Below are 56,162 nucleotides of genomic sequence, written 5' to 3' on the forward strand. Positions count from 1 at the left end.
GGCGCTTGGGCTGAAGGTGAAGGGCTTCGAGAACTTCGATCTCGGCACCGGCGCAGCCAACAAGGGCAATGCCCTCAAGCTGCGGCTCTCCGACGTCCTGAACCAGCAGAGCAGCACGGGCACGGTGAATGGCACGGGCCAGGGTCATCTGCGCGTTACCGGCGATTCAGACGATACGGTGCAGCTGCTGCATGGTTCGGACAAGTGGAGCAACACCGGTTCCAGGACGATCGATGGAGTGAACTACAACATCTATCACAACAGCACCATGGATTCGGCGAACACGCTGGGAGATATCTGGATCCAGCAGGGCATCTCGGTCATCTGAACGAAGAAAGGAGCCCCTTTCGGGGTTCCCTTCTTTTCGACCATGTCCATGGAACCACTTGCATGCTGAATCTTCGCAACATGTCCCGCGCCGTCGTCGTCGGCGGCGGGACCGCGGGCTGGTTCGCAGCCCTGACATTGCGCCGCATGTTCGCGCGGCAGGTCGAAGTCCGGGTGATCGAATCGCCCGACATCGGCATCGTCGGCGTGGGAGAAGGCGGCCTGCTCAACCTGGTCGAGGCTCTGCACCGATGCGGCATCGACCTTGACGAGTTCGTGCGGGAAACCGGCGCGGCCTTCAAACTTGGCTTTTCCTATGAAGGCTGGCGCACCGGCGCCGAGGACGACCGCTATTACTACCTCTTCGGCCGGCCCGGCCTGCCGGAGACGGACTGGATCGAGCGCGGCTTCCACCCATTCTTCTCGGGCATGGTGCACGAGGGCATCGGCCTGCACCACTACATACCGGGCTTTGCAGAGATCGCATCGAATGCGACGCAGCAGGAGGCCGCGGCCATGCTCAGGCAGGGGTCGGGCTCGGGCCTGTCGGCCTCGTTCCATTTCGACAGCCACGAGCTGGCGTGCGACGAGCAGCGCATGGCGCGCAGCCTCAGGCTGGACGATGGAGAAACCGTCGGCCTCGACCATCGGACTGGCCTCGGGTTTCGTGGAACCGCTGGAGGCGACCTCCATCGGCCAGATGCTGGAGCAACTGCGCAACTTCGAGCGCATCGTCACCGCCAGCAACGGCGTGGTGTCAGGCTTCCTGATCGAAGGCTTCAACGAGGCCAATGCGCGGTGCTGGTCCGGCATCCGCGATTTCTTGCGCATGCACTACGACTGCCCACGCCGCGACAGCGCCTTCTGGCGCGACGTGGGGGCCCTGCCCTTGCCGGCCAGCTACGCCGAGCTCAAGCAGTGTTTCCAGCAACGCACGCCGCGGCTCGTGGACGTGCAGGACTACGCCATCCATGGATGGCAGAGCATCTTCCACGTCATCAACTGGCTGTTCGTGGCGGCGCCATTGGGCGTGGTACAGCCCGAAGCGGCAACTGCCGAACTGGCCAGTCTTCCGGCCGTGAGCCGTCGGCGCGTCGCAACGCGCATGGCCGAACTGCGAAGGAGCTCAGATCTTGCTTGAGGCCATGTACGGTTTCGATGCGATCGCCGCGTCATCGGGACGAAAGCTGCAAAGCATGAGATTCGTCTCGGCCAGCTTCGCAATCTGCGCGGACGACATGTTGGCAAGGAGTTCCGCCAGATCCTTGCCGATGCCCAGGCGGCGCATCGCCACCGCCTCGTCCTGCTTCACCAGCTTCTGCGCCAGGAGCATGTACATCAGGTTGAAGTCGCCAATTTCCTTCTGCAACTGCCTGTCTACGCCACTCAGGTTTTCAAGGGACATCGTGTTTCCTCCAGATCTGGTTGGGGAAGGCCGCGCGAGACGACCCTCCAGCGGCCGGCTGCAATCTCCGCGGCATAGGGGGCGGGGATGCTGACGCTGTAGCGGCCGTTCCTGACGACGGCGCAATAGGTGCAGACGGCCCCGCCCGAGGCGTCGTGCAGCGTCCAACGGACCGGCGTGCCATCGGGAGCGGAGTGCGCAACCTCCATGGAGGGCGAGCCGATGTTGGCGCCCACGTGGGCATAGCGCGGATCCACCGTCATCGGCACATGCGCGGGAAAAGGCTGGCTGCCGGACAGGTCGAACCACTCGTCGTGGCTGAGCATGCTGGTCGCCGCCACCTTCCAGATGCGGTGGCGCAGGAAATGCTGGTCGGCGTAGCGCGACGAGAACGGCCGGCTCTTCAGGTATGCGCGCATGTCGCCCGCCATGTCCGTGAAGACGCCCCGGCACGCACCCCACATGCCGGCCAGCATCAGTTCGGTGTGCGAGTGGTAGTCGCGCATGACATGGAACCAGCGGTCGGAGGCGCACCATGCACGCACCGCCGCCTGGTCGCGCGTGGACAACAACGAGTCGGCGTCGCGAAACTGCACGCGATCGACACCGGGATCGTCGAGCGCAAGAAACCGCCACATGGTGCCCGGCAGGTCGTGACCGCCGATGGAGCGCACATCGACGACGGACGCGCCCTCCGCCAGCAGCCGCTCGCAAACGGACCTCGGCACCGAGGCATCGACGTAGAAGCGGCAGACCCACGCAGGAAAGAACTCGCGCGCGGCCCGCACATTGAGCACGGCCATCTCGCAATAGCGCGGATCACCGCCGAACAGGCTGAACGCAATGACGTTGCGCTCGCGACGCCTTTCGTCGAAGCGCGGCAGCACGGGCGATTCGGCGGTTGCGGCTGTCGTTTCTTCCGCCGCCTCCAGGATCTTCAGCTCGAGGGATATGGTGCCGAACTCTCGCACTTCCCTCCACTTTCCCAGTTGCCCCGCCGCCTCCGCGAGGCCGTCATAGACGTTCGGAGTCTTCAGGTACTCGACGACACCGTGATAGATGTCGTATGCCTGCATCGCCCGGCCCAGCCGCATCTGGCACAGTGCCACGTCGGCCAGGGGCTGCGGGCTGCGGGTTGCCTCCCATGCCTGCGTAGCGAACTTCAACGCCCGCATGAAGTCGCCTTGCGCGAAAGCGGCTCGGAACTCTTCGCCCAGCAGGTTCAAGGCCTGTTGCGTGATGGCGGGCCCGCGGCGCGGAATGGGCACTCTTCTCATACGGGTCTTTCAGCGCTCGCGCAAGGCTTCGCGCGCCTTGTTCAGCGGCTTGAGCAGATAGTCCAGCACCGACTTGCTGCCCGTGTGGATGTCGACGTTCGCGATCATGCCGGGCACGATCGGAAAGCTCTCCCCGCGCTTGTTCTTCAACTGGTCGACGTCGGTGCGGATGTACACGCGGTAGTAGTACACGTCGCGCTTCACGTCGTCCTGGATGGTGTCCGGCGAAATCGTCGTCACCCTGCCGGGCAGGCTGCCGAAGATGGCGTAGTCGTACGCCGTGACCTTCACCGCCGCTTCCTGGCCCGGATGGATGAAGGCGACGTCGCGCGGCGATATGCGCGCTTCGACCAGCAGCTTCTCGTCGAGCGGCACGATCGCCATGAGCCTGCCGCCCGGGGGCAGCACGCCGCCCACCGTGGTTACCGCAATGTCCTTCACAATGCCGCGCACCGGCGACGCGAAGGTCAGGCGCGTGAGAGAGTCGGAGCGCCCGCGCGTGACCGAGCGCTGCGCCTCGATCTCGGCGTTGGCCCTGGCCAGGTCTTCGCGGGCTTTCACGTAGTACTGGCTCTTGAGGTCGGCCGCCTTGGTTTCGGCTTCGTTGATCTGCCGCTTCAGGCGCAGCACCTCGACATCGCTTGCGGCGCCGCGAGCCACCAGCGGCTCGGTCAAGCCCAGCTCCCTGCGCATCAGCGCCAGCGCCTGCGTCACGCCCGAAAGGCTGCTCGCGAGCTGGTCGCGGCGCGACTGGTAGAGCGCGGTCTCCGTGCGCACCAGGTCGGCGTCGGAACTCACTTCGGGCGGAAACACCAACGGCGTGCCTCCCACCTCGGCCGTGAGCCGTGCCGACATGGCCAGCGCGGCGCGCACGCGCGAAGCGCTTTCCTGAACGGTCGACTCGGTCTTCGTCCTGTCGAGTTGCGCGAGCACCTGCCCCTCCTCGACGATGTCGCCCTCGCGCACCTTCAGGTCGACCAGGATGCCGCCCTCGAGCGACTGGATCATCTGCTCGCGCGACGACGGCACCACCTTGCCTGCGCCGGTGGACACTTCGTCGAGCCTGAAGAGCCAGGCCCACGCCAGCAGCGCGAGCAGCAGCGCCCCAATGATCCACACGAGCAGCGATGCGCGAGGCAAAGGAGGCTCGGGCGGCGAATAGTAGGCGGCGGGTGCGGTCCTGGAGCGTTCCGTCGGCTGGAAAGGAGACTTCGCGCGTGGCGGCTTCGCCCCCGAAGCAAGACCGGGCGGCATCGTCATGCCGACCGTGGTGGCTGGCGCCTTCACCCGTATTTTTTCAGGCGTTGCCATGTGAGAGCCTTCCAAGAACCTGTTCCTTCGAACCATCCATCACGATGCGGCCGCCATCGATCACCACGATGCGGTCCACCCACTGCAGCACCGGCATGCGATGCGTTGCCACCACCAGCGTGCGCGGCCCCATCCAGTTGCCGACCAGATCGATCACGTGCCGTTCGGTGACCTCGTCGAAATGCGCGGTCGGTTCGTCGAGCAGCACGATCGACGGCTGCCGGATCAGCGTGCGCGCGAGCAGCAATGCCTGCCGCTGCCCGCCGGACAGACCCAGGCCGCCCTCGTGAATGAGTTCGTCCAGCCCCTCGGCGCGCGACTGGAGAAATGGCAAGGCACCCGCCATCGCGATGGCCTCGAACACCAGGTCGTCGGTGGCCAGCGGCATCCCCAAGGTCACGTTCTCGCGGATGGAGCCGTGGAAAAGCCGCGCGTTCTGCGTGAGCAGGCCGACGTCGCGGCGCAGGTCGGCCGGGTCGATCAGCGAGAGGTCGAGCGAATCGAGCGCCACGTGGCCCTGCTGCGGCGACTGCAGGCCGGACAGCAGTTGCAGCAACGTGGATTTGCCCGCGCCCATGCGGCCCAGCAACGCGACCTTCTCGCCTGCCTGAATCTGCAATTGCGCGATTGCGAGCGCCGGGCTCTTGTCGTCCTTGCCATAGCGAAACTCGACGCCGGCCAGTGCGTAGTGCCCGTGCAGCGCCGGCGCATGCACCAGCCGCGTGCCGCCGGCCTGGTCGACCGGGCGCTGCATGAGCTGGTCGAGGCCGGCGCGCGCCACCTTGGCCTGCTGCCAGCGCGCGAACACGCTCGACAGCTGCGCCAGCGGCGAGATCATGCGAGACGCGAGGATCGACGAGCCCACCAGCGCACCCGTCGTCATGTCGCCGCGCATCACGAGGAAGCAGCCCGCCAGCAACACCACGGCATACACGATGGTCTGCACCTCTTGCGTCCACGTCATGAGCATGCTCGTGAGAAAGCGTTGCCGCATGCTGACGCCGGCGGACACGTCGTTGACGTGGTTCCACTGGTTCTGGAAGCGCGGCTCGGCGCGCATGAGCTTGATGTCCTCGATGCCTTCGACCGCCTCGACCAACAGGGCGTTGCGCAAGGCCGATTCACGCATGCCTTCGCTCGCCAGGCGCGCCAGCGGCTTCTGGATGAGCAGGCCCGGAATGACCAGCAACGGCACCGCCGCCAGGGCAACCAGCGCAAGCGGTCCGGCCACCAGCCAGAGAACGACCAGGAACAGCAGGAAGAACGGCAGGTCGGCCACGGCGGAGATGGTGGTGGAGGTAAGCAACTCCCTCACCTGCTCCACCTCGCGCACCTGCGCGATGAAGGAGCCTGTCGACTTGGAACGCGCATTGGTGCGCAGACGCAGCGCATGGCCGAACACGACGTCCGACACCTTGAGGTCGGCGCGCTTGCCGACCACGTCGGAGATGTGGGTGCGCGACACGCGCAGCATGAACTCGAAGGCCACCGCCAGCATCACGCCACCGAAGAGCACCCACAGCGTGGGCTCCGACTGCGCGGGCACCACGCGGTCGTAGATCTGCATCGAGAAGATCATCGAAGCCAGTGCCAGCACGTTCGCGAACATCGAGGCCAGCATGATGTCGCCGTAGCGCCGCCAGTCGCGCAGCGCGATGGCCCGGAACCAGTTGGCCTTGTAGGGCTTGATGTAGTCGTCCACGCGCGCATCGGGCACGGCGGTGTTGGGCCGCAGCACGGCCACACGTTTCGCGCGGCGGCGCAGTTCGTCGAGCGGCAGCGCCGTCTCGAGGCCATGGTCGCCTCCGAGCAGCACGCCCAGCTGGCCACGGCCGTTGGAGACTCGCACCACGCCGACCTCGCCGTTGTCGAACTCCACCACCAGCGGCAGGCGCCATGGGTCGAGCAGCGTTTCGGAGAATTCACCCAGCCGCACCATCAGGCCGAGCTGGCGCGCCATGTGATCGAGCAGCGTGTCCAGCGGCGCGCCGCGCTCCCAGGCCAGCGAGACGCGCACGTTCTCCTCTGAAGCGCCTATGCCGTAGTGGCGGGCGACGAAAAGCATGGCGTCGAGCCAGCTCGTGTACTGCGAAGGCAACTTCATGGAAGCACCTCGATCCCCTGCACGGTGGTGTTGTTCAGGCCGTAGTACGCGCGGGACTGCCCGGTGGCGCCTATGTAGCCGACGCGGCTGGTCCAGAGCTCGTGCAGCACGGCCTCTTCGTCGGCTGCGGCCTGGTGGATCTCCTGCTCGGCATTGAGCAGGTCGAGAATGGAACGGGTGCCGAGCGTGTACTGCTCGCGGTAGAGATCGCGCGCCTCGGCGATGCTTCGGCGCCGGTCGGCCAGCACGCCCAGGCGCGCCTGCGCGCCGATGACCTGCTCGCGGAAGTTGCGCACCTGGTCGCCGGCATTGAGGCGGGCGGTCTCGATGCGCATGCGCGCAGCCTGTTCGGCCGCGACGGCGGCGTTGACCTGCGCTTCGAGCGCACCACCTTGGTAGAGCACGCTCGACAGGTTGAGCATGACCGAGTGGGAGCCGCCGCTGCGCTCCGGAACACCGGAGTTCATGCCGCCCATGGGCCGGTTGACGGAAGCGTCGAGACTGAGCGTGGGATAGCGCTGGGCCCTGGCGACTTCGAGCTGGGCGGTGGCGACACGGCGTTCGGCTTCGGCGGCCAGCACCTCGGGCATGAGGCTGGTGTCGGGCTGCATGTCGACGCGCAGTTCACTTGCCAGGTGCTCAGGCAACGGTGCCATGCGCGGCGGCACGGAACGCCCCAGCAGCGTACCCAGGCGCTCGCGCCACTGCGCCAGCTGCGACTTCACCTGCAGCAGGTTGGCACGCGCGCTGTCCACGCGCGACTCGGCCTGGATCGGATCGGCCTTGGTACTGAGGCCCGCGGTGGCGCGCAGCTGTGCGGTCTGCAGCACTTTCTCGACCGCCTGCACCTGCTCCTGCGCAATGGCGACGAGCGATTGGTAGCGGTGCGTCATGACCACGGCTTCGGCCGCCTGCTGCGCGACGGCGTCGATCTGCTTGAGGATCGTTGCCTGCTGGCGCTGTACCTGCGCCTCCGACTGGCCGACCGCACCCGAGACCTTGCCGAAGTCGTACAGCATCTGCGACACCGAGGCGGTGGCGAGACCGCCATTGCTGCGCCCCTGGCCGGCGGAGCCGCGGTCGTTGACGCCCGCGCCCACACCGACACGCACCGCGGGGTAATAGCCGGCGCGTGCCACGTCCACGCCGCCCGACTGCTGCGCCAGCACGGCGATGGCGTCGGAGATGGAAGGATGGCGCGCGACCGCCTGTCGAACGGCATCGGCAAGTTCCAGCGGCGTCGTGGTTTCGGCAGCCTCGGGCAATGCGGGGCCGGGCTTGACGCCCAGTTCCTTGGCCAGCGTGCTCGGAGCGAGGCGCCGGGACAGCTTCAGCTCGCCGTCGCTGCTTTGCGCGATGGCGGGCGCACAGGCCGCGAGCAGGCAGGCCGCAGCCAACCGAGGTCGAATGAGTTTTTTGTTCATGTTGTTTTTTCAGGCAGACAGGAGCGACACGGCCGGAGCCCCGCCGCCCTGTTCCGCCAAGGGTTGCGTCAGACCATGACGAGCTGCTGGTTGGAGAGCGATGTGGCCGAGTCGACCCGCACCGGCGCGGCGGTCGAGGCGGTCGCGCCGCCACCGCCAGCAGGAGCCCCCGCGACCAAGCCACCACCAAGCAACCAGGGCCACGCACCCGAATCGGATGCCTTGGGCATGAGCAAGGGCTCGATGGGATCAATGCTCGAGTAGTTGACGGCCAATTCGCCTTGCTCCCGGCTGAGCCTGGCGAGCCAGGAACCGTCCTGCCCTTCATCCAGCACAAGATCGCTCTTGCTCCCATCCATCGCCGAAGAGAATCCTCGGACAGCGACGATCTCTCCCGAAATGGAAGTCATGGCCAAGTCGGCACCTGCCCCACGCATTCCCTTGACCTGCTGAACGCCTTCTCCGCTGCGCCTGAACACGACATACAACAAAATAATTACCTCGACGCCCAACCATCGACATCCGACCGCGCAAATGAAACTACCTTCAGCCTGTGGCGTCTTTAGAGAAGGCGGTTCGCAACTCATATCCGTAACCGAAAACCGCTTTCAAAATCAAACCGTTGGACGGCTCGATTCTTAGCTTTTTTCTGATTTTTGCGACGTAGACATCGAGCACCCGAGAGCGTGAGTCTGCAAATTCCCGGCGAAGCAGGAAATTGAGATTTCCTCTGGCCAACGGAAAATCTATGTTCTTGAAAAAATTAAGCGCCAGATCGTATTCACGTCGCTGCAGGCTTACCTCTCGACCTTCGTAGAACACTTTTCGCTCGTCCAACTGGAACTTGTAGCTCTTGAAGGCTAGGACGCCATTTTCCGTCTGCGCGCATCTGGCGGCGGCACTTCTGCTCATCAGATTTCGCAGCCTCAATCTTATTTCCGCACTGTCAAACGGAGGAAAAACGAAATCGAAATTTCTATCTCCAAGAAACTTGTCACCGACCCGCAGCTGCCAAGCGGCCTTGCTTTCGTTGACGGCAAATAAGACAGGAGCGCTTGTCAGGCCGCGAATGGCTTTCACCCAATTTATGTTCACGTCCGTGGGAAGGGCCAAAAGCAGCAGCCCGAAGCGGTCGCCCAACCTGAGTGCGTTCATCAGATCGGTCACAGTTTCAAAGGCAACGGAAGCGCAGCCAAGCCGATCGATGCTCTTTCTTAAAGTGGGACAGCTGAGGCTCGATTCGTCAAGCGCTACAACGGGCAATTGCAACTCGCCCGAAAACGACCCTGCGGCATTCGGCGTCGCCTGAATGGGAGCATTTTCGCCACCGGCCGCAACGAGAGATCGCTCAGCGGCTACCGGGAATCGACGCTGTTTGGAATATGAGGAATTTGATGAGGAAAATAAGGCCGGAGGCCCAGCCTCGTCAGAAAAGCGGTCGCGTTCTTCTTTCGCTATCGACGCCTGCACGATGTCATGGACGCCGCTTTGTTTCAGGAGTAGCGATCGGCTACGAGACTCTGGGGAAATCATTCCAACCTCTCATGTTCAAGAAGAACGTCAAGAGAGGCTTGTTATTGCACTCCGCTATGACCGTTCGGGTAGCGGAATGTATCTGCTTGCGACGGACACGATTAATGACATGTTCATGCAATTAATGTCATTGGGTGCGGTGCGGACGCTTCCGGTGCGTTCCCATTTACGAGCTCAAGAGCGCGGAAGAACTGCTTGCAAAACCACTGTGCGCACCATGTTTGTGCGCTACCTTACTTCAAAAGGTTTCATTCGCCAGCAATGATTAAGGAATCATGTCAGCGTAAGGCGTGTCTAAAAATCGCTGGATTCGTGAAATAGTTCACGCTATGAGGCTGTCTTGTGCGCAGAGCGAAGACTCTGGCGTGCCCTACAGTCCAGGAAACGCTGCGTGTTAACGAGGCTTGCCTACTGTGGCGGCAAAGGAAGTGTCAGGCGAAACACGGTACCCGCACCGTCGCTGGAAACCAGAACGACGTCGCCGCCGTGCAAACGGGTGATCGCGCGTGAAATGTGAAGGCCAAGGCCGGAGCCGGGCACCAGTGAAGAATTGCCGCCCCTGAAGTAACGCTCGAACAACTCGCTCTTTTCAGACTCAGGAATTGGATTTCCCTTATTTGAAACAGTCACGCTAAAAGTATTGGAGCTAGCGTCGCATTTCACATCAACCATCGAATCGGCCGGAGAGTATTTGATAGCATTCAATATCAAATTCCGCAGGGCCATTTCAATTTTTTCCTGATCCCCTTCAAACATGACCGGTTGACCCGCTGCGGTGACGTTCAGACGCGCCTGTTCGTCAGGCAATCCGATGTGGCGAACGTTCTCAATCACACTCCATAAGTCGAAGTTTCTTACCGTCGGGCGCGCACCAGATTCCAGCGTATCGTCCAGAAGAATGTTCTCAACCAGTGTGGTGAGACGGCGAGTGGCCTTGCGGATTTTCTCGACACTGCGCTTGACTCGCTCGTCGCTTCCAGATGGCGACAACCCGAGTGCTTGTGCCACCGCATCGACGATCGCGAGTGGCGTGCGGAATTCGTGCGAAAGAATCGCGACGAATTCGCGCTGTCGAACTCGCTCCTCCAAAGCGATCTTCGCGATTTTCATCGAGTCGAAAGCCCGTTTTCGCTCGGCCCTCAGTTTCAACTCGGAATCCCTGGAACGGCTTACCACGGCAATGTTGAGAACCGCGAGATTGGCCAGCTGCGTCAACTGTATCAACGACTCCGTGACAAACGATTGCTCCAGTCTCACCATGCCAAGCAGGACCACGCAATAAAAGAGCCATGACGAATTCACAACGAGGAAAACGAGTGCGGCAAAAAGTTGATGAAAAACCTTTCGACGGACGATGAACCAGAATATGAATAGCGTATTGAACGCGCCAACGGCTATTTGAAGATAGAGCAGCCATCTGATCGAGTTTTCTATTACCCCGCACAATGCCAATACGGTGGCAGCAAGGAAAATAAATGCCGCCAGATAAGTGAACCGGGAAGTTTGGGGCGAATATTCCTTGTAATTGAAAAAGCGGCAGACAAATACCGCGGAGATCGACATGAGCGCGCAGGTGGTCGCGTCGACAAAACGGTCCGCATACACAGGATTTTCAGGAAAAAACAAGGAGCTGGCGTATCCCTGCACGGCAAAGACCGCCCCGAGCATCACAACCAGGAAAAGCGAATATATGAGGTAATTGGCGTCCCGAGTCCATTTCCAGAAAATCAGGTTCATCAGCACCATCACGCCAATCGAACCGGCAAATGCCGAGAAAAAAAGGCTTCTTTTCAATTCAACCCTGTCGAACACTGATTTTTGCCAGAGATTCAGGTCAAGAATTGTCGGGCCGTGCGTTTTTACTCTAAAATAATGCACCCTGGCCGTGGAATCCACGACCAGTGGAAATGCCATGATGCTGGATTTGATTTCCCTTTCGGAAAAAGATAACTGGTCCCCGATCTTGTTGGATGAAACTTTTCCGTCGGACGCCACGCAATACATCTCGACTTCATCTATCCAGCCAGGAAATATTTGAACGACCCAGTCGATCGGCGTGCTTTCTTCGTGCTGCAGCGAGACCCGGATCCACAGGGCGTCGTTCGAATACCGCTCCAGAGAACGAATATCCTCATGGGCAAAGCTGTATTTTTGCGGTTCCGAGACGATATCTTTCATGGTGACCTTGCCGGTAGGGTCACGGAACACTTCCACTTCCTTCGCCAACGAAATCGGACCATCATCGCCTTGCCCCTTCTTGAGCACGACGCCTCCTGCGCCCTGGCATGAGAGCCAAAGAATCAGTCCGAAGATCAAACACAGGCAGCGATTTTTTTGCATCTCATTGATTTGTCTGGCTCGCCGCCGAAACCCGCGCCGAAGCCGAAGAAATATGCACCATGAACAATACGAAAATCGACAGCCGTGAAAAAATAGTCGTCTACCTGATCGAAGACGAAGAAGACCTGCAAGAGGCACTCGTATACAGCCTCAACCAGATGGACATCGAGGCACACGGCTTTTCGACGGCTTCGGCGTTTTATCGGGCCTATGCGGTCCGCCGTTGCGAAATCGTGGTCATCGACATCGGCCTGCCGGATGAAAACGGGTTTTCAATTGCCCAGCACCTGCGCTCGGCCAGCAACGTGGGGATCGTGTTCGCGACCGCGCGCCACGAACTGAGCGATCGGGTTCGCGGCCTGCGCGATGGTGCGGACGCGTATTTCGTGAAGCCGGTGCATGCCGAAGAGCTTGCCGCGTCGCTGCAGGCCATCCATCGGCGCCTCAAGGCAGCCGACCGCAGATCCCGCTCCACGCCCCCGCAGGCCGAGGCGCCAAGAGGCACAGGGCGCTGGGAGCTCAGGGAAGAAGACTGGATCCTCTGCGACCCCGGCGACCGGATGCTGCGCCTCACCATGTCGGAGCGAGCCATCGTGGGATGCCTGTTCAAGCGGCGCGACAAGCCCGTGGACCGCGCGGAACTCGCAGCCGCGCTCGGTGGCGACCTGGAGCAGTTCGATCTTCAGCGCGTGGACGTTGTGATCAGCCGCCTGCGGCGCAAGGCGCTCGCCGCGGGAATTTCGCTGCCGCTGCACACCGTCAGGGGCACCGGCTACCGATTCCGGGCCTGAGGCCTCCTGCTGCGCACACCCGCTCTCATCAGGGAATCTACGGATATATGATTCCTTGAATGGTCTTGATTGCGTGCAGTTTTTGTATACAAATAACGCATCCGAAAGGCGGCGCGAAATTTGCGTCAAAAACTGCTCCCAACCCCTACCTATCCGCACAAGGAAGAAGACCATGAGCACAGTCGTCAGCCAGGCCCCCACGGGGACAAGCGAAGCCGGCATTGCGCCGCACGCCGAGTCGAACGCAGTCATCAAGCCCGGCTACCACCCGCGGCTGACCAACGAAGACCTCGCGCCGCTGAAGAAACAGACCTGGGGGCAATACAACATCTTTGCCTTCTGGATGTCCGACGTGCACAGCGTGGGCGGCTACATCACGGCCGGCAGCCTCTTCGCGCTGGGGCTGTCGAGCTGGCAGGTGCTGGTGTCGCTGCTGGTGGGCATCGTGATCGTGCAGTTCTTCTGCAACCTCGTGGCCAAGCCGAGCCAGGTGACGGGCGTGCCCTACCCCGTGGTTTGCCGCGCACCGTTCGGCGTGCTGGGCGCCAACATCCCGGCCATCATCCGCGGGCTGATCGCGGTGGCCTGGTACGGCGTGCAAACGTATCTGGCGTCGGCGGCCTTCATGGTGCTGGCGCTGCACATGGCGCCGGATCTCACGCCTTACGCGGACGTGGCGCAGCACGGCTTCGTCGGCCTGTCGGCCCTGGGCTGGGTCGCGTTCATGGTCATGTGGGTGTTGCAGGCCTTCGTGTTCTGGCACGGCATGGACGCCATCCGCAAGTTCATCGACTGGGCCGGTCCGGCGGTGTACGTGGTCATGGCCATCCTGTGCGGCTGGCTGGTGTGGAAGGCCGGCTGGAGCAAGATCGACCTGAACCTGGGCGGCATCAAGTTCCAGGGCTGGGACGCGCTGCCGGTGATGCTCTCGGCCATCGCGCTGGTGGTGAGCTACTTCAGCGGCCCGATGCTCAACTTCGGCGACTTCTCCCGCTACGGCAAGAGCTTCGACGCGGTGAAGAAGGGCAACTTCTGGGGCCTGCCGGTGAACTTCGTCTTCTTCTCGCTGCTGACCGTCATCACCACCGCCGCAACGCTGCCCGTGTTCGGCGAGCTCATCACCGATCCGGTGCACACCGTGGGCAAGATCGACAGCACCACCGCCGTGGTACTGGGCGCGCTGACCTTCATGATCGCCACCATCGGCATCAACATCGTGGCCAACTTCGTCTCGCCGGCCTTCGACTTCTCGAACGTGGCGCCGCAGCACATCAGCTGGCGCACGGGCGGCATGATCGCCGCTGTGGGCTCGGTGTTCCTCACGCCGTGGAACCTCTACAACAGCCCCGAGGTCATCCACTACACGCTCGACGTGCTGGGCTCGTTCATCGGGCCGCTGTTCGGCATCCTCATTGCCGACTACTACATCGTGCGCAAGCAGCGCATCGACGTGGACGCGCTCTACACCATGAGCCCCAAGGGCGAGTACTGGTACAGCGGCGGCTACAACCCGAAGGCGATCCAGGCGCTGGTGCCGTCGGCCATCGTGCCCATTCTTTGCGTGATGGTGCCGACGCTGCGCGGCGCCGCCAACTATGCGTGGTTCATCGGCATGGGCCTGGGCTTCATCCTGTATGCGCTGCTGAACCGCAACAGCAAGACCTGAAACACTGGAAGAGAAAGAAAGGGACCGCGCCGTGCGCATCAAGATCATCAATCCCAACACCACCTGGAGCATGACCGAGAAGATCGGCGCTTGCGCCCGCGCGGTGGCGCACAGCGGCACCGAGATCGTGGCGGTGAGCCCGGCCATGGGCCCGGTTTCCATCGAGAGCCACTACGACGAGGCGCTGGCCGTGCCGGGGTTGCTTCAGGAGATTGCGGCAGGCGAGCGCGACGGCATCGACGGCTACGTGATCGCCTGCTTCGGCGACCCGGGCCTGAAAGCCGCGCGCGAACTGGCGAGCGGCCCGGTGGTCGGCATCGCCGAGGCGGCGATGCACCTGGCCAGCATGGTCGGCAGCCGCTTCAGCGTGGTAACCACGCTGGGACGCACCATGGGCCAGGCCTGGCACCTGGCCGAGATCTACGGCATGGAGCGCTTCTGCGCCAACGTGCGCGCCTGCGAACTGCCTGTGCTCGAACTCGAGGAACCCGGCTCGCGGGCCCGCGAGCGCATCGTCGACGAATGCCGGCTCGCCCTCGAGCAAGACGGCTCCGACTGCATCGTGCTCGGCTGCGCAGGCATGACCGACCTGTGCGCGCACATCGAGCAGCTGCTGGGCGTGCCTGTGATCGACGGCGTGGCCGCCGGCACCAAGCTCATCGAATCGCTCGTGGCGCTGAAACTGCGCACCAGCAAGCGCGGCGAGCTGGCAAAGCCCCTGCCGAAGCCCATCATTGGGGCGCTGGAAGGCTTCACCCTGCCGCGCTAGGCCACAATCCGCGCATGCCCCGCGCCAGTTCCAAACCTCCCGTTTCCGACACCTCCTCCGCCGCAGCCGCGCCGCCCGACGACGGCGCCGCGCCGGCGGACAAGCAAAGCTCCATCGAGAGCATCGCCAACGACATCGCCACCGCCATCGTCGAGAAGCGCCTGCCGCCCGGCACCTGGCTGCGCGAAGAGGCGCTGGGCCGCGTCTATTCGGTGAGCCGCACCAAGGTGCGCGCCGCGCTGCTGATGCTGTCGAAGGACAAGCTCATCGAGATGATCCCCGACAAGGGCGCCTTCGTCTGCCAGCCCACCGTGGAAGAAGCACGCGAGGTGTTCGCGGTGCGCCGCATTCTCGAGAGCGAGGTGGTGCGCCTCTTCATCGCCAATGCACGGCCGCGCGACTACCAGGTGCTCGAGCAGCACGTCAAGTTCGAGCGCACCACGCTGCGCCAGACCACCACCATGGGCACCGTGCGCGAGAAGCTGCTGGGCGACTTCCACGTGGCACTGGCCGAGGCCACGGGCAACCGCACGCTGGCCGAACTGGTGCGCGAGCTGGTCGCGCGCAGCTCGCTGATCGCGATGCTGTACCACTCGTCGAACGACCCGCACTGCTCGTCCGACGAGCACGCCGAGTTCCTGCGGCTGTGCCGCAAGGGCGACCCGGAGGCCGCGGTGAAGAGCATGATCGAACACCTCGAGCGCATCGAGGCCAGCCTCTCGCTGGACACCGACAAGCCCGACCGCCAGCTCGACCTGGTGAAGGCGCTGCTGGCCTGAGGCTGACGCCGTGCATCACAGGATCACCCCGAACCATCCGAGCCTGGGCACGGCCCTGCGCCGGATGCGCCTGCTGCGCGGCATCAAGCAAACGCATTTCGCACAACTGATGGGCGTGAACCAAGCGACGGTGTCGCGCTGGGAGCGCGGGCAGCTCGCGCTGTCCGCCGCGCAGCAGGCCGCGGCGCACCGGCTGCTCGCGGCCGCGCAGGACGCATCGCAGGACGCCGCCTTGAAGCGGCTGGTCGAATCGTCCACGCGCAAGGTGCACCTGATCTGCGACCGCACGCACCGGCTGCTGGCCGCTTCGCCGTCGCGCCAGGCCGAGTGGCGCGCCGATGCGGCGGAATTCATGGGGCGTTCGCTGATCGGCTACGCCTCGGCAGAAATCCTCGCGGCCGAAGCCACACTCGACGGGCTGGGCTGGTACGCGGGCGAGCTGTCGTCGCTGGAGATTGCCACCGGAGCCAATGCCGACCCGGTCATTCCGATCGTGTCGGGCCGCGTGCTGTGGGAGCGCATTGCACTGGCCGACGGGTGCGCCGGACGCATCGTCACCACCATCGCCTGAGCGCAGACGCCCGATCCACGCATAACTTATGCGTGGACGCCCTCAACGTCGGCAGATAGTCTTGCGGCCATGACCACTTTGATCACCGGCAGCGCCGGCCACCTCGGCGAAGCCCTGATGCGCACGCTGCGCGCGGCTTCGCAAGACGCTCGGGGCATCGACATCACGCCCTCCCCCTTCACCGACCGCGCAGGTTCCATCACCGACCGAGCCTTCGTGCGCGACTGCATGCGCAGCGTGCGCACCGTCATTCATGCGGCCACGCTGCACAAGCCCCACGTGGGCACGCACAGCCTGCAGGAGTTCATCGACACCAACATCACGGGCACGCTGGTGCTCCTCGAAGAAGCGGTGGCGGCCGGTGTCGAGGCCTTCGTGTTCACCAGCACCACCAGCACCTTCGGCTCGGCGCTCACGCCCGCCGAAGGCATGCCGGCAGCCTGGGTCACGGAAGGCGTGACGCCGATCCCGAAGAACATCTACGGCGTGACCAAAACCTCCGCCGAAAGCCTGTGCGAGCTGTTCCACCGCAAGCAGCGCCTGCCCGTGATCGTGCTGAAGACTTCGCGCTTCTTTCCCGAGGACGACGACGATGCCACCGCGCGCAGCCTCCATTCATTGGAGAACGCGCAGGCCAACGAGCTGCTGCATCGCCGCGTCGACATCGAGGACGTGGTCGATGCCCACCTGCTGGCGGCCAGACGAGCACCGGCCATCGGCTTCGGCCGCTACATCGTCTCGGCCACCACGCCCTTCACGCAAGACGACCTGCCGATGCTGCGCGAGAGCGCACCGCGTGTGCTGAACCGGCTGTTTCCAGAGTGCGAAGCGCTCTATGCCGGGCAGGGATGGAAGCTGCCCGCGCAGCTCGACCGCGTCTACGTGAATGCGCTGGCGCGGCGCGAGCTGGGCTGGCAGCCGCGCCATGACTTCGCGCATGTGCTGCGGTGCCTGCGCGAAGGCCGCGACTCCCGCAGCCAGCTGGCGCGCGACGTGGGCAGCAAGGGCTACCACCGCGAGGTGTTCGGCGAAGGGCCGTACCCCGTCGCCTGAGCGACTGCCGGCGGAATGAACCCGGCCTGCTTCGGGTTTTTCCGGGTCAAGATTGTCGCATAAGTTGTATACAGTTTCGCGTACACATTGAGGCAAGCGCCGTGGCAAGCCACGCCGCCCCAGCCTCTTCCCTTGCGCAGCAGGAGACAACGATGACGGCCGACGCCACACTTTCCCAAGTCCATCCCGTGGATCAGCGCTTGCCTTCGGGCAAGCTCGCGGCCCTCGGATTGCAGCATGTGCTGGTGATGTATGCGGGGGCCGTCGCGGTGCCGCTGATCGTCGGGCGCGCGCTCAAGCTATCGCCCGACGAGGTCGCCCTGCTGATCTCGGCCGACCTGTTCTGCTGCGGCATCGCCACGCTGATCCAGGCGCTCGGCGCCACGCAATGGTTCGGCATCAAGCTGCCGGTGATGATGGGCGTGACCTTCGCGTCGGTCGCTCCGATGGTGGCCATCGCCAACGCTAACCCGGGCCAGAACGGAGCCCAGCTGCTGTTCGGCTCGATCATCGGCGCGGGCGTGGTGTCGATACTGATCGCGCCGCTGGTGAGCCGCATGCTGCGCTTCTTTCCGCCGGTGGTCACGGGCACGATCATCGCCGTCATCGGCATCAGCCTGATGCGCGTGGGCATCAACTGGATCTTCGGCAACCCGGTGGGCCCGACGGCGCCCGCGCTGGTCGACCCGGTGTATGCCAAGTGGCTCGCCGAGGTGACGTCGCCGGGCAGCTCCATTCCGGCGGTGCCCAAGGGCTTCGCGATCATGCCGACGGTGCCCAACCCCAAGTACGCGGATCTTTCAGGCTTCGGCGTGGCAGCGCTGGTGCTGGTGTCGATCCTGCTGATCGTCAAGTACGCCAAGGGCTTCATCGCCAACATCTCGGTGCTGCTGGGCATCGTGATCGGCGCCGTGGTGGCGTCCATTACCGGCCTCATGACCTACGAGAAGGTGGGCAAGGCCGCATGGGTCGACATCGTGCTGCCCTTTCACTTCGGCATGCCGCAGTTCGACCCGATCCTGATCCTCACCATGACGCTCATCATGATCGTGGTGATGATCGAATCGACCGGCATGTTCCTCGCGCTCGGCGAGATGACCGACCGCAAGATCGAGCAGAAAGACCTGGCCCGCGGCCTGCGCACCGACGGCCTGGGCACGCTGATCGGCGGCATCTTCAATACCTTCCCGTACACCAGCTTCTCGCAGAACGTGGGCCTCGTGGCCGTCACCGGCATCAAGAGCCGCTACGTCTGCGTGGCGGGCGGCGTGATCCTCATCGTGCTGGGCCTGCTGCCGAAGATGGCCGCGCTGGTGGAGTCGCTGCCCACCGTGGTGCTTGGCGGCGCGGGCCTCGTGATGTTCGGCATGGTGGCCGCCACCGGCATCCGCATCCTGTCGGGCGTGGACTTCAAGACCAACCGCCACAACGCGATGATCGTCGCGGTGTCGATCGGCATCGGCATGATTCCGCTGATCGCGCCCAACTTCAAGCAATGGATGCCGCACGCGATTCACTCGCTGATCGAGTCGGGCATCCTGCTGGCGTCGATTGCCGCTGTGCTGCTGAACCTGTTCCTCAACGGCGCGAAGCACGACGAGCAGGCCGTGATCGCCGCGGCCAAGCAGGCCGAGGCGCACTGAGCCTTCCTTCCCGGGTCAGATCATCGCCAGCGGCCCCTTGCGCCGCGGCGGTGGGTGCAGGCGGTCGATTTCTTCCAGGGTTGCCGCGTCGAGCTTCAACGCCGCTGCGGCCAGGTTTTCCTTCAGGTGCCCGGCGCGCACCGCCTTCGGGATCGCCGCCACGCCGGGCCGCGCGATCACCGCGGCCAGCGCCAGTTGCCCAGCAGTTACGCCGAGACGCGCAGCCAGTTCCCCCAACGCCTTGTCACCCGCCAGCGCACCCTGGTCGATCGGGCTGTAGGCCATCAGCGGCATGCCGCGCTCGCGCTGCCAGGGCAGCAGGCTGAACTCGGGCCCGCGCTCGCCCAGCGACAGGTAAACCTGGTTGGCCGCGCAGCCCGGCCCGCTGCCGGCGAGCGGCTCCAGCTCTTCCATGTCGTCGGTGTCGAAGTTGCTCACGCCCCAGCGGGCGATGCGGCCGTCGGCCACCAGCGACTGCATCGCGGCGACGGTGTCGCGCAGCGGGTGGTTGCCGCGCCAGTGCAGCAGGTAGAGGTCGATGGCGTCGAGCCCCAGCCGCTTCAGGCTGCGTTCGCAGGCCTCGCGCGTGCCGCGCCGGCTCGCGTTGTGCGGGTAGACCTTGCTGACGATGAAAAGCGCATCGCGCCGCACGTCACCCGCGCGCAGCGCCTCGGCAACGGCCTGGCCCACGACGGTTTCGGCGCCGCCTTCGCCGTACATCTCGGCGGTGTCGATGAGCCGGTAGCCCAGGGCGATGGCCTCGCGCACGGCGGCGACTTCGGCCGCGCGGCGGCTTGCATCCTCGCCCATGCGCCAGGTACCCAGGCCGAGTACCGGCATCTCGCCGCCGGTGGGGAGTGAAAGTGTTCGCATCGGCACATGGTAGATGCGGCCGATACCCCTGTCAGCCTGCCGACAACGGCAGCCACACGGTCGCCAGCAGCCCCCGCCCGTCTTCGCCCGCCTCCAGAATGATCTGTCCGTGGTGCCTGTCGAGCACCGACTTCACGATCGCCAGCCCCAGCCCGCTGCCCGACTGTGTCTGGTCGGGGTTGCGGAAGAAGCGGTCGAACACCCGCTCGCGCAGCGCCGGTGGAATGCCCGGGCCCTGGTCGGCCACGCGAAGCACCGCGCGTGCGCCATCGCGGCCGACATGCACACTGACTGTGCCGCCCCCGGGGCTGTACTTGACGGCGTTCTCCACCAGGTTGCTCACCATCGAAATCAGGCCCTCGCGCTCGCCGAACACCGGCACCGGGCCTTCGTCATCCACCGCAAAGTCGAACTTCACGCCGCGCGCCTGCGCCAGCGGCCCGAGCAGCGCGATGCGCTCGCGCGCCAAGGCGTCGAGCGCAAGCGCTTCGGGCAAGGCGTTCTGCGGCACCTCGTCGCTGCGCATCAGCTGCTGCAACTGCCCGACCAGCCGCGTCGCGCGGTCATTGCTGCGCAGCAGGTTGGCCATGAGCTCGCGCTGGCCCTCGTCGTTCGTCTGCGCCCTCAGCGCCTCGACGTTCACGCGCATCGCCTCGAGCGGTGTCTGAAGTTCATTGGCCGCGTCGGCGATCAGCCCGCGTTCGCGCACACCGCGGTCGCGCACGCTGCGCAGCAGGCCGTTGATGCTGCGCACCATCGGCCGCAGTTCCTTGTGCTGCGGCTCGAACGACAGCGGCGTGAGGTCGGCGGGGCCGCGCTCGGCGGTCTCCCGCGTCACCTGTCGCCACGGCCGCAGGGCGAGCAGCACGGCCAGCCATGCGGGGAACACCAGGAACGGCAGGCTGATGAGCAAGGGCAGGAAGTAGTAGCTGCGGTCGTCGGCGTTGAAGTACAGCCGCAGGAACTTGGGCTCGGCCAGCATCACGCGGGTGTCGAGCACCGGCGAGACCATGGTCCGCGCGCGCAGCGACCGTTCGCCCAGGCGGATGATCTCCACCTTGCCGATGGTCTGGTTGATGATCGGCGGCACCGATGCGCTCGAGTTGTAGATGAGCCTGCCGCGCTGCCATACCTGCATGACCGGCGCCTTGTCCTCGTCGGACGTGAAGTCGCCCGAGGTCTCGAGCAGCGCCATGTCGAAAGCGCGCAGCGTGGCTTGCTGGCGGTCCGGCGAGTCCGCGAGATTCCGCGCGGCGGTGATGATGCAGGCAAAGAGGCTGTCGTAGCGCACGAGTTCGGGAAAGCGGTTGGAGTCGTGCAGGAACAGGCCGACGATGCAGGCCCACAGCAGCCCGACCACCGAAACCTGCGCCAGCAGCAATCGCCTCAGCAGCGAGGGCTGGACCCAGCGCCGCCAACGTTGCCCGAGCGCGTGCCGCCACCCCGCATGCATGGCGGCGCCCGCGCCGGGGCCGGCGTTGTCCTGGACAGGCGAAGAATTCATGTGTTTTATGGCGGCCGCTCACTGGGGATCGGGTGCCGCGAGCGGCCGAAGTATCTGCCGGGTCTGCACACCGGAATTCAGCAAGCCTTCATGAAGCTGCATGCGGGCTCTCCAGCGGCCTGAAGCGGCGCGCCGAGCCTTCTAATTTTTAGAAGTCAAAGACATTCCCGTGACACCGAAATCTTTATCCACGCAAGCAAACCGCCTCGCCTTGCCTTCTTATTTTGTCAACACTGAGTGGGTGCCAACCCCGACCTCTCGCATGGCCACGGCTCCTAGAATTTTTCAGCGGCCTTGCGTCACGAGCGCGCTCGCCCCATCGAAACGAATTTGGAACAGGTTGAGTCAATGCAGAAAAAGCACAGGATTGCCGTCATTCCCGGAGACGGCATCGGCGTCGAGGTCATGCCCGAAGGTTTGCGCGTGCTCGACGCGGTCGGGCGCCGTTTCGGCATCGACTTCTCTTACGACCACTTCGACTGGGGCTCCGACCACTACGTGCGCACCGGCCTGATGATGCCGGCCGACTGGGCCGACAAGATCCAGGGCCATGACGCCATCTACTTCGGCGCGGTGGGCGCGCCCGACAAGGTGCCCGACCACATCGCCGTGTGGGGCCTGCTCATCAAGATCCGCCGCGACTTCGACCAGTACGTGAACCTGCGTCCCGTGCGCCTGATGCCCGGCGTGCCCGGACCGCTGGCGCACCGCAAGCCCGGCGACATCGACTTCCTGGTGGTGCGCGAGAACACCGAGGGCGAGTACACCTCCGTGGGCGGGCGCCTGTTCGAGGGCACGCCGCGCGAAATGGCGATCCAGGAAGCGGTGTTCACGCGCGTCGGCGTGGATCGCATCATCGAATACGCATTCGAGCTGGCCAGCCGCCGCCCGCGCAAGAACCTGGTGGCCGCGACCAAGTCGAACGGCATCTCGGTGACCATGCCCTACTGGGACGAGCGCCTGGCCGAGATCGCCAAGCGCCATCCGGACATCGCGACCAGCAAGTACCACATCGACATCCTGTGCGCGCACTTCGTGCAGCACCCCGACTGGTTCGACGTGGTGGTGGCCTCCAACCTGTTCGGCGACATCCTCTCCGACCTGGGCCCGGCCTGCACCGGCACCATCGGCATCGCGCCGAGCGCCAACCTGAACCCGGAGCGCAAGTTCCCGTCGCTGTTCGAGCCGGTGCACGGCTCGGCGCCCGACATCGCGGGCAAGGGCATCGCCAACCCGATCGGCCAGATCTGGTCGGCCGCGCTGATGCTCGACCACCTGGGCAACAACGATCCCGTGTACGCACAGGCTTCGGCCGCCGTCATCTCGGCCATCGAGACGGTGCTGAGCGAAGGCCCGCGCACGCGCGACATGGGCGGCACCGCGAACACCGTGGACGTGGGCCGCGCGATCGCCGACTGCATCTCGGCATGACGACGAGCCCCTCATCCCTTTGCGGCCGGGGACACTGAGATGGGCCTGTTCCTGCTGAAGCGCACGCTGACGCTGATCGGCACGCTGGTCGGCGCGTCGATCATCGTGTTCCTGGTGCTGGAGATTCTTCCGGGCAACGCGGCACAGATGCTGATGGGGCCGGATGCTTCGCCCGAAGCGGTGGCGGCGCTGGCCACCAAGCTCGGCCTCGACCTGCCCGCATTGACGCGCTACTGGCACTGGATCGGCGGCCTGCTCACCGGCAACCTGGGCGACAGCTACGCCTACAGCTCGCCGGTGCTCGACCTGATCCTCGAGCGCCTCGCGCTCACCATGCCGCTGGCGCTGCTGGCGATGTTCTTCACCACGGTCATCGCGCTGCTGGTAGGCGTGACGGCCGCCGCGCGCCACAACAAGCTCGGCGACGTCGGCCTGATGGGCATGGCCCAGGTCGGCATTGCGATTCCCAATTTCTGGTTCGCGATTCTTCTGATCCTCGTGTTCTCGGTGAAGCTGCAGTGGTTCTCGGCAGGCGGCTTCGAGGGCTGGGGCGACGGCTTCTTCTCGGGCATCAAGTCGCTGCTGCTGCCTGCCCTGTCGCTTGCGGTGGTGCAGGCCGCGATCCTCGCGCGCATCACACGCTCGGCGGTGCTGGAAGTGATGCGCGAAGACTTCGTGCGCACCGCGCGGGCCAAGGGCGTTTCGCAGCGCATGGTGCTCTGGACGCATGTGCTGCGCAACGCCATGATCCCCGTCATCACGGTGATGGGCATGCAGTTCTCCGAGCTGCTGGCCGGCACCATCGTGGTGGAGAACGTGTTCTATCTTCCCGGCTTGGGCCGGCTGATCTTCCAGGCCATCAGCAACCGCGACCTGATCGTGGTGCGCAACTGCGTGATGCTGCTCGCGGCCATGGTGGTCATCGTGAATTTCGTGGTCGACGTGCTCTACGCCGTCATCGACCCGCGCATCAAGGCCAGCGACATATGAACGCCATCACGGCCCCGGCCCCCAGCGCCGCGGCGCTCAAGCTCCCCGGTTTCTGGCAACGCGCGGTGAAGCACCGCAGCTTCGTCATCGGCGGCGTGCTGGCCGCGCTGCTGCTCATCGCGGCGCTGGTGTCCTTCGTGTGGACGCCGTGGTCGCCGTATGCGATGGACATGGCGAACAAGATGCAGGCCCCGACGGGCTCGCACTGGCTGGGCACCGATGCATTCGGGCGTGACGTGGCCTCTCTGCTGCTGGTGGGTGCGCGCGCATCCATCCTGGTCGGCATCATTGCCGTGGGCATCGGCCTGGTGGTCGGCACCGCGCTGGGCCTGCTCGCGGCGGCCAAACGCGGCTGGGTCGAAGAAGCGGTGATGCGCCTGTCGGACTTCACGCTGGCCTTTCCCGCGATTCTCTCGGCCATCATGATGACCGCCGTGTTCGGCGCGGGCATCGTGAATGCCATCGTCGCGATCGGCATCTACAACATCCCGACCTTCGCGCGCATCACGCGCGCATCGGCCAACGCCATCTGGTCGCGTGAATACGTGGCCGCGGCGCGCGCCTGCGGGAAGGGCTCCTTTGCCATCACCATGCAGCACGTGCTGCCGAACATCTCGGCCGTGCTGATCGTGCAGATCACGATCCGCTTCGCCATCGCCATCCTCGCGGAAGCGGCGCTCTCGTATCTCGGCCTCGGCACGCAGCCGCCGCAGCCGTCGTGGGGCCGCATGCTCAGCGAAGCGCAGACCCTGATGTTCCAGCAGCCGCTGCTGGCGGTTTTCCCCGGCATGGCGATCGCGCTGGCGGTGCTGGGCCTGAACCTGCTGGGCGACGGCCTGCGCGACCTGCTCGATCCGCGCCTCGCCCGCGCACGCTGAGACCACGATGCCCCTCCTCGAAGTCAACAACCTCCAGATCGGCCTGCAGACCCAGCGCGGCCCGGCGCAGGCCGTGCGCGGCATCTCGTTCTCGCTGGAGCGCGGCGAAACGCTGGGCATCGTCGGCGAATCGGGCTGCGGCAAGTCGATCACCGTGATGTCGCTCATGGGCCTGCTGCCCTCCAGCGCGCAGGTCACCGGCAGCATCAAGCTCGACGGGCAGGAACTCGTCGGCCTGCCCGAAAAGCAGATGTGCCAGATCCGCGGCAACCGTATCGGCATGATCTTCCAGGAACCGATGACGGCGCTGAACCCGGTGCACACCATCGCGCGCCAGGTCGGCGAGCCGCTGCAGTTGCACCGCGGACTGACCAAGGCTCAGGCCCGCAAGGAAGCTCTAGGCCTGCTCGACCGCGTGGGCATTCCCGACGCGGCCTCGCGCCTCGACGCCTACCCGCACCAGTTCTCCGGCGGCCAGCGCCAGCGCATCGGCATCGCGATGGCCTTGGCCTGCGGCCCCGACCTGCTGATTGCCGACGAGCCCACCACCGCGCTCGACGTGACCATCCAGAAGCAGGTGCTCGACCTGATCCAGAGCCTGGTCAAGGAAATGGGCATGGCGATGATCCTGATCTCGCACGACCTCGGGGTGATCGCCAACAGCGTGAAGCGCATGCTGGTGATGTACGGCGGCAGCGCGGTCGAAAGCGGCCCGACCGACACCGTCTTCGCGGGCCGCGCGCATCCCTATACGCGTGGCCTGTTCGCAGCGCGCCCCGCCATCGGCGCGGTGCGCGCGGGCCGGCTGCCGACCATCCGGGGCAGCGTGCCGGAGCTGGTCGACATGCCGCGCGGCTGCGCCTTCGCGGGCCGCTGCGCCCACACCATCGACCTGTGCCAGAGCACGCGGCCCCAGGCCACGCTGCTGCCGAACGACCACACGGTGCGCTGCCTGCGGCTCGGCGAGATCGCCGCGCTGAACGCCAAGGCCGCCGCCCTCCCCGCATGAGCCAGTCCACCAATGCCGGCCAGCCCCTGCTGGCCGTGAAGAACCTCTACCGCCACTACGCGCTGCCGCGAGAAAAACTCTTCGGCCCGCCGCCGACGGTGAAGGCGCTCAACGGCGTGAGCTTCGACGTGCACGCCGGCAAGAGCATGGGCATCGTCGGCGAATCGGGCTCGGGCAAGTCGACCATCGCGCGCCTGGTGATGGCGCTGGACACGCCCACGTCGGGCACCGTCTCTCTCGAAGGCCGCGACCTGCATGCGCTGTCGAAGGAAGCGCTGCGCACGGCGCGGCGCGATTTCCAGATGGTGTTCCAGGACCCCTACGGTTCGCTCGACCCGCGCCAGACCGTGGCGCGCATCGTGGCCGAGCCGCTGGAGGCGCTGGCCGAGACCAGCCGCGCCGAGCAGCGCGAGCGCGCATCGGAAGCGCTTGCCGCCGTCGGCCTGCGCACCACCGACATGGACAAGTACCCGCACGAGTTCTCGGGCGGGCAGCGCCAGCGCATCGCCATTGCACGCGCGCTCATCACGCGGCCCAAGCTCATCGTGGCCGACGAGCCGGTGAGCGCGCTCGACGTGTCGGTGCAGGCCCAGGTGCTCAACCTCATGCAGGATTTGCAGCAGCAGTTCGGCATCAGCTACCTGCTCATCAGCCACGACCTCGCGGTGGTCAACCATCTGTGCGACGAAGTCTGCGTGGTCTTCAAGGGCCGCATCGTGGAACGGGGCCGCCCGGCCGACCTGTTCGCGCATGCGCAGCACGAATACACGCGCACGCTGCTGTCCGCCGTGCTGCACACGCCGTCGCGCTAGGCGACGCCGGTTCTCAGTTTCATCCTCACCTCCAGGAACTATCGAATGTTGAAGCGACGCACACTCATGACTTCCGCCATGGCTGCGGCAATCCCGGGGGTCTTCCTGCCCCAGGCACGTGCGCAGGCCGGCAAGAACACGCTGACGATCGGCATGCCGCTCGAGCCGCCGGGCCTGGACCCGACCACCGGCGCCGCGTCGGCCATCGCGGAGATCACGCAGTACAACATCTTCGAGACGCTCACCAAGGTGAATGCCGACGGCTCGGTCACGCCGATGCTGGCGGAGAGCTGGTCGTCGTCGCCCGACATGAAGACCTTCGTCTTCAAGCTTCGCAAGGGCGTGCGCTTCGAGAACGACCAGCCCTTCAACGCGCACACCGTGAAGTTCTCGTTCGACCGCGCGGGCGGCGCCAAGAGCACCAACAAGGACAAGCGCTTCTTCAGCGAGATCGGCACCGTGGTGCTCGACGAGTACACGGTGGGCGTCAACAGCACGCTGCCCAACCCCGACCTGCCGTTCATGCTGGGGCAGTCGACCGCCTGCATCGTCGAGCCCAAGAGCGCCGACACCAACGTCACCGCGCCGGTGGGCACCGGCCCGTACAAGCTGAGCGCATGGCAGCGCGGCGCCTCCTGCACGCTTGTCAAGTCGCCGAGCTACCGCGACCCGAGCCTCGCGAAGGTCCCGAAGTTCGTGTTCCGCTTCATGTCGGACACGGCCGCGCAGACCGCCGCGCTGATGGCCAGCGACATCGACATCTTCCCGCGCGCGGGCACCCGCTCGGTCGCGCAGTTCAAGGGCAACCCGCGCTTCCAGGTGATTGAAGTGGGCACGCGCGGCAAGGTGATCCTGACCATCAACAACCGCAAGAAGCCACTGGACGACGTGCGCGTGCGCCGCGCCATCCTGGCGGCCATCGACCGCAACGCGATCATCCAGGGCGCGGCGGACGGCTTCGGCAAGCCCATCGGCAGCCATTACGCCATGGGCGCGCCGGGCTTCGTCGACACCACGGCGATGAACCCCTTCGACATCGAGAAAGCGAAGAAGCTGCTGGCCGAAGCCGGCGTGAAGACGCCGCTAGAACTGCGCCTGCAACTGCCTCCGCCCTCGTATGCACGCCAGGGCGGCGAGATGATCGCAGCGCAGCTGGCGCAGATCGGCATCAACGTGAAGATCCAGAACGTGGAATGGGCCCAGTGGCTCAGCGGCACCTTCGGCGGCGCGCACGACTTCGACCTGACGATGGTCGCGCACGTGGAGCCCTTCGACCTGGTGAAGTACACCGAGCCCGACTACTACTGGGGCTACGACTCGAAGAAGTTCCGCGACCTGTTCGTCACCATCCAGAACGAAGAGAACAAGAAGCGCCGCGCCGACCTGCTGGCCGACGCCCAGCGCATGCTGGCCACCGATGCGGTCAACGGCTTCCTCTACCAGGCGGTGTTCCCGACCATCGCGCGCAAGGAAGTGAAGGGCCTGTGGCCGAGCATGCCGATCGTGGTGAACGACCTGGCCGCGATCTCGTGGGGTTGATGCGATGACGACCAAGCCCCTCTATTCGCTGGGCGTGCAGGAGCTGCACGCGGCCTATGCCGCCAAGGAACTGTCGCCGGTGGAAGTGGCGCGCTCGGTTAACGAGCGCATCGCCGCCTACGAGCCCGAGCTGCACGCAACCTGGCTGTTCCGCCCTGAACTCGCGCTCGAGCAGGCGCGCGCCTCCGAAGCCCGCTGGCTGGCCGGCAAGCCGCGCGGCATGCTCGACGGCGTGCCCGTGACCATCAAGGACAACCTCGCCACCGAAGGCGACCCGATGCCGCTGGGCACCGCCGCCTACGACCTGGTGCCGATGAGCTACGACTCGCCGCCCGCCGCGCGCCTGAAGGAAGACGGCACGGTGCTGGTCGCCAAGACCACCATGCCAGACCTGGGCATGCTGTCGTCGGGCCTGTCGAGCTTTCATGAACTCTCGCGCAACCCGTGGGACGTTTCGCGCACGCCGGGCGGTTCCAGCTCCGGCGCCGGTGCTGCTGCGGCCGCAGGCTACGGCCCGCTGCACGTGGGCACGGACATCGGCGGCTCGCTGCGCCTGCCGGCCAGCTGGTGCGGCATCTACACGCTCAAGCCCAGCTTCGGCCGCATTCCCCTCAGTTCACCCTACATGGGCCGCTGTGCCGGTCCGATGACGCGCACGGTGGCCGACTCGGCGCTGATGATGGCGTCGGTCGCGCAGCCCGACGATCGCGACTACTCGGAGCTGCCGCCGCCGGTCATCGACTGGAACGCCTTCGAGGTCGATCCGTCGTTCCTCAAGGGCAAGCGCGTGGCGCTGCACATGGACGCGGGCTGCGGCCTGCCGCTCGATCCGCAGATCGCCGAGGCGGTGCGCCGCGCGGCGAAGCGCATCGAGGCCGCCGGTGCGCACGTCGAAGAAATTCCGGCCTTCATGACGCCGAAGATGCTGCAGGGCATGGACCACTTCTGGCGCATGCGCTCGTGCATCGACATCCAGGCGATGCCGGCCGACAGGCGCGCGAAGATCCTGCCGTACATCCGCGAATGGGCCGAGAGCGCCGCCGGCTTCTCGGGCGCGCACATCTTCGACGCCTACAGCCAGTTCATCGCCACGCGCGCGGCCACGGTCGCCGCAACCAAGGCCTACGACTTCGTCATTTCGCCGGTGTCGCCCAACCTGCCCGCGCCGGCCGACCACGCCTCGCCGACCAACGATCCGATGCTGCCGCTGGAACACATCGGCTTCACGGTGCCCTACAACATGTCGGAGCAGCCGGCCGCGTCGATCAACTGCGGCTATTCGGCCGAAGGCATGCCCATCGGCCTGCAGATCGCCGGGCGCCGTTTCGACGACCTGGGCGTGCTGCAGTTCAGCCGCGCCTTCGAGCAGATCCGCGAAGCACAGAAACCCTGGCCGGAACCCAAGTGATCCGCCACAAGGAGACATCGACCCCATGAACGCCACCCACTACATCGACGGCCGCCGCGTGGCGTCCGAAGGCAGCGCCACCATCGACGTGATCGACCCGAGCGATGGCCAAAAATTCGGCGAGATCGCACGCGGCACCGCCGCCGACATCGACACCGCCGTGCGCGCGGCGCGCCGGGCCATGGGCGACAACTTCGACGGTCCCTGGGGCGAGATGACGGCGCTGCAGCGCGGGCGCCTGCTCGGCAAGCTCGGCGCCGCCGTCATGGCGCACCACGAGGAGCTGGCCCAGCTCGAAGCCCGAGACACCGGCAAGGCACTGCGCGTGGCGCGCAACGACGCGACCGCGCTGGCCCGCTACATGGAGTACTACGCCGGCGCCTGCGACAAGCTGCATGGCGACACGCTGCCCTACGAGCGCGGCTACACGGTGCTGACCGTGCGCATCCCGCACGGCGTGACGGGCCACATCATTCCCTGGAACTACCCGATGCAGATCGCGGGCCGCAGCGTGGGCGCATCGCTCGCCGCCGGCAACGCCTGCGTGGTGAAGCCGGCCGAAGACGCCAGCCTGTCGCTGCTGCGGCTCGCCGAGCTTGCGACCGAGGTCGGCTTCCCGGCCGGCGCGCTCAACGTGGTGACGGGCTACGGCAAGGAAGCCGGCGCTGCGCTGTGCGCGCACCCGGGCATCGACCACATCTCCTTCACCGGCTCGACCATGACCGGCCGCAGCGTGGGCCTGGCCGCCGCCGAGCGCCACTGCCCGGTGACGCTGGAGCTGGGCGGCAAGTCGCCGCAGATCGTGTTCGCCGATGCCGACCTGGACGCGGCCGAGCCGGTGCTGCTCAACGCCATCATCCAGAACGCGGGCCAGACCTGCTCGGCCGGCAGCCGCGTGCTGGTGGAACGGTCGGTCTACGAAGAAGTGGTGCAGCGGCTCGCGAAGCGCTTCACCGCCGTGCGCGCGGGCACGCCCGCCGAAGACCTGGACATGGGCCCGCTCATCAACGAAAAGCAGTTCCGCCAAGTGCGCGACATGGTCTCGACAGCCGAGGCCGCGGGCATGAAGGTGGCGGCGCGCGGCACGGTGTCGGCCAACGCACCGTCCAGCGGCTACTACCAGGAGGCCGTGCTGTTCCGCGATGTGCCGCACGACAGCGATCTGGCGCAGCGCGAGATCTTCGGCCCCGTGCTGGTCGTGATGCCCTTCGCCGACGAGGCGGAGGCGGTGCGCCTGGCCAACGGCACGGACTTCGGCCTGGTGGCCGGCGTGTGGACCCGCGACGGCGCGCGCCAGCTGCGCATGGCGCACAAGCTGCACTGCGGGCAGGTCTTCGTCAACAATTACGGTGCGGCGGGTGGTGTAGAACTGCCCTTCGGCGGCGTGAAATCCAGCGGCTTCGGCCGCGAGAAGGGCTTCGAGGCCTTGCTCGGATTCACGACCCTCAAGACCATCGCAATCAAGCACGGATGAAGACAACACATGACAACCACTGAACAGCAAACGCCGCGCAAGGTCGGCCTCGTCGGCGTCGGCCTGATGGGCCACGGCATCGCAAGCAACATCGTCAAGCATGGCCACCAGCTGACCGTGCTGGAACACGCGGGCAACCAGCCGATCGACGGGTTGCTAAAGGCCGGCGCCACTTCGGTGAAGGACGTGGCTGCGCTGGCTGCTCAGGTCGACGTGCTGATCCTGTGCGTCACCGGCACGCCGCAGGTCGAGGCCGTGATGCTGGGCGACCAAGGCGCGCTGTCCGCGCTGCGCCCCGGTACGGTCGTGATCGACTGCTCCACGGCAGTGCCCGCCTCCACCGCCAAGGTGGCCGAGGCGGTGAGCGCCAAGGGCGGCAAGTTCATCGACGCGCCCATGACGCGCACCGCCAAGGAGGCGGCCGAAGGACGCCTGAACCTGCTGGTGGGCGGCGACGCCGAAGTGCTGGCCTCGTGCCTGCCGCTGCTGCGCTGCTTTGCAGAGAACATCACGCACGTGGGCGGCATCGGCGCCGGCCACGCGATGAAGCTGCTGCACAACTTCGTGTCGCTGGGCACTGTGGCGCTGCTGTGCGAGGCGGCCGCCTGTGCGGAGCGCGCCGGCGTGAAGCCAGAGGTGTTCGTCGATGTGCTCGCCAAGGGCGGCGGCAACGGCGTGGCGCTGGAACGCGTCAAGCCCAAGCTGCTGACGGGCGGCACCGATTCGCTGAAGTTCTCGATGGCGAACGCCAAGAAAGACCTGGGCTACTACAACGACATGGCCGAACAGGCGTCGGCCGGGCACGGCATCGCGCAAGCCGTGGATGCGCTACTGACGCAAGGTGTCGAGAAGTTCGGTCCGGACCGGATGGTGCTGGATCTGGTCGAAGCGTTGCGCTGATTGCCAGATCGCGTAAGTCCTTGATCTTGTTGGACTCAGCGTGTGTGAATTTGGTGGAGCTGGGGGGATTTGAACCCCCGTCCGCAAGCCTTCATCGCGCAGTTCTACATGTTTAGTGATCTGATTTAAGTCTCGCTTCCGGAACCGCGCAGTCACACGCTGAACCGGACGCCAGCACCCTATTTTCTCGCCTCGACCCAAGGTACCCGGATCGAAGCCAGCCCATGTAATTATCCTTGCAGCCGGGAGGTCAGGATTGCTCCAGACCCCCTTGCCCAGCCCATCGGCCAACTGTTGCAAGGCTCACTGGCAATTAAGCAGCGAGTGCGAAACGTTCGTCGTTTGCAGTTAGTTTGTTTGAATCTGTTTTACGAGCGCATTCAGCTCGACATGCCCCGCTGCGACTCCGAACCCACGTCGAAACCAGTGCAGCCCCAAGCGACCCATTTTAGGCGCTATTGAGTAACTTCAAGAGCTCCAAGGGCGAAGATATTGAGGCGTCGGCTTCCCACAGGGCCGAATCGGCCTGCGAACCCATGTAGCCGTAGGTGGCGGCAACTGTGCGCATGCCCGCTGCGCGGCCCGCGATGATGTCCCGCTCGTCGTCGCCGACGTACATGCAGGCGTCGGAAGGCACGCCGAGTCGGCGCGCGGCTTCATGCAGGGGCTCTGGATGCGGCTTGGCAAACGGCGTGGTGTCGCCGCTGATCACCGCGCCCGCGGTCTCGAAGAGCGGCATGGCGCGCGTGAGCGGGTCGGTGAACCGCATCGACTTGTTGGTCACGACACCCCATGGAAGCCCCTGCTCGCGCAGCGCCTCGATCAACGCATGAACGCCGTCGAACACCTGCGTATTGAGCAGCATGCGGCGCTCGTAGGTCACGAAGAACTCTTCGCGCAGTTCATCGAACTCGGGCGACTCCGGCGTGATGCCGAAGGCCACGCCAAGCATGCCCCGCGCACCGGCCCCGGCCATCGGTCGGTATCTTTCGAGCGGATACGACGCCAAGCCGCGATCGGTACGCATCTTGTCGGCTGCCGCGCCCAGGTCGGGTGCGCTGTCGATCAGCGTGCCGTCGAGGTCGAACAGCACCGCTCTCGTCTTCAGCCCGCTGCTCATGCCGGAGCGCCCGGCTTCCGGGTGGCGAACATGTAGTTGACACTGGTGTCGCCGCTGAGCCAGTAGCGCCGCGTCAACGGGTTGTGCTCCATGCCCCGGGTGTGCCGCAGGTCGAGCCCGGCTGCCCGGCAATAGGCGGCCAGTTCGCTGGGGCGAATCAACTTCGCGTACTCATGCGTCCCACGCGGCAGCATGCCAAGCACGTATTCGGCGCCCACTATGGCCAGCATGAAAGACTTCAGGTTTCGGTTGATGGTCGAGAAGAACACCCATCCACCCGGCTTCACCAGATCCGCGCAGGCCTGGATCACCGATGCCGGCTGCGGCACATGCTCGAGCATTTCCATGCAGGTGACGACATCGAAACTGCCCGGCTGCTCGGCTGCCAGCGCCTCGGCGCTGATCTCGCGGTACTTCACGCCGCGCGTGCCGGCTTCGAGCGCATGAAGTTGCGCCACCTTGAGCGCCTTGCCGGCCAGGTCGATGCCCAGAACTTCCGCGCCCTTGCGAGCCATCGAATCGGCCAGGATGCCACCGCCGCAGCCGATATCGAGCACCCGGCGCTGCGAAATAGGCGCAATACCGTCGATCCATTCCAGGCGCAATGGATTGATTTCGTGCAATGGTCGGAATTCACTTTCCAAATCCCACCAACGGTGCGCGAGTTCTGAAAACTTGGCCAGTTCGGCCGGATCGGCATTCACGTTTTCTGTCATGCAGCGATTATGAAACGAGCCATGCCCGACAACACCGAGCAAGGCTTTGCTGAATGAGCGAATGCCAATTCGACAGGCATAAAAAAACCCCGCCGTAGCGGGGTTTTCATGATCGATGGAATCGATTGATTAGTTGGCGCGGGTGCCGACCACTTCGATTTCCACGCGACGGTTCTTGGCGCGACCTTCCTTGGTCTTGTTGTCAGCCACAGGCTGCGACTTGCCCTTGCCTTCGGTGTAGACGCGGTTGCGTTCGATGCCCTTCGAGACCAGGAAGGCCTTGACGGCTTCGGCGCGACGGACCGACAAACGCTGGTTGTAGGCAACCGTACCGATCGAGTCGGTGTGGCCCACAGCGATGATCACTTCGAGGTTCACACCACGGATCTTCTCGACCAGGTCGGTCAGCTTCGCACGGCCTTCAGGCTTCAGAACCGACTTGTCGAAGTCGAAGAAGGCGTCAGCAGCGAAGGTCACCTTGTTGGCGGCCACGACCGGGGGAGCCGGGGGAACCGGAGCAGCAGGCGTAGGAGCCGTAGCGACAGGAGCAGCAGGAACCAGAGCACCGTCGCAACCAGCGGCAGCCGTTGCGGGCGTCCAGTTGGCATCGCGCCAGCACAGTTCGTTCGTGCCGTTCTTCCAGACCAGTTCGCCGGTGCCGTTTTGCCAGTTGTCGATCGTAGGACCGCCGTCCGCAGCGGTGACACGGGTCTGCGCGCCGGCGGCAGTGGCGAGCGCAGCGACTGCAAACATCATCGCCACTTTATTCAGTTTCTTCATGGTTCTCCTCTTGGGGAAAAAGCCGCAGCCGCGCTGCGAATCAAGGACGCTTTAAGTGACCACCACCCAAAACGTTGAGGCGATTGTGCCATAGGGTCTTTGGCAAACAGGCCGCAGGACGGCCCCGAAGCGTAGGACGGAGGCGGAATAGAGGCCTTGTGTTGCGGCGGTGCGACACCCCTCACAGCGTAAAATTTCACCTTCCTGCCGCCAGCACCTCGTTCATGACCTCCTTCGCAAAAGAAACCCTGCCCATCAGTCTTGAAGAGGAAATGCGCAGCAGCTATCTCGATTACGCCATGAGCGTGATCGTCGGCCGAGCGCTTCCCGACGCCCGTGACGGCCTCAAGCCAGTACACCGGCGCGTGCTCTACGCGATGCACGAACTCAACAACGACTGGAACCGGCCGTACAAGAAGTCCGCCCGCATCGTCGGTGACGTGATCGGTAAGTACCACCCGCACGGCGACCAGTCGGTCTACGACACCATCGTCCGGCTGGCCCAGGACTTCTCCATGCGCCACATGCTGGTCGACGGCCAGGGCAACTTCGGGTCGGTCGATGGAGACAACGCGGCCGCAATGCGTTATACGGAAATCCGGCTGGCCAAAATTGCGCACGAAATGCTGGCCGATATCGACAAGGAAACTGTCGACTTCCAGGACAATTACGACGGCTCTGAAAAAGAGCCGAAGGTGCTGCCGAGCCAGCTGCCCAATTTGCTTGTGAATGGCTCGGGCGGTATTGCGGTCGGCATGGCCACCAATATCCCGCCGCACAACCTGAACGAGGTCGTCGACGCCTGCCTCTACCTGCTTCGCAACCCCGAAGCCTCCATCGACGAATTGATGGAAATCGTGCCGGCGCCCGACTTCCCCACCGCCGGCATCATCTACGGCATCAACGGCGTGAAGGACGGCTACCGCACCGGCCGCGGCAAGGTCGTGATGCGCGCCAAGTGCCACTTCGAGGACATCGACCGCGGCCAGCGCCAGGCGATCATCGTCGACGAACTCCCCTACCAGGTCAACAAGAAGACGCTGCAGGAGCGCATGGCCGAGCTGGTGCACGAGAAGAAGATCGAAGGCATCAGCCACATCCAGGACGAGTCCGACAAGTCGGGCATGCGCCTGGTGATCGAGCTCAAGCGCGGCGAAGTGCCCGAAGTCGTGCTCAACAACCTCTACAAGCAGACTCAGCTGCAGGACACCTTCGGCATCAACATGGTGGCGCTGGTCGACGGCCAGCCCAAGCTGTGCAACCTGAAGGACCTGATCCAGGTCTTCCTGCAGCACCGCCGCGAAGTGGTCACGCGCCGCACCGTCTTCAACCTGCGCAAGGCACGCGAGCGCGGCCATGTGCTCGAAGGCCTGGCAGTGGCGCTGGCGAACATCGACGAGTTCATCCGCATCATCCGCGAATCGCCCACGCCGCCGGTCGCCAAGGCCGAGCTCATGACGCGCAGCTGGGACAGCAAGCTGGTGCGCGAGATGCTCACGCGCTCGCGCACCGACGGCGGCGTGATCAACGCCGACGACTACCGCCCCGAGGGCCTCGAGCGCCAGTACGGCATGGGCGGCGACGGCCTCTATCGCCTCTCGGACACGCAAGCCCAGGAAATCCTGCAGATGCGCCTGCAGCGCCTGACCGGCCTCGAGCAGGACAAGATCGTGGCCGAGTACAAGGACGTCATGGCCGAGATCGACGACCTGCTCGACATCCTGGCCAAGCCCGAGCGCGTCTCGACCATCATCGGCGACGAGCTGGGCACCATCAAGCAGGAGTTCGGCCAGTCGAAGGTCGGCGCGCGCCGCAGCCTGGTGGAGCACAGCGCCTACGACCTCTCGACCGAAGACCTGATCACCCCGACCGACATGGTGGTGACGCTCTCGCACAGCGGCTACATCAAGAGCCAGCCGCTGGGCGAGTACCGCGCCCAGAAGCGCGGCGGCCGCGGCAAGCAGGCCACGGCCACCAAGGAAGACGACTGGATCGACCAGCTCTTCATCGCCAACACGCACGACTACATCCTGTGCTTCTCGAACCGCGGCCGGCTCTACTGGCTCAAGGTGTGGGAAGTGCCTGCGGGTTCGCGCGGCTCGCGCGGCCGTCCGATCGTCAACATGTTCCCGCTGCAGGAAGGCGAGAAGATCAACGTCGCCCTCGCCCTCACCGGTGAAAAGCGCACCTTCCCGGCCGACCAGTATGTGTTCATGGCAACCTCGATGGGCACCGTCAAGAAGACCGCGCTCGACGAGTTCAACAACCCGCGCAAGGGCGGCATCATTGCCGTGAACCTGGACGAGGGCGACTACCTGATCGGCGCCGCCCTGACCGACGGCAAGCACGACGTGATGCTCTTCAGCGACGGCGGCAAGGCCGTGCGCTTCGACGAGGAAGACGTCCGCCCGCTGGGCCGCAACGCGCGGGGCGTGCGGGGCATGTCGCTCGACCCGGGCCAGGGCGTGATCGCCATGCTGGTGGCCGAGGACGAGCAGCAAAGCGTGCTCACCGCGACCGAAAACGGTTACGGAAAACGCACAAGCATTACGGAATACACGCGCCACGGCCGCGGAACCAAAGGCATGATCGCGATTCAACAGAGTGAGCGCAACGGCAAGGTCGTTGCCGCCACACTCGTGCATTCGGATGATGAGATCATGCTCATTACCGACAAGGGCGTGCTTGTACGCACGCGGGTTGCCGAGATTCGCGAACTGGGTCGTGCGACGCAAGGCGTCACGCTGATCGGACTCGACGAAGGCGCCAAACTCAGCGGGCTGCAACGTATCGTCGAAAACGACGCGAATGGCGAAACCGAGCCTGACGCGGACGATACTTCCTCATCTTCAACGGAGAATCCTCAGTGAAAAAAATCAAACTCGCACTTCTGACGGTCGCCCTGGCCAGCAGTTCGATGGCCGCAATGGCCCAGGACAAGGCCACGCTCATCAAGCAGTTCATCGACATCCAGCGCCCCGGCATCGAATCGCTGGCGCGCGGCCTGGTCGAGCAATCGAGCGCTCCGATCGCACAGGCGGGTTCGCAGTACCTGCAGACGCAGGTGCCGGAAGCCAAGCGCGAGTCTGCCGCCAAGGCTGCCGACGCCGAGCTGAAGAAATACTTCGACGACGCCTACCCGATCGTGCGCGACAAGGCAGTGCAGCTGGCTCCTGGCGCCCTGACCCCGCTGCTCGAGCAGAACTTCAGCGAAGACGAGCTCAAGCAACTGCTGGCCTGGATCAACTCGCCCCTGAGCAAGAAGTACCAGGAGCTGAACCCGAAGATGCAGACCGCACTGACGGAAAAGCTGGTGGCCGACACGCGCGCCACCATCGAACCGAAGATGCGCGCACTCGACGAGAACGTCGCCAAGGCACTCGGCGCCCCGACCGATGCCGCCGCCCCCGCCGCCAAGGCCCCGGCCAAGGCACCAGCCAAGAAGTAAAGCAACGTGACCCAGCAGCAGACGCCGGCCGGCAAGCGCCCCTACAACTTTTCGGCCGGCCCGGCTGCCATGCCGGAGGCGGTGCTGCAACGCGCCGCCTCCGAAATGCTCGACTGGCACGGCAGCGGCATGAGCGTGATGGAAATGAGCCATCGCGGCAAGGAATTCGGCTCGATCTGCACGCAGGCCGAAGCCGACATCCGCACGCTGCTGGCCGTGCCCTCCAATTTCCACATCCTGTTCATGCAGGGTGGCGGCCTCGGCGAGAACGCCATCGTTCCGCTGAACCTGTCGCGCGGCAAGACCGCCGACTTCGTCATTACCGGCAGCTGGAGCACCAAGTCGCACAAGGAAGCGCAGCGCTACTGCACCGCGCGCGTGGCCGCGAGCAATGCCGACGACCAGCACACCAGATTGCCCGATCCCGCGACCTGGCAGCTGTCCAAGGACGCCTCGTACGTGCACGTGTGCTCCAACGAGACCATCAACGGCATCGAGTTCCAGCAGCTGCCCGACCTGGCGGCGCTCGGCAGCAATGCCCCGCTGGTCATCGATTTCTCTTCGCACGTTGCCTCGCGCAGCGTCGACTGGAGCCGCGTGGGCCTGGCCTTCGGCGGCGCGCAGAAGAACCTCGGCCCGGCCGGCCTGACGATCGTCGTCGTGCGCGACGACCTGCTCGGCCACGCGCTCGAGATTTGCCCGAGCGCGTTCAACTACAAGACCGTGGCCGACAACAACTCCATGTACAACACCCCGCCGACCTGGGGCATTTACATGGCGGGGCTCACGTTCCAGTGGCTGCTGCAGCAAAAGGAAGGCGACCTCACGGGCGTCGCGGCCATCGAGCAGCGCAACATCGCCAAGGCGAAGCTGCTGTACGACTACATCGACGGCTCCGACTTCTACGCCAACCGCATCGAACCCGGCTGCCGCTCGCGCATGAACGTGCCGTTCTTCCTGGCGGACGAAGGGCGCAACGAAGCCTTCCTGGCCGGTGCGCGCGAAGCCGGGCTGCTGCAGCTCAAGGGGCACAAGTCGGTCGGCGGCATGCGCGCCAGCATTTACAACGCCATGCCGCTGGAAGGGGTGCAGGCGCTGGTGGGCTACATGCGAGAATTCGAGCGATCGCATGCCTAGGCGCATGCTCCGCTCAGTTGCCCGCACCGATGACCGCCTCCGCCCCCACACCACCCTCTTCACCTTCCGATAACTCCGAGAGCCTGGCCGATCTGCGCGTGCAGATCGACTCGCTCGACCAGCGCCTGCTCAGCCTGCTCAACGAGCGGGCCCACGTGGCCGAGCTGGTCGGCGAGGTCAAGAAGCGCGAGGGCACGCCGTTCTTCCGCCCCGATCGCGTGGCGCAGGTCATCGACAAGATGCAGAAGAGCAACGGCGGTCCGCTCAAGGACCTCCACGTGGCGGCCATCTGGCGCGAAATCATGTCGGCCTGCCTGGCGCTCGAATCGCCGCAGCGCGTCGCCGTGCTGGGCCCCGAGGGCACCTTCTGCGAACAGGCCGCCATCGAGTACTTCGGCGGCGCCGCCGACCTGATCTACTGCGCCAGCTTCGACGAAGTTTTCCACGCCACGGCCGCCGGCAGCGCCCAGTACGGCGTGGTCGGCGTCGAGAACTCGACCGAAGGCGTGGTCACGCGCTCGCTCGACCTGTTCCTGCACTCGCCCACCCATGTCGTCGGCGAAGTCAGCCTGCTGGTGCGCCACCACCTCCTGCGCAGCAGCAACTCGCTCGAAGGCGTGGAAGCCGTGCTGGCCCATCCGCAGGCGCTGGCCCAGTGCCAGACCTGGCTGTCCAAGCACCTGCCGAATGCCGAACGGCGCGCCGTGTCGAGCAACGCCGAGGGCGCCCGCCTCGCGTCGACCAATCCGGCCTGGGCCGCGCTGGCCGGCGAACGCGCCGCCACCCGCTTCGGCCTGCACATCGTGGCGCACGCCATCCAGGACGATTCCTACAACCGCACCCGCTTCTCCGTCATCTGCCTGCCGCAGACGCTGGCCATGCCGCCGGCCTCGGGCCGCGACTGCACCAGCCTGATCGTCTCGGTGCCGAACCGGCCCGGCGCGGTGCACGACCTGCTGGTTCCGCTGAAGGCCAACAACGTGTCGATGACCCGCTTCGAGTCGCGCCCCGCGCGCACCGGCCAGTGGGAGTACTACTTCTACATCGACCTCGACGGCCACCCCTCGCAGCCCAACGTGGCCGCGGCCCTGGCCGAACTGCGCGGACTCTGCGCCTTCTACAAGGTGCTGGGCGCCTACCCCGTCAAGTCCTGAGCGGCAGGCAGACACACAGCATGTTCGAACAACTGGGACTGATCGGCTGCGGCCTGATGGGCGGCTCCTTCGCGCTCGCGCTCAAGCGCGCGAAGCTGGTGAAACGCGTGGTGGGCTACAGCAAGTCGCCCTCCACCACCGAGCGGGCACGCCAGCTCGGCGTGATCGACGTGGCGGCGCCTTCGGCGCTGCTGGCGGTGTCGGGCGCCGACATCGTGCTGCTGGCGGTGCCGGTGGCCGCATCGGAAGCCACGTTCAAGGCCATCCGCCATGGCATCGCAAGCGAAACGCTCGTGATGGACGTCGGCTCGACCAAGGGCGACGTGATCGAAGCCGCCCGCAACGGGCTGCAGCGGCAGTTCGCGAACTTCGTGCCGGCACACCCGATCGCGGGCAAGGAACTGTCGGGCATCGAGCATGCCGAGGCCTCGCTCTTCAGCGGCCGCCAGGTCGTGCTGACCCCTGTGAAGACCACGCTGCGCTCCAACGTGCAGCGGGCCTCGCAGGTGTGGAGCGGCATCGGCGCGCATGTGGTCACCATGACGCACGAAGAGCACGACGCCGCCTTCGCCGCCGTGAGCCACCTGCCGCACCTGCTGGCCTTCGCATACACCAACGCCATCGCCAGCCAGCCCCAGGGCGACCGCTTCCTGAGCCTCGCGGGCCCGGGCTTCCGCGATTTCTCGCGCATTGCCGCAAGCGACCCGGTGATGTGGCGCGACGTGCTGCTGGCCAACCGCGAACAGGTGCTGCAGCAGTCGCAGGCTTTTCGCAAGGCGCTGCAAGACCTCGAGGCACTGATGACGGCGGGCGACCTGCAAGGGCTAGAGCAATCCATCGCCACCGCCAGCAAGGCCCGCGCGGCCTGGAAGCCGGCCACCGACACCTCGTCGCAGCAGCAGGACAACTGAGATGTTCTCCACCACCTTCCTCGACCTGCCGGCCCTCGCGGGCGCGGCCGGCACGGTGCGGCTGCCGGGTTCCAAGAGCATCTCCAACCGCGTGCTGCTGCTGGCGGCGCTCGCCAGCGGCACCACCACCATCCACGACCTGCTCGATTCCGACGACACGCGCGTGATGCTCACCGCGCTGCGCGCGCTCGGCTGCGGCATCGATCCGGACGGCAACACCCTGCGCATCACCGGCCTCGGCGGCCAGCTCCAGCCCAGCGAGACGCTGCTGCCGCTGTTCCTCGGCAACGCCGGTACCGCGATGCGTCCGCTGACTGCGGCGCTGTCGCTGCTGGGCGGCGAGTTCGAGCTCAGCGGCGTGCCGCGCATGCACGAGCGCCCGATCGGCGACCTCGTCGACGCACTGACCCAGCTCGGCTGCCGCATCGACTACCTCGGCAACCCCGGCTATCCGCCGCTGCGCATCCACCCGGTGCCGCACGGCGAACTGGCGCTCGATGCGCCGATCCGCGTGCGGGGCGACGTGTCGAGCCAGTTCCTGACCGCGCTGCTGCTGGCATTGCCGCTGGCTGCCGCCAACGACATCGTGATCGAGGTGGTCGGCGAGCTGATCTCCAAGCCCTACATCGAGATCACGCTGAACCTGCTGGCGCGCTTCGGCATCCATGTGCGCCGCGACGGCTGGGAACGCTTCACCATTCCTGCCGGCAGCCAGTACAGCTCGCCCGGCGACATCCACGTCGAGGCCGATGCTTCTTCCGCCAGCTATTTCATAGCACTGGGCGCCATCGCGACCGGCGTTTCCGGCAGGAACGGCATCCGCATCGAGGGCGTGGGCGCCGATTCGATCCAGGGCGACATCCGCTTCATCGACGCAGCCCGCCAGATGGGCGCGCAGGTCGACAGCGGCCCCAACTGGCTCGAAGTGCGCCGCGGCGCCTGGCCGCTCAAGGCCATCGACATCGACGCCAACCACATCCCCGACGCGGCGATGACGCTGGCCGTCATGGCGCTGTATGCCGACGGCCCGACCACGCTGCGCAACATCGCGAGCTGGCGCGTGAAGGAAACCGACCGCATCGACGCCATGGCCAACGAGCTGAAGAAGCTCGGTGCCGCCGTCGAGGCCGGGCCGGACTTCATCCGCGTGTACCCGTTGGACCAGGCCGGCTGGCGTCCCGCGAGCATCCACACCTACGACGACCACCGCGTGGCCATGTGCTTCTCGCTCGCGGCGTTCAACCCGGCGGGCGTGCCGGTGCGCATCCTCGATCCGCATTGCGTCGCCAAGACCTTCCCCGACTATTTCGAGACCCTGTTCTCGGTGGCCGAGGCCACGGAGGTGCCGGTGATCTGCATCGACGGCCCGACCGCCTCCGGCAAAGGCACGCTGGCGGCCGAAGTGGCGCGGCTGCTGGGCTACCACTACCTCGATTCGGGCTCGCTCTATCGCGTGACAGGCCTGGCCATGCGCCGCGCCGGCCTGAGCGCCGACGCCCAGCACGAAGCGCAGATCGCCGCCCTCGCCGCCGGCCTGCCCCTGCAATTCACCGAGGGCAAGGTGCTGCTGGCCGGCGAAGACGTCAGCGACGAGATCCGCACCGAGGCGGCCGGCATGGACGCCTCCCGCGTCTCCACGCTGCCCGCCGTGCGCGCGGCGCTGCTGGCCCTGCAGCAGCGTTTTCGCCAGTTGCCCGGGCTGGTGGCCGACGGCCGCGACATGGGCACCGTGATCTTCCCCGACGCGGCGCTCAAGGTGTTCCTCACGGCCAGCGCCGCCGAGCGCGCCGAACGGCGCCATAAGCAGTTGATTTCAAAGGGTATTTCGACTACACTCGACAGTCTTCGCTCCGACTTGGAAGCGCGTGACGCCCGGGATTCCTCCCGCAGCGTCGCCCCCCTCAAGCCGGCGCAGGACGCCCGCCACCTCGACAACTCCCAGCTGTCCATCGAGCAATCGATCGACCAGGTGTTGGACTGGTGGCAGCAAGTACAGCCTTTCAAGTCCGCTTGAAAAGCTGGCGCCAGACGGAATATCCAAAGGCGCATACCGCTCCAGCAGGCTCTCTTCGCGCGACAGCGCACCGGCCTGCTGGTTGTTCAACCAACCCGGGTTTATATCCAAAAAGCCCACAAAACCGCCGTCTACAGACCCACAGCAGCCGCACGCAATTTCGCATGAGCGCCTGCCAACCCTGCCTGACGGAAGGAACCATAAATGTCTGAATCTTTTGCCGACCTATTCGAAGAGTCCCTGAAGCGTTCCGAAATGCGCACCGGCGAGGTCATCACGGCCGAAGTCGTGCGTGTCGAACACAACCACGTCGTCGTCAACGCCGGTCTGAAGTCCGAAGCGTATGTGCCGATCGAAGAGTTCAAGAACGACAAGGGCGAACTCGAAGTTCAGGCCGGCGATTTCGTTTCCGTTGCCATCGGCAGCGTTGAAAACGGCTACGGCGACACCATCCTCTCGCGCGACACCGCCAAGCGTCTGGCTTCGTGGCTCGCCCTGGAGAAGGCACTGGAATCGGGCGACTTCGTCACCGGCACCACCAGCGGCAAGGTCAAGGGCGGCCTCACGGTCCTGGTCAACGGCATCCGCGCGTTCCTGCCGGGCTCGCTGATCGACACGCGTCCGATCAAGGACCTGACCCCGTACGAGAACAAGACCCTCGAATTCAAGGTCATCAAGCTCGACCGCAAGCGCAACAACGTCGTGCTGTCGCGCCGTGCCGTGGTCGAAGCCAGCATGGGCGAAGAACGCGCCAAGCTGATGGAAACGCTGAAGGAAGGCGCAGTCGTGCGCGGCGTGGTCAAGAACATCACCGAATACGGTGCGTTCGTGGACCTCGGCGGCATCGACGGCCTGCTGCACATCACCGACATGGCATGGCGCCGTGTCCGCCACCCGAGCGAAGTCGTTCAGGCCGGCCAGGAAATCACCGCCAAGATCCTCAAGTTCGACACCGAGAAGAACCGTGTCTCGCTGGGTCTCAAGCAAATGGGCGACGACCCGTGGATGGGCGTTTCGCGCCGCTACCCGCAATCGACCCGCCTGTTCGGCAAGGTCACGAACATTGCCGACTACGGCGCGTTCGTCGAACTCGAACCCGGCATCGAAGGCCTGGTGCACGTCTCCGAAATGGACTGGACCAACAAGAACATCGCTCCGAACAAGATCGTCTCGCTGGGCGACGAAGTCGAAGTCATGGTCCTGGAAATCGACGAAGACAAGCGCCGCATCAGCCTGGGCATGAAGCAGTGCAAGGCCAACCCGTGGCAAGAGTTCGCCCAGAACACGAAGCGTGGCGACCGCGTCAAGGGCCCGATCAAGTCGATCACCGACTTCGGCGTGTTCGTGGGTCTGGCTGCCGGCATCGACGGCCTGGTTCACCTCTCGGACCTCTCGTGGAACGAAGCCGGCGAAACCGCCGTTCGCAACTACAAGAAGGGCCAGGAAGTCGAAGCGATCGTGCTGGCAGTCGACGTCGACCGCGAGCGCATCTCGCTGGGCATCAAGCAGCTCGACAGCGACCCGTTCACCACGTTCACCACCGTGAACGACAAGGGCCAGATCGTGACCGGCAAGGTCAAGACGGTTGACGCCCGCGGCGCTGAAATCGACCTCGGCGAAGACATCATCGGCTACCTGCGTGCTTCGGAAATCTCGCGCGACCGCGTCGAAGATGCCCGCAACGTGCTGAAGGAAGGCGACGAAGTCACCGCCATCGTCGTGAATGTGGATCGCAAGACCCGCAACATCCAGCTGTCGATCAAGCAGAAGGACATGGTCGACGAACAAGGCGCCATGGCCAGCCTGAGCCAGCAGTCGGCACGCGAAAACGCGGGCACGACCAGCCTGGGCGCACTGCTGCGCGCCAAGCTCGACAACAGCGACAACAAGTAAGCTGAGTCCGGAGACAGAGCAGGCCCTGGGGCCGCTCTGTCTTTTTTTTCGTCCACGTTTTTGTTTGGCCCATGACCCGCTCAGACCTCGTCGAAGAACTCGCAGCCCGCTTTGCGCAACTGACGCACCGCGACGCCGAATACGCCGTCAAGACCATCCTCGACGCGATGAGCGACGCCCTGGTGCGCGGGCACCGCATCGAAATCCGTGGCTTCGGCAGCTTCTCGGTCAACCGCCGTCCGCCGCGCATCGGCCGCAACCCGCGTTCGGGCGAGAGCGTGCAGATTCCCGAAAAACGAGTGCCGCACTTCAAGCCCGGCAAGGCGCTGCGCGAAGCCGTGGATGCAAAGACGGCCGAGCTCGACGCGGACAAGGAAGCCAAGGCCCGCAAGGCCTGACGCACGGACGATCAGAATGCCTGCAAACGTAGAATGCTCCCGGCAACGGGAACGGCTATGAAATACCTCCTGTGGCTGCTCAAGGCAGCCATTTTTTTTACGCTATTCGCCTTCGCGCTGAACAACCAGCACGACGCGACCGTCTATTTCTTCTTCGGCACCTACTGGCGCGCACCACTGGTGCTCGTCGTGCTCGCGGCCTTTGCCGGCGGGCTCGTGGTGGGTGCGCTCGGCATGCTGCCGGGCTGGTGGAAACACCGTACCGCGGCGGCGCAGTTGCCTGCAGTCCCCGCCGAAGCACCGTCCCCCGCGGCATCGGCGGCCGTGGCCGCTCCTGCAGCGGCCCAGCCCACTTCCGCCCCCGACCTTCCCGCCGTACGTCAACATGGACTTTGATCCCAGCTGGCTGCTGATCGGCCTGCCCATCGCCTTCGTGCTGGGCTGGCTCGCATCGCGCTTCGACATCCGCCAGCTCAAGCTCGAGAATAGGCAAGCCCCCAAGGCCTACTTCCGCGGCTTGAACTTCCTGCTCAACGAGCAGCAGGACCAGGCCATCGACGCCTTCATCGAGGCCGTACAGAACGACCCCGACACACAGGAGTTGCACTTCGCCCTCGGCAACCTGTTCCGCCGCCGCGGCGAATACCAGCGCGCCGTGCGCGTGCATGAGCACCTGCTAGGCCGTGGCGACCTGAGCCGCAGCGACCGCGAACGCGCGCAGCACGCCCTGGCGCAAGACTTCCTGCGCGCCGGCCTGCTCGATCGCGCCGAAGCCGCATTGCAGAAGCTCGAAGGCACGCGCTACGAGAACGAGGCCCGCCTGTCGCTGCTGGCCATCTACGAGCGCTCGCGCGAATGGGCGCAGGCCGCCGACGTGGCCCAGAAGCTCGACGAATCGGATCAGGCCAGCTACGCCACGCGCCGCGCACACCACCTGTGCGAGCAGGCCACCGAGCGCGTGGCTGCCAGCGACCTGCCCGGCGCCACCAAGCTGCTCGCGCAGGCCGTCGAGCTGGCGCCGCAGGCACCGCGTCCCGCCATCGACACCGCCAACCTCCAGCTGCGCAAGAGCGAACCGGCAGCGGCCTTCGACACCCTCGTGGCGCTCAGCGAAACCGCGCCGCTCGCGCTGCCGCTCTATGCCGCCACGCTGCAGCAGGCGGCCGTCGGCGCGCACCGCGAAGGCGAGGCGCTCGCGCTGCTGCAGCGGCGCTATGTCGAATCGCCGTCGATCGACGTGCTCGAGGCGCTGATCGCCCTCGGCGGCAAGCCCACCGCCACCGCCGAAGATCCGCACCCCACGCCGCGCGACGGCTACATCGCCCACCTCGCGCAGCAGCCTTCGCTGGTGGCCGCATCGCGCTGGCTGGCGGGCGAACGCTTCGAGCACGAGCAGTTCCATCCGCAGGTGCAACGGGCGCTCGACCAGGCCACCCGGCCGCTGATGCGCTACCGCTGCGCGGCATGCGGCTTCGAGGCGCACCAGTACTTCTGGCACTGCCCCGGCTGCCAGGCGTGGGACAGCTATCCACCCCGCCGCGTGGAAGAACTCTGACCACAATTCAGAACAATGGTCACCCTGAGGCGATTGCGGCCCCAGGGCGTCAACGCCCCGCTCCCTGATCCCGTTGTGCCCGGGCCGACGTGCTCGTCGGCTGTCTGTCACATCAACAAATCACAGGGAGTTTTCAAATGTTCAAGAAGCTGTTGGCCACCACGGCCATGCTGTTCGCCATCACCTCGTTCGCAGCGGTCGATGCCAACAAGGGCACCGTCGCCGAACTCGACGGCCTCAAGGGTGTGGGGCCCTCCATGTCGAAGCGCATCATCGAAGCGCGCAAGGAAAAGGAATTCAAGGACTGGCCCGACTTCATGCAGCGCGTGAAGGGCGTGAAGGAAAAGAAGGCCGCCAAGCTGTCGGCCGAGGGCCTGACGGTCAACGGCCAGGGCTTCTCCGGCGCGGCCGCCGCGCCGAAGGAAACCAAGGCGGCCAAGGCCTCGAAGTCCTGAGCCTCGCCAGCACATCACGAAGCCGCCTCCGGGCGGCTTTTTCATTTGGGGCGACAGCTTGCGGATAATCCGGCGCATGCTGCTGAATGCCCTTGTCATCTGCCTTGCCGCCTGCGTCGGCGCCCTCATGCGCTGGGGCTTTGCCACCTGGCTCAACCCCGGAGGCGTGCTGCCCTGGGGCACGCTGGCGGTCAACCTGATCGGCGGCTACCTCATCGGCATCGCCATCGGCGTGTTCAACGGCCTGCCGGACATCGACCCGGCCTGGCGCCTGATGGTCATCACCGGCTTCCTCGGCACCCTGACGACCTTCTCCAGTTTCTCGGCCGAGGTCGTCGGCATGCTGATGAACGGCCGGCTCGGCCTCGCGCTGGCCACGCTCATGCTGCACCTGGGCGGCTCGCTGTGCCTCACGTGGCTGGGCTTTCGAACCGTGCAGGCTTTCTCGGCCTGAATGTCCAGAAAACTGCCTTATGTCTTGCGGTTATAGATAAGGCCTTTGATAGGGGCCGCCGATAGAATCAACCACAATGCCCCTGGTCTTTCTCGTCGCACTCCCTTTCATTGCCAGCGTGCTGGCCGCGTTGATGCCCTCCAACGCGCGCAACAGGGAGTCGACGCTCGCGGGGCTCGTGGCGCTGGGCTGCGCCATCCAGGCCGCATGGTTCTTTCCGCAGATCGCGCACGGCAATGTGCTTCGGCAAGAGATCGAATGGCTTCCGGCCCTCGGGCTGAACCTGGTGTTCCGCATGGACGGCTTCGCATGGCTGTTCTGCATGCTGGTGCTGGGCATCGGCGCGCTGGTGGTGCTTTATGCGCGCTACTACATGTCGGCCTCCGACCCGGTGCCGCGATTCTTCTCTTTCTTCCTCGCGTTCATGGGCGCGATGATGGGCGTGGTGCTCTCGGGCAACCTGATCCAGATGGTGCTGTTCTGGGAGCTCACCAGCCTTTTCTCCTTCCTGCTGATCGGCTACTGGCACCACCGCCGCGACGCGCGGCGCGGCGCGCGCATGGCGCTCACCGTCACCGGCGCGGGCGGGCTGTGCCTGCTGGCCGGCGTGCTGGTGCTGGGCCGCATCGTCGGCAGCTACGAGCTCGACGTGGTGCTGGCCTCGGGCGACCTGATCCGCGCGCATGCGCTCTACCCCACCGCGCTGGTGCTGGTGCTGCTGGGCGCCTTCACAAAGAGCGCGCAGTTCCCGTTCCATTTCTGGCTGCCGCGCGCCATGGCCGCGCCTACACCGGTGTCGGCCTACCTGCACTCGGCCACCATGGTGAAGCTGGGCGTGTTCCTGATGGCGCGGCTGTGGCCCGTGCTCTCGGGCACCGAGCAATGGTTCTGGCTGGTGGGCGGTGCCGGCGCCATCACGCTGCTGCTGGGCGGCTTCATCGCCATGTTCCAGCGCGACCTGAAGGCGCTGCTGGCCTACTCGACCATCTCGCACCTGGGGCTCATCACGCTGCTGCTGGGCCTGAACAGCCCGCTGGCCGCCGTGGCCGCTGTCTTCCACGTGATGAACCACGCGACCTTCAAGGCGTCGCTGTTCATGGCGGCCGGCATCATCGACCATGAGACGGGCACGCGCGACATCCGCAAGCTCAGCGGCCTGATGCGGCTGATGCCCATCACGGGCACGCTGGCCATCATCGCCAGCGCCTCGATGGCCGGCGTGCCGCTTCTCAACGGCTTTCTCTCGAAGGAAATGTTCTTCGCCGAGACGGTGTTCATCCAGTCGACGCCGTGGGTCGATTTCAGCCTGCCGGTCATCGCCACCATCGCAGGCGTCTTCAGCGTGGCGTATTCGGCGCGCTTCGTGTTCGACGTGTTCTTCGGCCCGCCCTGCGGCGACGAAGTACCCAAGCACCCGCACGAGCCGCCGCACTGGATGCGCGTGCCGGTCGAGCTGCTGGTGCTGGTGTGCCTGGTGGTGGGCGTGGCGCCGGCGTGGTCGGTCGGCCCGATGCTCGCCGCCGCGGCCACGCCCGTGGTCGGCGGCACGCTGCCGGAATACAGCCTGGCCGTGTGGCACGGCTTCAACCTGCCGCTGGTGATGAGCTTCGTGGCGCTGCTGGGCGGCGCCATGCTGTACCTGCTGCAGCGCCGCCAGCGCGCGGGCGGCGGCCTCGAGAACACCCCCCTGCTGCATCGCTTCGACGGCCAGGTCATCTTCGAGCACCTGCTCGCGCTGCTGAGCGAAACCGGCCGACGCAGCCGCCGCCTGTTCGGCACCAAACGCATGCAGTGGCAATTGCTGTTGCTCGTGGTGGTGGCCGTGGCGGGCGCGGCCGCGTCGCTCTGGGCCACGCCCGCGGCGCCCGGCACGCGCGAGCCGCTGCCCTTCTCGCCGATGTTCGCAATGACCTGGCTCATCGGCGGCACCTGCGCGCTGGCCGCCGCCTGGCAGGCCAAGTTCCACCGGCTCGCGGCGCTGATGCTCGCCTCCGGCGCGGGGCTGGTCTCTTGCGTGACCTACATCTGGTTCTCCGCGCCCGACCTCGCACTGACGCAACTGGTGGTCGAAGCCGTGACCACGGTGCTGATCCTGCTGGGCCTGCGCTGGCTGCCGATGCGCAGCAAGGACGCCGTCCAACCTGCGCGCGCGCGGCTGCGGCCCTGGGGGCGCCGCGGCCGCGACCTGCTGGTGGCCGCCATTGCCGGCGGCGGCATGGCCGCGCTGGCCTGGGCCATGATGACGCGGACCTTCCCGCAGAGCATTTCCCCCTTCTTCCTCGAACGCGCGCTCACCGAAGGCGGCGGCACCAATGTCGTCAACGTGATGCTGGTCGACTTCCGCGGCTTCGACACCTTCGGCGAGATCACGGTGCTGGGCGTGGTCGCGCTCACGGTGTATGCGCTGCTGCGGCGCTTTCGCCCTGCCATCGAATCGATGGCGCTGCCGATCCAGCAGCGCCTGCAGGTCGACGACGGCAGCAGCGACCTGCTGAATCCGCGCCGCGCCAAGGACACCGCCGTCGGCTACCTGATGGTGCCGGCCGTGCTGGTGCGGCTGCTGCTGCCGCTGGCGGTGCTGGTGTCGGTCTACTTCTTCATGCGCGGCCACAACGCGCCGGGCGGCGGCTTCGTCGCCGGGCTGGTGATGTCGGTCGCGCTGGTGCTGCAGTTCATCGTGTCGGGCACCGAGTGGGTGGAAGAGCACCTGCGCATCTACCCGCGCCGCTGGATCGCCATCGGCCTGCTGTTCGCGCTCACCACCGGCAGCGGCGCGGTGGTGTTGGGCTACCCCTTCCTGACCACGCACACCGCGCACCTGCACCTGCCGCTGCTGGGCGAGGTGCACGTGCCCAGCGCCCTCTTCTTCGACATCGGCGTGTTCGCGCTGGTGCTCGGTGCCACCATGCTGATCCTGACCGCGCTGGCCCACCAGTCCATAAGAAGCCACCGCTGGGCCGATGAACAGGCCGAGAAAGAGGCCGAAGCGGCCGCCGCCGTCACCGCCGCCGGGGGGGCTCGCTGATGGAGGCCGTGCTCGCACTCGCCATCGGCGTGCTCACCGGCTCGGGCGTCTACATGCTGCTGCGCCCGCGCACCTTCCAGGTCATCATGGGCCTGACGCTGATCTCCTACGCGGTCAACCTGTTCATCTTCAGCATGGGCCGGCTCAAGGTCGACAGCGAGCCGGTGCTCGTCAAGGGTTTCGAGGCCACGCTGGCCAACACGGCCGACCCGATGCCGCAGGCGCTGGTGCTCACGGCCATCGTGATCGGCTTCGCGATGACAGCGCTGTTCCTCGTCGTGATGCTCGCCTCGCGCGGCCTGACCGGCACCGACCACGTGGACGGTGAAGAGCGGCAGGAGGCGGAGTGAAGGAAGTTTTTCACCTGCTCGACGAGCTGCTCGAGTTCAGCATGCCGCACCTGGTGGCGGTGCCGATCCTGGTGCCCATGCTCACGGCCGCGCTCATGCTGCTGCTGGGCGAGAACCGCCGCCGCGCCAAGTCGGCGCTGAGCGTGGTCTCGGGCCTGGTGGGCCTGCTGGCGGCGCTGGCGCTGCTGCGCTGGGTAAACGCGCCCGAAACCGGCGGCGGCCCCGGCTCCATCGGCGTGTACCTGCCGGGCAACTGGCGCGCGCCCTTCGGCATCGTGCTGGTGGCCGACCGGCTCTCGACCATGATGGTTGCGCTCACCGGCGTCATCGCCTTCGCGGCCTCGATCTATTCCACCTCGCGCTGGGACCGCGCGGGGGTGCACTTCCATCCGCTGCTGCAGCTGCAGCTCATGGGCCTGAATGGCGCATTCCTCACCGGCGACCTGTTCAACCTGTTCGTCTTCTTCGAGGTGATGCTGGCCGCGTCGTACGGCCTGCTGCTGCACGGCTCCGGCCGGCTGCGGGTGCAGGCGGGCCTGCACTACATCGCCATCAACCTCGCGGCGTCTTCGCTGTTCCTGATCGGCGCGGCCATTCTCTATGGCGTGACCGGCACGCTGAACATGGCCGACCTGGGCATGCGCATCGCCGAACTCTCGCCGGGCGACCGTGGCCTGGTGCACGCGGCGGCGGCCATCCTGGCGACCGCCTTCTTCGCCAAGGCCGGCGCATGGCCGCTCAACTTCTGGCTGGTGCCGGCCTACAGCGCGGCGGTCTCCCCGGTGGGCGCGGTGTTCGCGCTGCTGACCAAGCTCGGCATCTACACGATCCTGCGGCTGTGGACCACGCTGTTCGCGCCCGACACCGGCGACTCCGCCGCCTTCGGCCAGGCCGCGCTGGTGGCCGCCGGGCTGGCCACGCTGTTCGTGGGTGCGATCGGCATCGTCGGTACGCAGCGGCTGTCCAACCTTGCGGGCTTCAGCGTGCTGGTGTCCGCCGGCACCCTGCTCGCGGCGGTCGGCCTCGGCCAGCCCGCCGTGTGGGCCGGCGCGCTTTACTACATGCTGAGCTCCACGCTCGCGGTCAGCGCCTTCTTCCTGCTGACCGACATGATCGAGCGCTGGCGCAACGCCGGCATGAGCGTCGCGCCGCACGAGGCGGCGGGCAACGCGCCCTTTCTTGCCGAAGACCTGCGCGCGCTCGCCGACGTGAACCTCGACGACGAGGCGCAGGCGCTCTACGGCCGCGCCATCCCGGCCGGCGTGGCCTTCCTGGGCCTGAGCTTCATGGGCTGCACGCTGCTGCTGGCGGGCCTGCCGCCGCTGTCGGGCTTCATCGGCAAGTTCGCAATGCTCTCGGGGGTGCTCGGGGGCGCGACGCCCGGCACCGCCGGCTGGGCCTTCCTTGCGCTCTTGATCGTCTCGGGATTCCTGTCGCTGATCGCGCTGAGCCGCACCGGCATTCGCCACTTCTGGACCCAGCCGCACGCCAACATGCCCTCGCTGCCCGCGCTCGAAGTGCTGCCCGTGGCGGGCCTGCTGGCGGCCTGCGTGGCGCTCACCGTGTGGGCCGAGCCCGTGATGCGCCATGCCATGGCCACCGCGCAGGGCCTGAAGAACCCGGTGGCCTATCGCCAGGCGGTGTTCGGCGCCCGGCAGGTGCCCAACCCCGTGCCCGCGGCGGAGAAGAAACAGGAAGGCGCGGCCCCATGAAGCGTTTGCTGCCTTCCCCGCCGCTGTCGTTCGCGCTCTTCGTCGTCTGGCTGCTGCTCAACCAGTCGCTCGAAGCGAGCACGCTGGTCTCGGCCGTGATCCTGGCCATTGCGGTGCCTCTGCTGACCGAGAGCCTGCGCCCGGCCGCCGTGCGCATGCGCAGGCCCGGCGTCGCGCTGCGGCTGTCGTTCCTGGTGACCTTCGACATGCTCAAGTCGGCGTACGACGTGGCCCGGCTGCTGCTCACCCGCCGCACGAGCGGCATCGCCTCGAAGTTCGTCCAGATCCCGCTCGACATGCGCGACCCCAACGGGCTGGCCGTGCTAGCGATGATCATGTGCCTCACGCCCGGCACCGCCTGGGGCGAGGTGTCGTTCGACCGCAGCACGCTGCTGATCCACGTGTTCGACCTCGACGACGAGGCCGCCTTCATCGCGATGATCAAGCAGCGCTACGAACGCCCCCTGATGGAGATCTTCGAGTCATGACACCCGTCCTCTTCTGGGCCCTGAAGTTCGCGCTGTTCCTGCTGGCCGTGGCCATGCTGTGCGCGCTCTCGCGGTTGCTGATCGGCCCCACCGCGCAAGACCGCGTCATGGCGCTCGACTGCCTCTACATCAACGGCATGCTCATGATGCTGGTGCTCGGCATCATCTACGCGAGCAACGTCTACTTCGAGGCGGCCATGCTGGTCGCGCTGTTCGGCTTCGTCGGCTCCACGGCCATGGCCAAGTTCCTGCTGCGCGGGGAGGTGATCGAATGAACGATTTCATCATTGGCCCGCTGCCGCTGTGGGCCGAGATCATCACCGCCGTATTCGCCGTGCTGGGCGCGGCCTTCGCGGCCATCGGCTCCTTCGGCCTGCTGCGGATGCCGACCTTCTTCCGCCGCATCCACGCGCCCACGCTGGGCGCGACGGTGGGCGTGTGGTGCATGACCGTTGCCACCATCGTGTATTTCTCGGTGCAGGGCTTCAGCCTGTTCCTGCACGCGGTGCTGATCGTGCTGTTCATCGCGCTCACCGCGCCGATCACCACCATCTTCCTGATGCGCGCGGCGCTGTTCCGCGAACGGCAAAAGGGCGGCGACGTGCCCCCTGAAGCCAAGTCGAACTGAGGCAGCCGCCCGGGCGCGCTCAGCTCGGCTGCAGCTGCTGCATCTCCTTGGCCCGCGCCACCTCCATTTCGCGCGGCAGCGTCACCGCGTTCTTCACCGCAAGAATCTCCGCCATCACGCTCACCGCGATCTCCGGCGGCGTCTTGCTGCCGATGTAGATGCCGATGGGCCCGCGCAGCCGCGCCAGCGATTCGTCGGTCTGGTCGAAGTGCTCGATCATGCGGTCGCGCCGCGCGTCGGCATTGCGCCGCGAGCCGATGGCGCCGACGTAGAAAGCTTCGCTCTGCAGGGCTTCCAGCAACGCCAGGTCGTCGAGCTTGGGGTCGTGCGTGAGCGCCACCACGCAGCTGCGGCGGTCGGGCCGGAAGGCCAGCACCGCGTCGTCGGGCATCTCGGTGGTGATGTGCACCCCGGGCAGCGACCATGCGGTGCGGTATTCGGCGCGCGGGTCGCACAGCGTGACCGCGAAGCCGCTGAACTTGGCCATGGTCGCGAGGTACTCGGCGAGCTGGCCGGCGCCGATCAGCAGCATGCGGTATTCGGGGCCGAAGGTGTTGGTCAGTTCGGTGTCGTTCACCGTGAGCTCGTCGGGCGCCTTGGCTTCCGCCAGCCGCACCGCGCCGGTGGCCAGCGTGACGGTGCGCCGCATGAGCCGGCCCTGCTCCAGTTGCGCCACCAGCAGGTCGAGCGAATCGGCATCGGGCGCGTATTCGAGCAGCAGCTCCAGCGTACCGCCGCAGGGCAGGCCGAAGCGGTGCGCCTCGTCGGCGGTGATGCCGTACTTGACGAGCGCGGGAGGCGCGCCCAGCGGCACGTCCTCGCCCTTGCCGTGGGCATGGCTGTAGCGCGCGATCAGGTCGTCCTCGATGCAGCCGCCCGAGACCGAGCCGACCACCGCGCCGTCTTCGGCCAGGGCCATGATCGAGCCCACGGGCCGCGGCGACGAGCCCCAGGTGCGCACCACGGTCGTCAGCAGCGCGCGCTTGCCGGCACGCCGCCAATCGCGCAGCGTGCGCAGCACCATGACGTCGAGGTTCTCCATGGCTCGCTCCCTCGGTTCCTCAGGCGGCGTCGCCCGGCGGGAGCGAGTCGTCCTTCTTGCCGAGTCCGATCTTCTTCATGAGGCCGGACATGACGCCCGTCTTCTCGGCGGGCGCTTCGGCGCCCTCGGGGGCGGCGGCCGGTGGCGGGCCGTAGCGGCTCTGCATCTCCGCCTCGAAGCGCTTGAAGAAGTCGTCGGCGGTCGACTTGGCCGCGCCGTCGATCAGCCGCTGCCCGAGCTGGGCGATCTTGCCGCCGACCTGGGCCTGTACCGTGTAGTCGAGCTCGCAGCCGGCATCGGGCGCGGCGGCGCCTTCCGACGGCTTGAGCGTGACGCTGGAAGAGCCCTTGGCAAACCCCGCCACGCCGCCCTGCCCCTCGAAGCTCAGCTTGTAGCCGTTGGGCGCCACGATGTCCGACAGCACCACCTTGCCGTTGAACTTGGCCGACACGGGGCCGATCTTCACCGCGAGCGCGACGCTGTAGGTGTTGTCGCCCGTCAGTTCGAACTTGTCGCAGCCGGGAATGCATTTCTTCAGCGTCTCGGGGTCGTTGAGCGCTTCCCAGGCTTGTTGTTGGGTGATGCCGAGGTGGCGGTTTCCGAGCATTTCCATGGTGGGCTTCCTTTTTTTTCGGCGCTGCCGGGCGCGTCAACGTCCGGCTCGCATCAGGGCGGCGAGGCTGGCGGCCAGCTGCTCGAGCGCGTTGAGATTGTGGACCGCGAGCATCGCGTCCGCATGGCGGTGCAGCACGGCGGCCCCACGGGCCAGAGGGGCGTAGCCTTCGAAGCGCAGCAGCGGGTTGAGCCACAGCAGCCGGCGCGAATGGCGCTTGAGCCAGAGCAACTCCTGTTGCAGCACTTCGGGCTCCCCGGTGTCCAGGCCGTCGCTGATCACCAGCACCAGCGTGCGGCGGCCGGTCAGGCGGCGGGCGTGGGCGCGGCGCAGTTCGGCCAGCGAAGCGCCCAGCCGGGTGCCGCCGGCGAAGTCGTCGATGGCCACGCCGGCGGCGACCAGCATGTCGTCGGTGTCGGCCAGCCGGAAGGCGGGCGTCAGGTCGGTCAGGTCGGTGC

The 56,162-nt window shown here is 65.9% G+C and carries 52 protein-coding genes, 1 other RNA gene and 1 pseudogene (2 of these 54 only partly in view); 37 read left to right on the forward strand and 17 right to left on the reverse strand.

Annotated elements, in window-relative coordinates:
• The 3 genes and pseudogenes from QRN67_RS11930 to QRN67_RS11940 all read left to right on the forward strand — a co-directional run.
• Window positions 1–328 carry the end of an Ig-like domain-containing protein gene (locus QRN67_RS11930; RefSeq protein ID WP_285411947.1) on the forward strand. 18,908 nt of this gene lie to the left of the window's left edge, so only the last 328 of its 19,236 coding nucleotides appear in the window; the start codon falls outside the window, past its left edge; it ends in the stop codon at window positions 326–328.
• A 146-nt stretch (window positions 329–474) separates the two neighbouring features.
• Window positions 475–849: pseudogene (locus QRN67_RS33210) on the forward strand (tryptophan 7-halogenase); the annotation flags it as partial.
• Window positions 850–949: 100 nt separating this feature from the next.
• Window positions 950–1,468, forward strand: a complete 519-nt coding sequence (locus QRN67_RS11940) for a tryptophan 7-halogenase (RefSeq protein WP_285411949.1) — start codon at window positions 950–952, stop codon at window positions 1,466–1,468.
• Here the strand turns inward: QRN67_RS11940 and QRN67_RS11945 are convergent.
• From QRN67_RS11945 to QRN67_RS11980, 8 genes are all read right to left on the reverse strand, one after another.
• Complete coding sequence (locus QRN67_RS11945) at window positions 1,454–1,732, reverse strand: flagellar transcriptional regulator FlhD (protein ID WP_106935159.1); 279 nt, start codon at window positions 1,730–1,732, stop codon at window positions 1,454–1,456. The genes QRN67_RS11940 and QRN67_RS11945 overlap by 15 nt on opposite strands.
• On the reverse strand, window positions 1,714–2,958 hold the full coding sequence (locus QRN67_RS11950; protein WP_285411951.1) for a tetratricopeptide repeat protein: 1,245 nt from the start codon (window positions 2,956–2,958) through the stop codon (window positions 1,714–1,716). The genes QRN67_RS11945 and QRN67_RS11950 overlap by 19 nt, the downstream gene beginning before the upstream one ends.
• Window positions 2,959–3,018: 60 nt before the next feature.
• Window positions 3,019–4,320, reverse strand: coding sequence for a beta-barrel domain-containing protein (locus tag QRN67_RS11955; RefSeq protein ID WP_285411952.1), 1,302 nt, complete (start codon window positions 4,318–4,320; stop codon window positions 3,019–3,021).
• Window positions 4,307–6,424 carry a type I secretion system permease/ATPase gene (locus QRN67_RS11960; RefSeq protein WP_285411954.1) on the reverse strand — a complete coding sequence of 706 codons (2,118 nt, stop codon included), beginning with the start codon at window positions 6,422–6,424 and terminating at the stop codon, window positions 4,307–4,309. The genes QRN67_RS11955 and QRN67_RS11960 overlap by 14 nt, the downstream gene beginning before the upstream one ends.
• Window positions 6,421–7,848, reverse strand: a complete 1,428-nt coding sequence (locus QRN67_RS11965) for a TolC family outer membrane protein (RefSeq protein WP_285411955.1) — start codon at window positions 7,846–7,848, stop codon at window positions 6,421–6,423. Before QRN67_RS11965 ends, QRN67_RS11960 begins: the two co-directional genes overlap by 4 nt.
• Window positions 7,849–7,916: 68 nt before the next feature.
• A complete protein-coding gene (locus tag QRN67_RS11970; protein ID WP_285411957.1) occupies window positions 7,917–8,360 on the reverse strand; it encodes a BapA/Bap/LapF family prefix-like domain-containing protein in 444 nt (147 codons plus the stop codon).
• A gap of 34 nt (window positions 8,361–8,394) precedes the next feature.
• Entirely contained in the window at window positions 8,395–9,381 is a 987-nt protein-coding gene (locus QRN67_RS11975) for a winged helix-turn-helix domain-containing protein (protein WP_285411958.1), read from the reverse strand.
• A 408-nt stretch (window positions 9,382–9,789) separates the two neighbouring features.
• Window positions 9,790–11,721 carry a sensor histidine kinase gene (locus QRN67_RS11980; protein WP_285411959.1) on the reverse strand — a complete coding sequence of 644 codons (1,932 nt, stop codon included), beginning with the start codon at window positions 11,719–11,721 and terminating at the stop codon, window positions 9,790–9,792.
• 59 nt (window positions 11,722–11,780) lie between these two features.
• Here QRN67_RS11980 and QRN67_RS11985 point away from each other — a divergent pair, with 59 nt between their 5' ends.
• The 7 genes from QRN67_RS11985 (at window position 11,781) to QRN67_RS12015 (ending at window position 18,993) form a co-directional block, all read left to right on the forward strand.
• Window positions 11,781–12,512: a response regulator transcription factor gene (locus QRN67_RS11985; RefSeq protein ID WP_285411960.1), complete on the forward strand. Its 732-nt coding sequence runs from the start codon at window positions 11,781–11,783 to the stop codon at window positions 12,510–12,512.
• Between the two features lie 172 nt (window positions 12,513–12,684).
• Window positions 12,685–14,178 (forward strand): NCS1 family nucleobase:cation symporter-1, encoded by a 1,494-nt coding sequence (locus tag QRN67_RS11990; RefSeq protein ID WP_285411961.1) that lies wholly within the window; start codon window positions 12,685–12,687, stop codon window positions 14,176–14,178.
• A 31-nt stretch (window positions 14,179–14,209) separates the two neighbouring features.
• Window positions 14,210–14,947 (forward strand): aspartate/glutamate racemase family protein, encoded by a 738-nt coding sequence (locus tag QRN67_RS11995; protein WP_285411963.1) that lies wholly within the window; start codon window positions 14,210–14,212, stop codon window positions 14,945–14,947.
• Window positions 14,948–14,961: 14 nt separating this feature from the next.
• Window positions 14,962–15,726: a GntR family transcriptional regulator gene (locus tag QRN67_RS12000; protein ID WP_081266789.1), complete on the forward strand. Its 765-nt coding sequence runs from the start codon at window positions 14,962–14,964 to the stop codon at window positions 15,724–15,726.
• Window positions 15,727–15,736: 10 nt separating this feature from the next.
• Window positions 15,737–16,297, forward strand: coding sequence for a helix-turn-helix transcriptional regulator (locus QRN67_RS12005; RefSeq protein ID WP_285411965.1), 561 nt, complete (start codon window positions 15,737–15,739; stop codon window positions 16,295–16,297).
• 69 nt (window positions 16,298–16,366) lie between these two features.
• Window positions 16,367–17,350, forward strand: a complete 984-nt coding sequence (locus tag QRN67_RS12010; protein ID WP_285411966.1) for an NAD-dependent epimerase/dehydratase family protein — start codon at window positions 16,367–16,369, stop codon at window positions 17,348–17,350.
• Between the two features lie 152 nt (window positions 17,351–17,502).
• Window positions 17,503–18,993 carry a nucleobase:cation symporter-2 family protein gene (locus tag QRN67_RS12015; protein ID WP_285411967.1) on the forward strand — a complete coding sequence of 497 codons (1,491 nt, stop codon included), beginning with the start codon at window positions 17,503–17,505 and terminating at the stop codon, window positions 18,991–18,993.
• Between the two features lie 15 nt (window positions 18,994–19,008).
• Here the strand turns inward: QRN67_RS12015 and QRN67_RS12020 are convergent, their stop codons facing one another.
• Complete coding sequence (locus tag QRN67_RS12020) at window positions 19,009–19,866, reverse strand: aldo/keto reductase (RefSeq protein ID WP_285411968.1); 858 nt, start codon at window positions 19,864–19,866, stop codon at window positions 19,009–19,011.
• Between the two features lie 31 nt (window positions 19,867–19,897).
• Entirely contained in the window at window positions 19,898–21,370 is a 1,473-nt protein-coding gene (locus tag QRN67_RS12025; protein ID WP_285411969.1) for a sensor histidine kinase, read from the reverse strand.
• Between the two features lie 348 nt (window positions 21,371–21,718).
• Between QRN67_RS12025 and QRN67_RS12030 the strand changes: the two genes are divergently transcribed.
• Genes QRN67_RS12030 through QRN67_RS12070 form a run of 9 tightly spaced genes read left to right on the forward strand, consistent with a single transcriptional unit; the run spans window position 21,719 to window position 31,811 of the window.
• Window positions 21,719–22,801, forward strand: a complete 1,083-nt coding sequence (locus tag QRN67_RS12030; protein ID WP_106935170.1) for a tartrate dehydrogenase — start codon at window positions 21,719–21,721, stop codon at window positions 22,799–22,801.
• Window positions 22,802–22,840: 39 nt separating this feature from the next.
• A complete protein-coding gene (locus QRN67_RS12035) occupies window positions 22,841–23,791 on the forward strand; it encodes an ABC transporter permease (protein WP_285411970.1) in 951 nt (316 codons plus the stop codon).
• Window positions 23,788–24,669, forward strand: coding sequence for an ABC transporter permease (locus tag QRN67_RS12040; protein ID WP_237679443.1), 882 nt, complete (start codon window positions 23,788–23,790; stop codon window positions 24,667–24,669). Before QRN67_RS12035 ends, QRN67_RS12040 begins: the two co-directional genes overlap by 4 nt.
• 7 nt (window positions 24,670–24,676) lie before the next feature.
• Window positions 24,677–25,678, forward strand: coding sequence for an ABC transporter ATP-binding protein (locus QRN67_RS12045; RefSeq protein WP_081266797.1), 1,002 nt, complete (start codon window positions 24,677–24,679; stop codon window positions 25,676–25,678).
• Window positions 25,675–26,490 (forward strand): ATP-binding cassette domain-containing protein, encoded by an 816-nt coding sequence (locus QRN67_RS12050; RefSeq protein WP_081266798.1) that lies wholly within the window; start codon window positions 25,675–25,677, stop codon window positions 26,488–26,490. The genes QRN67_RS12045 and QRN67_RS12050 overlap by 4 nt, the downstream gene beginning before the upstream one ends.
• 45 nt (window positions 26,491–26,535) lie before the next feature.
• Window positions 26,536–28,029 carry an ABC transporter substrate-binding protein gene (locus QRN67_RS12055; protein ID WP_285411972.1) on the forward strand — a complete coding sequence of 498 codons (1,494 nt, stop codon included), beginning with the start codon at window positions 26,536–26,538 and terminating at the stop codon, window positions 28,027–28,029.
• A 4-nt stretch (window positions 28,030–28,033) separates the two neighbouring features.
• Window positions 28,034–29,437, forward strand: a complete 1,404-nt coding sequence (locus QRN67_RS12060; protein WP_285411973.1) for an amidase — start codon at window positions 28,034–28,036, stop codon at window positions 29,435–29,437.
• A 25-nt stretch (window positions 29,438–29,462) separates the two neighbouring features.
• Window positions 29,463–30,911 carry an aldehyde dehydrogenase family protein gene (locus tag QRN67_RS12065; protein WP_285411974.1) on the forward strand — a complete coding sequence of 483 codons (1,449 nt, stop codon included), beginning with the start codon at window positions 29,463–29,465 and terminating at the stop codon, window positions 30,909–30,911.
• Between the two features lie 9 nt (window positions 30,912–30,920).
• Window positions 30,921–31,811, forward strand: coding sequence for an NAD(P)-dependent oxidoreductase (locus QRN67_RS12070; protein WP_106935175.1), 891 nt, complete (start codon window positions 30,921–30,923; stop codon window positions 31,809–31,811).
• A gap of 51 nt (window positions 31,812–31,862) precedes the next feature.
• Here QRN67_RS12070 and ssrA read toward each other — a convergent pair.
• From ssrA to ompA, 4 genes are all read right to left on the reverse strand, one after another.
• Window positions 31,863–32,247: a transfer-messenger RNA gene (gene ssrA / locus QRN67_RS12075) on the reverse strand.
• A 12-nt stretch (window positions 32,248–32,259) separates the two neighbouring features.
• Window positions 32,260–32,931 (reverse strand): phosphoglycolate phosphatase, encoded by a 672-nt coding sequence (gph, locus tag QRN67_RS12080; RefSeq protein ID WP_285411975.1) that lies wholly within the window; start codon window positions 32,929–32,931, stop codon window positions 32,260–32,262.
• The gene (ubiG, locus tag QRN67_RS12085; protein ID WP_081266804.1) at window positions 32,928–33,647 is read right to left on the reverse strand and encodes a bifunctional 2-polyprenyl-6-hydroxyphenol methylase/3-demethylubiquinol 3-O-methyltransferase UbiG; all 720 of its coding nucleotides are present in this window, start codon (window positions 33,645–33,647) and stop codon (window positions 32,928–32,930) included. The genes gph and ubiG overlap by 4 nt, the downstream gene beginning before the upstream one ends.
• Window positions 33,648–33,776: 129 nt before the next feature.
• A complete protein-coding gene (ompA, locus tag QRN67_RS12090; RefSeq protein ID WP_081266805.1) occupies window positions 33,777–34,427 on the reverse strand; it encodes an outer membrane protein OmpA in 651 nt (216 codons plus the stop codon).
• Window positions 34,428–34,651: 224 nt separating this feature from the next.
• On the opposite strand from ompA, the gene gyrA reads away from it, so the two are divergent.
• The 18 genes from gyrA (at window position 34,652) to mnhG (ending at window position 54,049) form a co-directional block, all read left to right on the forward strand.
• A complete protein-coding gene (gyrA, locus tag QRN67_RS12095; protein WP_285411976.1) occupies window positions 34,652–37,297 on the forward strand; it encodes a DNA gyrase subunit A in 2,646 nt (881 codons plus the stop codon).
• A complete protein-coding gene (locus QRN67_RS12100) occupies window positions 37,294–37,875 on the forward strand; it encodes a DUF2059 domain-containing protein (RefSeq protein WP_081266807.1) in 582 nt (193 codons plus the stop codon). The genes gyrA and QRN67_RS12100 overlap by 4 nt, the downstream gene beginning before the upstream one ends.
• Window positions 37,876–37,944: 69 nt before the next feature.
• A complete protein-coding gene (gene serC, locus QRN67_RS12105; RefSeq protein ID WP_285412289.1) occupies window positions 37,945–39,012 on the forward strand; it encodes a 3-phosphoserine/phosphohydroxythreonine transaminase in 1,068 nt (355 codons plus the stop codon).
• Between the two features lie 29 nt (window positions 39,013–39,041).
• Window positions 39,042–40,166, forward strand: coding sequence for a prephenate dehydratase (gene pheA / locus QRN67_RS12110; RefSeq protein WP_081266809.1), 1,125 nt, complete (start codon window positions 39,042–39,044; stop codon window positions 40,164–40,166).
• A 20-nt stretch (window positions 40,167–40,186) separates the two neighbouring features.
• Entirely contained in the window at window positions 40,187–41,077 is an 891-nt protein-coding gene (locus tag QRN67_RS12115; protein WP_285411977.1) for a prephenate dehydrogenase, read from the forward strand.
• 1 nt (window position 41,078) lies between these two features.
• Entirely contained in the window at window positions 41,079–43,091 is a 2,013-nt protein-coding gene (locus QRN67_RS12120; protein WP_285411978.1) for a bifunctional 3-phosphoshikimate 1-carboxyvinyltransferase/cytidylate kinase, read from the forward strand.
• Between the two features lie 204 nt (window positions 43,092–43,295).
• Window positions 43,296–44,984 (forward strand): 30S ribosomal protein S1, encoded by a 1,689-nt coding sequence (gene rpsA / locus QRN67_RS12125; RefSeq protein WP_081266812.1) that lies wholly within the window; start codon window positions 43,296–43,298, stop codon window positions 44,982–44,984.
• Window positions 44,985–45,055: 71 nt separating this feature from the next.
• Entirely contained in the window at window positions 45,056–45,382 is a 327-nt protein-coding gene (locus QRN67_RS12130) for an integration host factor subunit beta (protein WP_081266813.1), read from the forward strand.
• Window positions 45,383–45,439: 57 nt separating this feature from the next.
• Window positions 45,440–45,778 (forward strand): LapA family protein, encoded by a 339-nt coding sequence (locus tag QRN67_RS12135; protein ID WP_081266814.1) that lies wholly within the window; start codon window positions 45,440–45,442, stop codon window positions 45,776–45,778.
• Entirely contained in the window at window positions 45,768–46,937 is a 1,170-nt protein-coding gene (gene lapB / locus QRN67_RS12140) for a lipopolysaccharide assembly protein LapB (RefSeq protein ID WP_106935179.1), read from the forward strand. Before QRN67_RS12135 ends, lapB begins: the two co-directional genes overlap by 11 nt.
• Window positions 46,938–47,074: 137 nt before the next feature.
• Window positions 47,075–47,392 (forward strand): ComEA family DNA-binding protein, encoded by a 318-nt coding sequence (locus QRN67_RS12145; RefSeq protein WP_081266816.1) that lies wholly within the window; start codon window positions 47,075–47,077, stop codon window positions 47,390–47,392.
• Window positions 47,393–47,468: 76 nt separating this feature from the next.
• A complete protein-coding gene (gene crcB, locus QRN67_RS12150) occupies window positions 47,469–47,846 on the forward strand; it encodes a fluoride efflux transporter CrcB (RefSeq protein WP_081266817.1) in 378 nt (125 codons plus the stop codon).
• A gap of 76 nt (window positions 47,847–47,922) precedes the next feature.
• Window positions 47,923–50,871: a monovalent cation/H+ antiporter subunit A gene (locus QRN67_RS12155; protein ID WP_106935180.1), complete on the forward strand. Its 2,949-nt coding sequence runs from the start codon at window positions 47,923–47,925 to the stop codon at window positions 50,869–50,871.
• Window positions 50,871–51,221: a Na+/H+ antiporter subunit C gene (locus QRN67_RS12160; protein WP_106935181.1), complete on the forward strand. Its 351-nt coding sequence runs from the start codon at window positions 50,871–50,873 to the stop codon at window positions 51,219–51,221. Before QRN67_RS12155 ends, QRN67_RS12160 begins: the two co-directional genes overlap by 1 nt.
• A 41-nt stretch (window positions 51,222–51,262) precedes the next feature.
• The gene (locus QRN67_RS12165) at window positions 51,263–52,933 is read left to right on the forward strand and encodes a monovalent cation/H+ antiporter subunit D (RefSeq protein ID WP_285412290.1); all 1,671 of its coding nucleotides are present in this window, start codon (window positions 51,263–51,265) and stop codon (window positions 52,931–52,933) included.
• Window positions 52,930–53,421, forward strand: coding sequence for a Na+/H+ antiporter subunit E (locus tag QRN67_RS12170; RefSeq protein WP_081266820.1), 492 nt, complete (start codon window positions 52,930–52,932; stop codon window positions 53,419–53,421). The genes QRN67_RS12165 and QRN67_RS12170 overlap by 4 nt, the downstream gene beginning before the upstream one ends.
• Entirely contained in the window at window positions 53,418–53,696 is a 279-nt protein-coding gene (locus QRN67_RS12175; RefSeq protein WP_081266821.1) for a K+/H+ antiporter subunit F, read from the forward strand. The genes QRN67_RS12170 and QRN67_RS12175 overlap by 4 nt, the downstream gene beginning before the upstream one ends.
• Window positions 53,693–54,049, forward strand: a complete 357-nt coding sequence (gene mnhG, locus QRN67_RS12180; protein WP_081266822.1) for a monovalent cation/H(+) antiporter subunit G — start codon at window positions 53,693–53,695, stop codon at window positions 54,047–54,049. The genes QRN67_RS12175 and mnhG overlap by 4 nt, the downstream gene beginning before the upstream one ends.
• A gap of 19 nt (window positions 54,050–54,068) precedes the next feature.
• Here mnhG and QRN67_RS12185 read toward each other — a convergent pair whose 3' ends face one another.
• The 3 genes in view from QRN67_RS12185 to QRN67_RS12195 are tightly spaced (at most 36 nt apart) and all read right to left on the reverse strand, a layout consistent with a single transcriptional unit that may run on beyond the window.
• Window positions 54,069–55,091 carry an XdhC family protein gene (locus QRN67_RS12185; RefSeq protein WP_081266823.1) on the reverse strand — a complete coding sequence of 341 codons (1,023 nt, stop codon included), beginning with the start codon at window positions 55,089–55,091 and terminating at the stop codon, window positions 54,069–54,071.
• 19 nt (window positions 55,092–55,110) lie between these two features.
• A complete protein-coding gene (locus QRN67_RS12190; RefSeq protein WP_081266824.1) occupies window positions 55,111–55,704 on the reverse strand; it encodes an SRPBCC family protein in 594 nt (197 codons plus the stop codon).
• Window positions 55,705–55,740: 36 nt separating this feature from the next.
• Window positions 55,741–56,162: the 3' portion of a vWA domain-containing protein gene (locus QRN67_RS12195; protein ID WP_285411980.1), read on the reverse strand. 793 nt of this gene lie beyond the right edge of the window; 422 of the gene's 1,215 nt are visible here — the last part of the coding sequence; the start codon falls outside the window, past its right edge — the gene reads right to left on this strand; the stop codon is at window positions 55,741–55,743.

The sequence above is a fragment of the Variovorax sp. efr-133-TYG-130 genome (assembly GCF_030208835.1).
Lineage (GTDB): Bacteria > Pseudomonadota > Gammaproteobacteria > Burkholderiales > Burkholderiaceae_C > Variovorax.

What these genes read in the sequence shown, in the direction of transcription:
- QRN67_RS11985 (WP_285411960.1), top strand. Translation starts at nt 11,781, where the DNA reads ATGAACAATACGAAAATCGACAGCCGTGAAAAAATAGTCGTCTACCTG.
- QRN67_RS12145 (WP_081266816.1), top strand. Translation starts at nt 47,075, where the DNA reads ATGTTCAAGAAGCTGTTGGCCACCACGGCCATGCTGTTCGCCATCACC.
- QRN67_RS12065 (WP_285411974.1), top strand. Translation starts at nt 29,463, where the DNA reads ATGAACGCCACCCACTACATCGACGGCCGCCGCGTGGCGTCCGAAGGC.
- QRN67_RS12030 (WP_106935170.1), top strand. Translation starts at nt 21,719, where the DNA reads ATGCAGAAAAAGCACAGGATTGCCGTCATTCCCGGAGACGGCATCGGC.
- serC (WP_285412289.1), top strand. Translation starts at nt 37,945, where the DNA reads ATGCCGGAGGCGGTGCTGCAACGCGCCGCCTCCGAAATGCTCGACTGG.
- ompA (WP_081266805.1), bottom strand. Translation starts at nt 34,427, where the DNA reads ATGAAGAAACTGAATAAAGTGGCGATGATGTTTGCAGTCGCTGCGCTC.
- QRN67_RS12020 (WP_285411968.1), bottom strand. Translation starts at nt 19,866, where the DNA reads ATGCGAACACTTTCACTCCCCACCGGCGGCGAGATGCCGGTACTCGGC.
- QRN67_RS12155 (WP_106935180.1), top strand. Translation starts at nt 47,923, where the DNA reads ATGCCCCTGGTCTTTCTCGTCGCACTCCCTTTCATTGCCAGCGTGCTG.
- QRN67_RS12120 (WP_285411978.1), top strand. Translation starts at nt 41,079, where the DNA reads ATGTTCTCCACCACCTTCCTCGACCTGCCGGCCCTCGCGGGCGCGGCC.
- QRN67_RS12115 (WP_285411977.1), top strand. Translation starts at nt 40,187, where the DNA reads ATGTTCGAACAACTGGGACTGATCGGCTGCGGCCTGATGGGCGGCTCC.
- QRN67_RS12015 (WP_285411967.1), top strand. Translation starts at nt 17,503, where the DNA reads ATGACGGCCGACGCCACACTTTCCCAAGTCCATCCCGTGGATCAGCGC.
- QRN67_RS12055 (WP_285411972.1), top strand. Translation starts at nt 26,536, where the DNA reads ATGTTGAAGCGACGCACACTCATGACTTCCGCCATGGCTGCGGCAATC.
- QRN67_RS12165 (WP_285412290.1), top strand. Translation starts at nt 51,263, where the DNA reads ATGCCGCACCTGGTGGCGGTGCCGATCCTGGTGCCCATGCTCACGGCC.
- mnhG (WP_081266822.1), top strand. Translation starts at nt 53,693, where the DNA reads ATGAACGATTTCATCATTGGCCCGCTGCCGCTGTGGGCCGAGATCATC.
- QRN67_RS11955 (WP_285411952.1), bottom strand. Translation starts at nt 4,320, where the DNA reads ATGGCAACGCCTGAAAAAATACGGGTGAAGGCGCCAGCCACCACGGTC.
- crcB (WP_081266817.1), top strand. Translation starts at nt 47,469, where the DNA reads ATGCTGCTGAATGCCCTTGTCATCTGCCTTGCCGCCTGCGTCGGCGCC.
- QRN67_RS12160 (WP_106935181.1), top strand. Translation starts at nt 50,871, where the DNA reads ATGGAGGCCGTGCTCGCACTCGCCATCGGCGTGCTCACCGGCTCGGGC.
- lapB (WP_106935179.1), top strand. Translation starts at nt 45,768, where the DNA reads ATGGACTTTGATCCCAGCTGGCTGCTGATCGGCCTGCCCATCGCCTTC.
- QRN67_RS12035 (WP_285411970.1), top strand. Translation starts at nt 22,841, where the DNA reads ATGGGCCTGTTCCTGCTGAAGCGCACGCTGACGCTGATCGGCACGCTG.
- QRN67_RS12000 (WP_081266789.1), top strand. Translation starts at nt 14,962, where the DNA reads ATGCCCCGCGCCAGTTCCAAACCTCCCGTTTCCGACACCTCCTCCGCC.
- QRN67_RS12040 (WP_237679443.1), top strand. Translation starts at nt 23,788, where the DNA reads ATGAACGCCATCACGGCCCCGGCCCCCAGCGCCGCGGCGCTCAAGCTC.
- QRN67_RS11975 (WP_285411958.1), bottom strand. Translation starts at nt 9,381, where the DNA reads ATGATTTCCCCAGAGTCTCGTAGCCGATCGCTACTCCTGAAACAAAGC.
- QRN67_RS12170 (WP_081266820.1), top strand. Translation starts at nt 52,930, where the DNA reads ATGAAGCGTTTGCTGCCTTCCCCGCCGCTGTCGTTCGCGCTCTTCGTC.
- QRN67_RS11965 (WP_285411955.1), bottom strand. Translation starts at nt 7,848, where the DNA reads ATGAACAAAAAACTCATTCGACCTCGGTTGGCTGCGGCCTGCCTGCTC.
- ubiG (WP_081266804.1), bottom strand. Translation starts at nt 33,647, where the DNA reads ATGACAGAAAACGTGAATGCCGATCCGGCCGAACTGGCCAAGTTTTCA.
- QRN67_RS12190 (WP_081266824.1), bottom strand. Translation starts at nt 55,704, where the DNA reads ATGGAAATGCTCGGAAACCGCCACCTCGGCATCACCCAACAACAAGCC.
- QRN67_RS12025 (WP_285411969.1), bottom strand. Translation starts at nt 21,370, where the DNA reads ATGAATTCTTCGCCTGTCCAGGACAACGCCGGCCCCGGCGCGGGCGCC.
- gph (WP_285411975.1), bottom strand. Translation starts at nt 32,931, where the DNA reads ATGAGCAGCGGGCTGAAGACGAGAGCGGTGCTGTTCGACCTCGACGGC.
- gyrA (WP_285411976.1), top strand. Translation starts at nt 34,652, where the DNA reads ATGACCTCCTTCGCAAAAGAAACCCTGCCCATCAGTCTTGAAGAGGAA.
- QRN67_RS11945 (WP_106935159.1), bottom strand. Translation starts at nt 1,732, where the DNA reads ATGTCCCTTGAAAACCTGAGTGGCGTAGACAGGCAGTTGCAGAAGGAA.
- pheA (WP_081266809.1), top strand. Translation starts at nt 39,042, where the DNA reads ATGACCGCCTCCGCCCCCACACCACCCTCTTCACCTTCCGATAACTCC.
- QRN67_RS12010 (WP_285411966.1), top strand. Translation starts at nt 16,367, where the DNA reads ATGACCACTTTGATCACCGGCAGCGCCGGCCACCTCGGCGAAGCCCTG.
- QRN67_RS12070 (WP_106935175.1), top strand. Translation starts at nt 30,921, where the DNA reads ATGACAACCACTGAACAGCAAACGCCGCGCAAGGTCGGCCTCGTCGGC.
- QRN67_RS12185 (WP_081266823.1), bottom strand. Translation starts at nt 55,091, where the DNA reads ATGGAGAACCTCGACGTCATGGTGCTGCGCACGCTGCGCGATTGGCGG.
- QRN67_RS11980 (WP_285411959.1), bottom strand. Translation starts at nt 11,721, where the DNA reads ATGCAAAAAAATCGCTGCCTGTGTTTGATCTTCGGACTGATTCTTTGG.
- QRN67_RS12060 (WP_285411973.1), top strand. Translation starts at nt 28,034, where the DNA reads ATGACGACCAAGCCCCTCTATTCGCTGGGCGTGCAGGAGCTGCACGCG.
- QRN67_RS11960 (WP_285411954.1), bottom strand. Translation starts at nt 6,424, where the DNA reads ATGAAGTTGCCTTCGCAGTACACGAGCTGGCTCGACGCCATGCTTTTC.
- QRN67_RS12135 (WP_081266814.1), top strand. Translation starts at nt 45,440, where the DNA reads ATGAAATACCTCCTGTGGCTGCTCAAGGCAGCCATTTTTTTTACGCTA.
- QRN67_RS12045 (WP_081266797.1), top strand. Translation starts at nt 24,677, where the DNA reads ATGCCCCTCCTCGAAGTCAACAACCTCCAGATCGGCCTGCAGACCCAG.
- QRN67_RS11940 (WP_285411949.1), top strand. Translation starts at nt 950, where the DNA reads ATGGAGAAACCGTCGGCCTCGACCATCGGACTGGCCTCGGGTTTCGTG.
- QRN67_RS12050 (WP_081266798.1), top strand. Translation starts at nt 25,675, where the DNA reads ATGAGCCAGTCCACCAATGCCGGCCAGCCCCTGCTGGCCGTGAAGAAC.
- QRN67_RS12175 (WP_081266821.1), top strand. Translation starts at nt 53,418, where the DNA reads ATGACACCCGTCCTCTTCTGGGCCCTGAAGTTCGCGCTGTTCCTGCTG.
- rpsA (WP_081266812.1), top strand. Translation starts at nt 43,296, where the DNA reads ATGTCTGAATCTTTTGCCGACCTATTCGAAGAGTCCCTGAAGCGTTCC.
- QRN67_RS12130 (WP_081266813.1), top strand. Translation starts at nt 45,056, where the DNA reads ATGACCCGCTCAGACCTCGTCGAAGAACTCGCAGCCCGCTTTGCGCAA.
- QRN67_RS11990 (WP_285411961.1), top strand. Translation starts at nt 12,685, where the DNA reads ATGAGCACAGTCGTCAGCCAGGCCCCCACGGGGACAAGCGAAGCCGGC.